Consider the following 53,395-nt stretch of genomic DNA (forward strand, 5'->3'; position numbering starts at 1 on the left):
CGACGTGTAAGCCGCTCGCATCAGCCCAGGATGCTCGACCACGGCGTTGATCTGGTCGGGGAAGAAGAAGTTGAAGGGCGACCGCAACAGCGTGCCCACCAGCAACAGCACCGGCCCGGCGATGAGCGCCGCACCCCTGACCCACCCGTTGGGAAACCTCATGTCCTGGAACGGTGCCAGCGCTCAGCTTCGTTCGGATCGGCCTTCGGTCCGACCTCCGTCTAGGACCAGGGTCCGATACCCCTAGGGCACCACCCTGCTTTGTCCCTGATTCTCCAAAGCGTTGGGACAAAACAGTTCCACCCCTCCTTACCGTTCTCCCATGAGAGCCGCCGTGCACACGAACTTCGGTCCACCCGACGTGGTCCAGGTGGTCGAGAAGCCGGTCCCACCCGTCCGCCCCGGCGACGTCCTGATCAAGGTCCACGCGACGACCGTGACCTCCGCCGAGTGCGCCATGCGCCGAGGAGAACCGTTGTGGGGCAGGGTGATCCTGGGTCTGCGCCGCCCACGCACACGCCTGCGCACCTTGGGCCTGGAGGTGTCCGGCACGGTAGACGAGGTGGGTGCCGACGTGACCGAGTTCAGCCCCGGCGACGAGGTCTTCGGCTTCACCGGATTCTCTGTCGGCGCGCACGCCGACTACGTCCGCCTACCGGCCACCGCCTCGCTGTCTCTGAAGCCTTCGTCCTTGACCTTCGTCGAGGCCGCAGCCGCTGTGGACGGAGCCACCACGGCGTTGTTCTTCCTGCGGGACAAGGCAAAAGTCCGCCCCGGCCAGCACGTCCTGATCAACGGCGCGTCCGGCAGCATCGGCACCTACGCCGTCCAACTGGCCAAGCACTTCGGCGCCACCGTCACCGCCGTCTGCGGCCCGTCGAACGTGGACCTCGTCCGCTCCCTGGGCGCCGATCACGTGATCGACTACACCTGCGGCGACTTCACCTCTGGCGTCGGCAGGTATGACGTCGTCTTCGACACCGTGACCAAGTCTTCTTTCCGCGCCGCCCGAAGGTCGTTGCGTCCCGGTGGCAAGTACCTGCCGACCACCGGCCTCGTGAACAACCTCTGGGCGTTGTGGACGTTGTTGCGCGGCGGCAAGCGCGTGCTGGTCGGCATGTCGGTCAACAAGCGCGCTGCCCTGCCGTTCATCAGCGCTTTGCTGGAGTCGGGCGAGCTCCGCGTGATCGTCGATCGCACCTACCCGCTGGCCGAGATCGTGGCCGCGCACCGGCACGTCGACGCAGGTCACAAGCGCGGCAACGTCGTCGTCACGGTGTGACCCGGTAGCTGTCCGAAGTCGTAGAGCTGGTCGCGGTAGGTGCCGCACATCCTTTGGGCATCAATGGGTTCGGGCTTATCAGGCGGTACCGGGGTGCTTCCTTGCTCATGAAACTCGCTGATGACGTCGTGCGCCAGCAGTTCGCTGTGCACGCTGTTGGTCAGCACCGCCACCGCTCGCTTCTGCTCGACGTCGACGCGGAGGAACGCCTTCTGCCCCTTCGACACCCCGGTGTGCCCGACCCCGACCCGGTACCGCATCCACCCGAGCCCCCAACCGATCGCGCCGTTGCCGAAGTCCGGCACCTTCACGCCCTGGTCGCCGGGGAACGCGGGCGGGTGGTCGCCGACCTGCGCGTCCAGGTCCAGCAGCCCGTCGTCCACGAGGTGCTGCACGAGCGTCGCCGTCCAGACCTTGGTGATCGACTCGACCTTGAACAGCGAGTCGTCCGTGACCTCGACCTGGGTCCGCCCGCTCAGCACACCGGCGGCCTCGCTGGACACGTTTCCGCAGTTCAGCATGGCTACCTGAGCCCCGAGAACCCCGTACTCCTCGATCAACTCGCCCAGCCGCGACCCCATCCCGAAAAAACTACGGCCGCTCATGTCGATTCGTCGTCTGCTCGTTCGACGTACGGGTAGACGGACGAGAAACCTGGATGAGACCAGGCAGCGGATGAGGAACACTCGAGGTACCGATGAGTTCCTTCAACGCCGCTGGTCTTCTCCGGTGTCGCGAAGAACCTGATGCCAGCAACCGAGTGAGGGCCTGACATGCCTGCAGCGATCGAAGAACGACCTACCGCGCAAGCGGGCAAAACACCCCTGGTGGTGCGCCTGCTGGTGCTGGCGACGTTCGTCGTGATCCTCAACGAGACCTTGATGATCAACGCGATCCCGCGCCTCATGGAGACCCTGCACGTGACCGAACAGGCCGCGCAATGGGTCTCGACGGCCTTCATGCTCACCATGGCCGCCGTGATTCCGGTCACCGGCTGGTTCCTCCAGCGCGTCACCACCCGCCAGGGTTACACGATCGCCATGGGCGTCTTCCTGGCCGGCACCGCCCTCTGCGCGGTGGCGCCGACGTTCTCGATCCTCCTGGCAGGCCGCATCATCCAGGCGGCAGGCACCGCCGTCATGATGCCGTTGCTGATGACGACCCTGATGACCGTCGTTCCGGAACAGGACCGCGGCAAGGTGATGGGCAACGTCACCCTCGCCATCTCGGTCGCCCCGGCCCTCGGCCCGGCCATCTCGGGCCTGATCCTCCAGCTCGGCTCGTGGCGCCTGCTCTTCGTCGCCGTCATCCCGATCGCCGGCGCCGTCACGTACTTCGGCCTCCGCCAGCTGGACAACATCGGCGAACCCAAGGTCAACACCCTCGACTGGGCCTCGGCCGCGATGGCCACCCTGGGCTTCGGCGGCCTGGTCTACGGCCTGAGCCTCTTCGGCGAGCGCGAGTCCACCCTGGGCCCGACCATCGGCGTCGTCGTCGCGGGCGCCGCCACCATCGCGTTCTTCGTGCTCCGCCAGCTCAAGCTGCAGCGCAACGGCACCCCGCTGTTGGACCTCCGGACCCTCACCCACCGCACCTTCGCGCTGTCGCTGGCCCTGATGTGCATCGCCTTCCTGTCGTTGATGGGCTCGATGATCCTGCTGACCCTCTACCTCCAGAACCTCCGAGGCCTCACCCCGTTGGAAACGGGCCTGCTGCTGATGCCGGGTGGCCTCGCCATGGGCCTGCTCGGCCCCACCGTCGGCCGCCTCTACGACCGCCTGGGCAGCCGTCGGCTGATCCTGCCGGGCTCCACCGGCATCGTCCTCTCCCTGGCAGGCTTCACCCAGGTCTCGATGTCCATGCCGTACTGGCAGATCCTGGCCCTGCACGCACTCCTGATGATCAGCCTCGCCGCCACCTTCACCCCGATCTTCACCCTGGGCATGGGCGCCCTCCCTCCGGACATGTACCCGCACGGCAGCTCGATCCTGGGCACGCTCCAGCAGGTAGCAGCCGCCGTCGGCACCGCCCTCGTCATCATGGTGATGTCAGCGCGGTCGTCGTCGCTGATGTCCGAGGGCGTGGCGGCTTCGGCGGCGCAGTTGAGCGGCATGAGGTTGGCCTTCGTCGTGACGACCGTGCTGGCGGTGGCGACGATCGCGGTGGCGGCCTTCCTGCCGAACCGCACGAACGCCTCCGGCGACGTGATGGCCCACTAGTCCGCACATAGGTGAGGCCCCGGACATGTCCAGTCCGGGGCCTCGCTTGGCCGCCCAATTGCACACACCAGCGACGTTTAAGAGTCGGATCAGTCCTTAGGTCGCCGCGCTCTTCCGTTGAGCTACGGCCGCAAGGCAGAGCGGCCAGCAGGATTCGAACCTGCACCTCGGCGAGTCTTGTCCGGTCTCGGGTGATCTGGCGTTCGGCGGAAATGCTGAATCTGGAGCGAGAGTCTGAGTTTGATCCCGGCTTGCCTCTGCCGACTTGGGCTATCCCGGCGCGATGGTGCCGGGAGAGGGATTCGAACCCCCACTTGTGACCGAGTGGTTCAGGCTGACGTTTCAGTTTCAGCTTTCACGCTCCTCAGGCGAGGAGCGCAACCCCCGCGCTCCAGCGGGGGAGTCTGATGGACGCTAGCGGAACAGGTAGTCGAAGACCACGCCACCGACACGCTCGTCGGTGATCTCCAGGCTGTTGGCCTCCTCGCGGGCGAACTTCACCGCGTGCTGGAGCTTCTCGACCCGGTCCACCAACTCGTTGACCCGCCGCGCGGGCAACGCACCGGAGAACTTCACCGTGGTCCAGTACCCCACCGGGATGTCCTCGTAGTACACCTCGACCTGAGCCGGGTGCTTCTCCGTCGCCTCGGCCTTGACGTGGTTGCGAGGCACCTTCTTCGTGCGAATGGTCCGCACGTGCTCGGTGCGCCAGTAGTCCGCGGACTCGTCGAAGCTCCAGTCCTCGGCCGCGTCCAGCAAGGGCAGTTTCTTCACGAAGGTGTGCAGATCCGTCAGCTGCTTCTCGAGGAAGAGCAGGTACGACACGGGCACGTCACGCAGCAACGTCTGCCCGTCCACCACGACATCGGCCTTCGCGACGCAGTTGGCCCAGTCCTTGGTCGCCGTGACGTCGAAGAGCCGTGTCATCACCGACGCCGTCTTCCGCAACACGTCCTCGGCCTTGACCTGCACGCGCGTCGACTCGGGCGGCAACACCTCGCCGTCCTCGTCCTTCGGCTGGTACGTCCGGGAGATGCCGGCCAGCAACGCGGGCTTCTGCAGCCCGTGGTGAGCGTCGGTGAGGTCGCGAAGCGTGCCACCCTTGACACTCTTCTCGACCGCGATGATCTGGTTCAGCTTCGTCATTGCCGCACCCCCTTTGGTTCCGCGCACAGTACGCAACACAAAGACGCGCCCGCACGCGAATTCGGCGCACCGGTGAAACTCTTGAAGCGTCGGCGGCGATAGCCGGCAAGCAAAGGGCGCCCACGCCGCCAACCGCCTGCGCCGACCAGCGCTGTGGATGTGGACCGCGATCTACGCGGCGGCTCGGCGGAATCCGCCGTTCTCCTCGGTCGACGAACTGCTCGTCTTCGCCGAACTGGACGTCAGCGCGTGGGACGTGGTCCGCGACCGCGCCGTCGTCTACGCCTGATCACCTGCCGCGAAACACGAAACCCCAGGTCGCTGACCTGGGGTTTCGTCGCGTAGTGGGCCGCCAGGGACTCGAACCCTGAACCCGAAGATTTCCGGAAGTCGATCGGCGTTGTTCGCTGATCTTCGCCGACAGTGCTCGCTACCTGCGCGGATGCGGTCTTGATCTGAGCACTGTGGACAGTCGCTTCTCGACGCTTGCTGTCGTTTTCTGAGGCTAAAGTATGCCGTTGATCTTGGTCCTCTGACCGCTCACACCTCTGCCATCCTCCCGACACTGAGCCTAGAACGCGGCCGGTGGCGTTGGGTCAAGGTACTCGTTCCAGCCTTGACGCGGCGTCGCCGGCCGTTGTCATGCTCGCAACGTCGGGTGGCTCAGCCTGGTGCTCGTTGAGCGTTCAGCGGCGTCGTCCTATCCCTGATTCGGTGGCAAGGCGGCGCAGCCGTCGCGGCAGTCGAGCGCCGTGCCCACCGTCTGCGGTGACCCTGCTGGCGCTCGTAGGGAGCTGCTGGACGGCTCAGCTCTATTGAGGTTCGCCCGCAGGTATGAGGCCGGAGTTGCGGCGCGCAGCGGCGCCCGGCCGACCGGCGCAGCGAAGCGGATGCCGGGAGTGCCGGGATGGATGTTGCTCGCCGGAAGGACCAGGACGCGCCGCCAGCGGCGGCGCCTTGATCCTGTAGAGCAGGTTTCGGCAAGATTGGTCGATGCGAGATGCGTTCTACGGGCACTACCCGCTGACAGAGGATGAAGAGACCGCACTCTGGGCGCAAGCACTGATTGTGCTTGATACCAATGCGTTGTTGAACATGTACCGATACTCCCCTAGAGCTAGGGAAGAGCTTCATGACGCACTCTCGATGGTGAAAGATCGCCTCTGGATGCCACATCAGGTGGGATGCGAGTTCCACTCCAATCGAGTGAAGCGAATACTGGAGCAGTTGAGCATCGAAAAAAGTGTCAGCTCGGCGCTGGATGACATCGAAAACGTGACTAAGAGTAACTTGGGCAAGTTTCGAAAGAACGCCTTTGTATCTACGGATGAATTGTCTTCACTCGTAGTATCGGCAATTGGCGAAGCGCGAAAGAAGCTAGCGTCAGCGCGCGAGGAGCGTGACCAATCGTACGGAATTTCCGTTCGTGAGGACCCGATTTTGACGAGACTTGCAAATCTATACGAAGGGAGAGTTGGGAGCGGCTATTCCGACAGCGAGATGGTGGAGGTGGTGGGGCAGGCTGATGCAAGATATGAGCGTAGCGAGCCTCCTGGCTATAAAGATAAGAGCAAAGAGGGGATGGAGAAATATGGAGACTATCTGATTTGGCGCCAGATTTTGGATTACGCAAGCGCAAATCAGCGAGATGTAATATTTGTGACTGACGACGGAAAGGAGGATTGGTGGCGGATAGTCCGGCATGATTCGGTCGGCAAAGCCATCCTCGGTCCGCGGGTTGAACTTCGGGACGAGTTCCGGATGACGACATCTCGACTCTTCTTTATGTATACACCTGAAGAGTTTTTGAGGCGCTTGCATTCTGTTGTCGAGACTCGGCTATCGTCCGAGGTGGTCGTTGAGGTGAGAGAGGCAAGTCAGGAGTCCAATCGACTAGCGTCTATTCAATTGGAGCGGGCGCGAGCTTTGGAAGAGTTGCGAGATATTGAAAGAAGTATGGACGCTCTTGACGAGCGATTGGCGGAGGCGGACCGTCGTATACTGCGATCCAAAGAGGCTTTCCGTGTGCTGGGTCATGCAGAGGCTGAGTTGGCGACGTGTGCAGATCGACGAGCATCGCTTTCGGCTGACAGGGTGGCGCTGGCTGAACGACTTAATGGCATTAGTGCGGAGCGGGACATAGCTTCCCACGAAAAGGTAGACGACAAAGAGGCTGTTCTGATCTTGAATAGAGAGGAAGAACGAACCCGTAGTCACCTTCGTGTTATTGAATTTAATCTTCAGCGGGTTACGGATGAGGAGCACGCCGCCAGGGCTCGTTACTCTGAGCTTGCTGGAATGTCGTTTGATCATAGCCGAATCGAGCTTCGGGAAGAGGAGGAGCGAGCAAAGCATTTGTCGCGTGAGCGAGAAATGCTGGGCATTCGGTATGAGGAGGCCAGGAATCGTTTTGTTCATCTCTGAAAGTCTGACACCGATTGCTTGTGGGACAGGTAGGATTATCACGATTGTCGGTTTCCGGTAGGAGCTGTGTAGCACGTCCAGCTTTCTTGACTTGGAGGGCCAGTTGGACCTTGTCTCGTGGGCTAGGGAGCTGAGTTGTCAAGTTCTCGCAGTCGAGCTTCCGCGTAGATGGGCGCACGTTCAAGGCGTCGCATACCGTGCGAGAATAGTGTCGGCAGTGCTACCTGGGTTAGACGGCGATCTGCTTATGGCGGCGGCGTATCTTCATGACATTGGCTATTCCTCGATGCTGGCGGAGACAGGATTTCATCCTCTTGATGGAGCCCGCTTTCTTAAGGAAAAAGGTGTGGAGGGGCGACTCTGTGCTCTGATCGCACATCACTCTTGCGCCTATAGGGAGGCTGAGCTTCGCGGGCTGTCTGCGGAGCTGGCTGAATGGACAGATGAACGGACGCTAGTGCGTGATGCCCTTTGGTGGGCGGACATGACGACCACGCCCGATGGTGAGAAAACAACCGTGCACGATCGGATCGAAGAGATTCAAAAACGCTACGGTCCAGAGGATCTCGTTACGTATTTCATCCGCCAAGCCAAGGGTGAACTGGTTTCGGCAGTTGAGCGCACGGAGAGTCGCCTCCGCGAGACCGGTGTCGACTACACTGCGAAGTAGGGCGTCGACCGTTCCTTGAACCCGTGCTCGATCCGAAGTCGGATGGACGGGTGGATATTGAGCGCGTCGAGGTCTCCGCGGCTTACCCAGTGAACTTCGCTGGACTCGTCGCTGGTCCGCAGTTCACCGCCGATCAGCCGTGCCCGGAAGCAGATGGAGAACTGCTGCCGTACCTCGCCGTCTGTGTACGCGATGACGTGCTTGGGGTCGGAGTAGACGCCGATGATGTCGATGGGCTCGACGTCAATCCCGGTCTCTTCCTTGATTTCGCGTACGACAGTGTGGCCGATGGTCTCGCCGACGTCCTGGGCTCCGCCGGGGATCGAGTACAGGTCGTTGTCGGTTCGCCGGATCATCAACAGCCGGCCGTGCTCGTCCTGCACGAACGCCGTGACCGCCACGACGATGTTGGTCGCCTTCGGTGCGTTCGGGTCGTTGTAGTGATCAGTGCGAGCCATGCCTACCTGCCTACCACTTCGGCGGCTTCGCGCCATCCCAGACGCCCTGGAAGCTCTCGGCGTACGTCTCGAACAAGTCGCCCCCGGACAAGCGTCGCAGGTGAAGGACCGGCGCGTGAGCTGCCATGAAGCCGTGCACGTGCGTGTTCACGAGCATCTCGTCATCGAAGCGGTAGATCGAGTTGTAGAGCGTCGTGCCGTGAACCCGGATCTCGACGCCGGACACCTCGGCCAGCGGCTTGTAGATCGCGAGGGCGTTCCGGATCTTCGCGCCAAGCGTGGCCTTGCCGATGCCCTCTTCCTCACTGCGGCGCGCGACCTCACGGCTTGCGGGGTCCCCGAGCAATAGCCGGATCTTGACGCCGCTCTCTGCCTTCTGACGAAGCGTCTTGATCAGGGCTGGGTTGTCCACCAGGAACATGCCGGCATAGACCAGGATCGAGATGCTGATCTTGGACTGTTCGATGAGGTGTCCCCAGATGTCGTGCGATACCGCGTGGCGGTGCGCGTAGACCTGCACGACCTCGGACTCGTTGATCTCTTTCTTCTTCTCCGGCGCGACCGCGTCCGGCCAGAGGTAGGTCTCGGTCTCGCGGACCATGGCGGCGATGGCGTGCCGGTGGCGCGGGTACGGCGTCCGGTCCTGCGTGATCCACCGTTCGACCGTCTTCGGGTCTACGCCGGTTGCCTTGGCCACCTCGTCGAGGCCCAAAGTGTTGCGCAGCAACGCATCCCGTAGGCGTTGGTTCGGCATGACCCACCCTCCGTACAACTAGGGACGACTTCAATGTAGCCGAGACGTCTGTAGTTGTCCTGTTGTGTGGTGTTGACGTCCTCTCGATTCGTCGAAAGTCGTACGTGTCGAGATGTCGGGGAGTGGCCCCGACCGGCACAAACGTCAGGAGAACGACGATGGCGATCACAGGTGGGAGCAGGTTCCCGGCGGGTCATGACTTCGTGTTCCCGAGGGGCGCGCTCGTGATGGGCGTCGAGCCCGTGCTCAAGTTCCAGTCGGCTGAGGAGCGCGCCAAGGGCCTCCCTGCCGAGCAGGAGAAAGACAAGGAGACCGGTCAGCTCGTGTGGTCCGTCCTGGTGATCGACCAGGCTGCGGAGCGCAAGGCGGACGCTGCGGTCACGGTCAAGATTTCGGCACCTCACCAGCCGGTGCCGCCGGAGGCGATTCCGGGTACGGACATCCGCCCGGCGATGTTCGAGGGTCTGACGGTGACGCCGTGGATCGATGACAAGGGCTGCCGTGGCGGCCACGTCGGTGAGCGTCACCGCTGCCGGGCGAAGCTGGGCTACAGCCTGCGGGCCACCGGCATGAAGGCCATCGTCGCGGCCAAGCCCGCACCCAAGGCGGCGTGATCCGTGCCCGACTTGATGCGCCTGCACCTGACGGCGAACCTGCCGATCCGGGTGGAACCGCTCGTCTTCGCTGGACGAGTCGAGTTCCGGCTGGGCAACGCGTTCCCTGCCGTCCTGGTGGTCGACGCGGAAGCGCTGCCCCGGCTTGCTGAGGCTGTGGCTGAAGGACAGACGGCCCTTGATGCGGCGCGGGGTGGTCAGTGATGGGGTTCAACGCCACCTGTACGCCTGGGCAAGACGCGGGCGCGGCCATGATCCGGGTGACGCCCGAGGTTCCGGCACTGGCCATCTACCTCGACCCCGTCAACATCGCGATCCAGCTCCCGCCCTTCCCCGGCGGCTCGGACGTGCTGATGCGGTTCTGCCGGGAGTTGTCGCGTGAGGCATCCAAGCTGGCGGATCACCTCGGCAGTCAGGAAGGCCGTCACGCCCTGGCGGAGGGAGATCCTGATGTCCGCAGTTGAGGCGATGCACTGGGGCCTTGCTGAGCAGGCTCGGACGCTGAGTGAAGCGCATGACGTGCTGAGCAAGCTCCTGCCCAGTCCCAAGTCCGCGCCCGCCGTGCTGAAGGACTACTACCTCCGGTCCGCCGCCATCTACGCCCGCGTCGCTGAGACCGATCGCAGCCACCACCACGAGGCCATGTACTGGGCGAACCGTGAGCGCGAGAAGGGGGAGGCGATCAAGGTCACGAAGACGGCGAAGAAGTAGCAGAGGTCCTTATTGGACAGAGCGCGTGACTCTGCTGGGTCATGTGGCGATGCCGCACGTCTTGTTGCGGTGCAAAGAGAACGTGAGACGCAGGAGCGGAACCCGGCTACCAACCTCGCCGCTCCTGCGTTGTCCACCCAACTCAGGAGTGAACAACGATGAGCGTAGAGCCTGAGCGCATCCGTGCGCTAGACGGGGATCGGATGATCTCCACCAGGCAGACCGTTTCCAGCTACGTCGTGATGCTCGACGGCGGCTCGCTGGAGACGATGGAACTCACCGCCATGCAGGCCAAGGGCTTCGAATGCCTCACCTGTCGGGCGCAGCACACTGCCGCTTCAGGAGCCTTCCAGCCTGTTGGGCGCATCCCGAGCGTGGGCAGCGTCTTCCAGTGCCTGACTTGCGCTGGCGGTGCGCGATGAAGGGCAACCGCTGGGTAGACCCCGCACCGTTTGAGGGTGCGCGTCCGCAGGTCCCTTGGTGGGTATGGCTTCCCGGCTGGGTAAAGCTTGTGCTCGTACCGTTCGGCCTGCTCTGGCTCGCTGTCGTCCTGGTCGTTCGGCTGGTCGTTCTGACGGTCCGGTACCCGGTCGCGGTCACGGCTGGCCTCGGTGGCTACGTCGCCTATCACCAGTTCGGGCTGTCGCCGTTGGTGATCGCGCTGCTGTCGCTCGTGTGCGCCCTGACCGTCTGGTACGGCCTTGATCGGGACTCGTTCCTGCGGCACGGCTGGTACCGCGTGCTGACTGAGTGGCGGCGGCTCACCGTGTACGTGCCACAGTGGCGCACCGTCATGCGGCTAGCGGAGCTGTCCAAGGACAACCGAGGGCGGGAGTACCGACCGAAGCTACGCCGCGTCCGGTCTGAGGGCTGGCGGGACAAGGTCCGGGTACGGATGATCCCGGCGCAGTCGCCGGAGCAGTGGGAGCTGCGGCGCGAGAACCTGGCGCACTCGTTCAACGCGCGGTCCTGCCGAGTGCGGGTGCTGAAGCCGCGCGTGCTTGAGCTCGACTTCATCCACGCTGACCCGCTGGCTCGTCCCGTCGCGGTGCCGCAGCTCGCCAACCCCGGAGAGGTCGACCTCAAGCGCGTGGTCGTCGGTCGCACGGAGACCGGGAAGCCCTGGCGGCTGAGGCTGCTCGGGTCTCAGGTGCTCGTGGTCGGCGTACCGGGCGCGGGCAAGGGCTCGGTGCTGTGGTCGATCGTGTGGCAGCTCGCCCCGGCTATCAAGGCGGGCATGGTGCGGCTCGTTGGGATCGACCCCAAGGGCGGGATGGAGCTGGGGCAGTGTCCGGACGCGTTCGAGAAGGTCGTCTACGACAACGGGCCGGAAGCTGTTGCCTTGCTTGAAGAAATCGCGGCGGAGGTCAAGGAACGCGCCGCTCGTTACCGGGGTATCCGGCGGCTCTGGGCGCGCAGCACTGGTGAGCCGTTCACGGTCCTGATCGTGGATGAGCTGGCAGATCTGATCGCCTACCAGGCGGATCGGAACCTGCGGGAGCGCGCGACGCGGGCTATTCAGACGATCACCTCGCAGGGGCGTGCACCTGGCTATGCCGTCGTCGGCCTGGTCCAGGACCCGCGCAAGGAGATCGTCGGCTTCCGGCACCTGTTCACCACTCGCGTGGCGCTGCGCCTCGACGAGCCGGTGCAGGTGGACATGGTCCTGGGCGACGGCGTCCGGCAACGCGGCGCTGCTGCGCACGAGATCAGCGAGAACACGCCCGGCGTTGCCTGGGGCAAGGAGGACGGGCAGCGCGAACCCGAGCGGGCGCGGGCCTTCAACGTCACCGACGCGGATCTAGTCGAGCTGGGTGCTTACCTCGCCCCGGCCACCGTCCACGAGTTCCCCGAGCTGACCGACGGGAGGGCTGCGGCATGACTGAGTACCTGACCCGATCCGAGCGGATGAAGCAGCCGGCCGCGCTCGACGTCGTCCGGGCAGTGGCTGAGGAACACGGCGTCTGCGTCCGGCCTCTGGCCAAGGAGCGGATCGACCTCGGCACCGGGCGCGTGGACATCGTGCCCGTGCCGTGCGGTTCGACGGTCGCGAGTGTCTGCCCCACCTGCGCGGAGAAGAACCGGCGTCTGCGGATGGCTCAGTGCCGTGAGGGGTGGCACCTGACCGAGGAACCGGACTTCACTCCGGACGCTCCGAGCGACGAACAGCGGGAGCTGACCGAGTACCGCGCTGACCTGGTCAAGGCCTTCCGCCTGGCCCTCGATGAGGGCGACGAAGTGGGCGCGGAAGAGGTGCGGGAAGAGGTCGCGGAGGTCGACGCCGAACTTCGGCAACTAGGAATCCGCGGTTCACTCCCCTCCCTGGAAGTCCCGGTCAAAGCAGCGCGGAAACGGTCCACCAGGCGTCGGCAGGACGCGCCCAACCTGCCTCGACGGCCGGTCAGCAAGCGCACGGTCGGGAAGGTGTTCGGGGGCAAGTACCAGCCTTCGACGTTCCTCACGCTGACGCTCGACACCTACGGCAAGGTGCGCAGCGACGGCACTCCGGTTGATCCGACGAAGTACGACTACCGGCGGGCCGCTCGGGACGCGGTGCACTTCGCGGCGTTGCTCGATCGGTTCGTGCAGAACCTCCGGCGCTGTGTCGGCTGGGAAGTCCAGTACTTCTCGGCGGTCGAGCCACAGCGTCGGCTTGCTCCGCACTGGCACGCGGCCGTTCGAGGATCGATCTCGCGGGCGGAACTGAAGGCGGTCGCTGAGGCCACGTACCACCAGGTTTGGTGGCCCGAGCACGACGAGATCAAGTACAGCGGTGACAACCTGCCGTTCTGGGATGTGCGGGCCAAGGGCTTCGTTGATCCGCAGACGCGAAGGGCCTTGCCTACCTGGGAAGAGGCCCTTGATGAGGTTGAGCGTCCGGCTCATGTGGCGCGCTTCGGCGTGCAGGTGCACTCCAAGGGCATCCTCGGCGGCACCGAAGAGGCCGGCCGTCACATCGGCTACCTGACGAAGTACCTCACCAAGAGCATCAACGAGTGCTTCGACGCGCAGACGCCTCGGCAGGAAGACCACGCTGAACGGCTGTGTGCGGAGCTGGCTGTGACGCCCTGTTCGCCGCAGTGTGCGGTGTGGCTGCTGTATGGCGTCCAGCCTCGTGGGGCTCGGCTGTCCACTGTGCCTGGCAAGTGCAAAGGCAAGGCGCACAAGCGAACCACGCTCGGCGTCGCCGGTCGGCGGGTCCTCGTGTCGCGGAAGTGGTCTGGGAAGTCGCTCGCGGACCACAAGCACGACCGGAAGACGTTCGTTCGGCAACTGCTCGCGGACGTCGGCATCAAGCCCGAGGACCAGGCGCAGCGCGTCGTCTGGAACAACGTCCAGCCCGGTGATCCGAACGTGCCGCCACGGGCGCACCTGCTGTTGAGCGCTGTCGCGGAACGTCGCAGGTGGAAGGCCGAATACACGGCCGCGCTGCTCGCATCCGCCGGGCCGCCAGAAAGTTCGGCAACTCCGCAGGCTGCTTGATCTAGGGGGAGAAACATCATGGAAGCACGCGAGTTTGAGCCACTGTGGACAGTCAGTGACGTTTCGGCCTACCTGAACGTCCCGGTCCACACGCTCTACGGCTGGCGCACGAAGAACTACGGCCCGCCCGCACGGCGCTTGGGGAAGCACCTGCGGTACCTGCCGTCCGAGGTTCGGAGCTGGTTCGAGCACCTGCTTGAGGAGGCTGCCTGATGGGACGGCCACCTCTCGACATCGGCACGTACGGGGCGATTCGTTGCTACCAGGAGGCAAAGGGCTGGCGTGCTCAGACGAACTATCGCGACTACGACGGCCAGACACGGCCGGTGCAGCGGCGCGGGAAGACCAAGACGGAGGCGGAGAGGAACCTCAAGAGGGCGTTGGCTGAGAGGAGGGCACCTGCCGGTGATGGGCTGACGCCTGACAGCCGGTTCAAGGAGGCAGCGGCTCTGTGGTTCGGCAAGTTCCAGGCGCTCGCCGATGCCGGCAAGCGGTCACCTGGCAGCGTCGACACCTACCGGAGCATTCTTGATCGTCACGTGCTGCCTGGCCTTGGTGAGCTGCGGATTCGTGAGATGACCGTGGCGCGGATCGACGCGTTCCTCCAGGCGCTGTGGCGATCGGTCAGCGTCGACACCGCCAAGACGGCACGGTCGGTGCTCTCCGGGGCGCTGAGGATCGCGGTCAGGGACAAGGCGCTCGACACCAACCCGGTTCGCGAGACGGATCGGCTGGAGGCTGGGCGCAAGAAGAGTCCGAGGGCGCTCACGCTGGAAGAACGGCTCTTGTGGCTCGAAATGCTGGAGTCGGACGAACAGGCCGTGAAGTGGGACCTTCCTGATCTGTCGCGCTTCATGATGGCTACCGGTGTCCGGATTGGTGAGGCGCTGGCCGTCTACTGGGAGGACGTCGACTTCGAGGCAGGCACGGTCGCGGTGAACTACACCGTGATCAGGGCAAAGGGCATCGGGCTGATCCGGAAGTCCACGAAGACGGAGGCTGGAGAACGGACGCTTCCGCTGCCTCGGTGGGCGCTGGACATGTTGAAGCGGCGTCGTGCGGTGACGCTCTTCCCGGACGGGCCGGTCTTCCCGAGCAGCCTCGGCGGCCTGCGTGACCCCTCCAACGTTCGGAGGGACCTCCGCAAGGCTCGCGGCGGGGAAGAGTTCGCATGGGTCACCTCGCACGTCTTCCGGAAGACGGCGGCGACCATCCTCGATGAGGCCGGCCTTTCGGCGCGCCTGGTCGCGGACCAGCTCGGCCACGCCCGGCCTTCGATGACGCAGGACGTCTACTTCGCCCGCAAGGTGGTCGACAAGCGCACGGCTGATGCTCTTGAGAGCGCGTTCGGCACGCCGAAACGAGACGCTGACGAGGGTGACGAGGACCAGGTCCAGGACGGTCCGCCCGATGCCGCAGCTTGAGAGTCAGAGGGGTAAAGCGTGCCAAAGGTGTGCCAGCGATCTTGAAATGCGAAACCCCCAGGCCTGTGACCTGGGGGTTTGGTGGGCCGCCAGGGACTCGAACCCTGAACCCGAAGATTAAAAGTCTCCTGCTCTGCCAATTGAGCTAGCAGCCCTCGCCGGGACAGCCTACCGATCTCCCCACCCGCATGTCCTCCGGGTTCCCAACCTCACCGTTGACGGACCCCGAAACCACCCGCAAGGAGGATCAGGCAAGAGCCCGACGGGATCGTCGTACCCCCACGCAGCCGCAACGGCTGGAATTGGAGGTGTCAGAAGACGAACTTGGAAGGGGCCAGCAAGATGCCGCTCGACCACTACGTGACCCTGGGCCGCTCCGGCCTCCGCGTCAGCCCGTTCGCCCTCGGTGCGATGACTTTCGGCGAGGACCCCGGGGCCGCCGGGTCCAGCGTCGAGGAGTCCGAGAAGATCCTCCGGACCTATCTGGACCGGGGTGGGAACTTCATCGACACCGCCAACTTCTACACCAACGGCCACTCGGAGAAGATCCTCGGCGACTTCTTCCGGAGCAGTGGCAACCGGGAGCGGGTGGTGTTGGCGTCCAAGTTCTTCTTCAACATGCACCCCGGCGATCCCAACGGTGGTGGGGCGGGGCGGACGTCGGTTCGCCGACAGTTGGAGGAGACGCTCAGGCGGCTCAACACCGACTACCTCGACCTCTACTGGCTGCACAACTGGGATCGGAGCACGCCTGTCGAGGAGACCATGCGAGCCCTGGACGATCTGGTGGGATCGGGCAAGGTCGGGTACGTCGGGTTCTCCAACGTGCCTGCCTGGGTCACGGCGCAGGCTCAGACGATGGCCCTGCTCAGGGGGTGGACGCCGCTGGTGGCGTTGCAGGTGGAGTACTCGTTGCTCGCGCGGACCGTCGAGGGTGAGATCGGTCCCATGAGCAGGGACTTCGGGCTGGCGCTGGTGCCTTGGAGTCCGCTCAAGAACGGGTTCCTCAGTGGCAAGTACCGGAGGAACGTGCAGGTAAAAGACTCGGAGCGGACCAAGTTCGTGGGCGGGCCCACGGACGAGGAGTTCGAGGTCATCGACGTGGTCACGAAGATCGCTGACGAGACCGGCACTACCCCGGCCGCGGTGTCGTTGGCCTGGCTGCGGCAGCGGGAGGGGACCGTGGTGCCGATCATCGGCGCGCGGAAGGTGGAGCACCTGGAGAGCAACCTCGAAGAGGTCGTGCTCACGGAAGAGCAGCTGAAAGAGCTCGACGTGGTTTCGCAGCCCGAGTTGAACTACCCGTCGCAGCTGCACGGGGAGTTGCGGGCCATGTTGCAGTTCGCCGGCACGACGGTGGACGGCGAGCCCTCGGGCGTCTACCCGCCGCTGCTGCAGAGCGACGTCAGGTACTGAGGTAGAGCCTGCTCCACCTCCGGAACGGAAGCGTGCGTGACTGCGGCAGGGCACCCGGAACCGGAAACCTGGTCCTCACCACGGCAAGGGGAGGCACAGGATGAAGAAGACGCTGGTAGGCGTGTTGGCGGCGGCCATGTTGTTCAGCGGAACGGCTTTGGCCGCGCCACCCAGCGGGCTCCAGGGCAGGCTCGACGGGCTGACGAAGGAGCACAAGTTCCCCGCGGCGCTTGGCACCACCACGCAGAACGGCGCGAGCACGGCCTACACGTCGGGGACGGCCGTGCGGGGCAAGAACGTGCCGGTGCCCAGGAACGGGCAGGTGCGGGCCGGGTCCAACACCAAGGCGTTCGTGGCCACCGTGGTCATGCAGTTGGTGGCTGAGGGCGAGGTCGAGCTGGACAAGCCGATCAACCACTACCTGCCGAACGCGGTGCAGGACGGCCGGATCACCGTGCGGCAGTTGCTGAACCACACCAGCGGGCTGGCCAACTACACGAACTACATGGGGCTCGACAAGTTCGAAGAGCAGCGGCACCGGTACTACGAGCCGCGCGAGCTGCTCGACATCGGCAACGCGCACCCCAAGACCGGTGAGCCCGGCGAGAAGTTCAAGTACAGCAACACGAACTACGTGCTGCTCGGTCTGCTGATCCAGAAGGTCACCGGACGGCCCGTCGCCGAGAACGTCGACAAGCGCATCGTGCAGAAGATCAAGCTCAAGGACACCTACTGGCCGGGCGTCGGTGAGGAAGGCATCCGCGGCAAGCACCCGCAGGGGTACTCGAAGACCGGCAACGGCATCGAGGACGTCACCGAGCTCGACCCGTCGTGGGGGTGGGCGGCGGGCCAGATCATCTCCACCACCAAGGACCTCAACACCTTCTACAGCGCGCTGCTGAACGGGAAGCTGGTTCCGCAGGCGCAGCTGAAAGAGATGCAGAAGACCGTCGAGACCAAGGGCGAGATGTGGGCCGGCGCGGAGTACGGGCTGGGCATCGCCAGCACGCCGCTCACCTGCGGTGGCCGGTACTGGGGGCACGGCGGCGACATCCACGGGTACGAGACGCGCGGTGGTGTCGCGCCGAACGGGCGGGCGTTCTCCGTTGCGGTGACTGCGTTGCCGGGCACCTTCCAGGACACGCCTGAGGAAGCGTCGAAGGCTCACGACGCCGTTCTGGCCACTGTGGACACTGCTCTGTGCGGTGCCAGGTGATCGCGGTCGCGGCGGTCACCGCGCTCGCACTGCTCGTGCCCCAGCAACTCGACCAGATCGTCGCCCAAGGCACGCCGGGTGTCGAGGCGCACGTCAACGGGCGCAACGAGGCGCGGGGCAAGGCGCCGGTCAACGGGCAGGTGCGGATCGGCAGCATCACCAAGTCGTTCGTGGCGGTGGCGACGCTCCAGCTCACCGCGGAGAAGAAGGTCGAGCTGGACGGGCCGGTCAACCGGTACGTGCCGCAGATCAAGGACAGCCGGATCACCGTCCGGCAGGTCCTGCAGCACACCAGCGGCCTGCCGGACTACGTGATGCAGATCGGCGTCCCGAAGATCGCGGACGTCCGGGACAGGTACTTCGCCCCGCACGACCTGCTCGACGTCGCGCTGAGCCAGTCGCCTGCCTTCCAGCCCGGTGAGAGGTACGAGTACAGCAACACCAACTACGTCGTCGCCGGACTGCTGATCCAGAAGGTCACCGGACGCCCGGTCGGCGAGGCCCTCGGCAAGGTCATCACCAAGGCGGGCCTCAAGGACACCTACTGGCCGAACCAGGGCGAGCAACGCCTCCGCGGCAAGCACGCCAGGGCGTACGCGCTGAGCGACCTGCTGGACCCGAAGTCCACTGTGGTCGATGCGACCGAGCTCGACACCTCGCAGGCTTGGGCGTCCGGCGCGATGGTCTCCACACCGCAGGACGTCGCCAGGTTCTTCCAGCGACTGCTCGACGGCAAGATCCTCGCCAAGCCGCAGCTCGACGAGATGCGCAAGACGATCACCGTCGACGAGAAGAGCGCCTACGGCCTCGGCATCGAAAGCACGAAGCTCAGCTGCGGTGGGGTCTGGTGGGGCCACGGCGGGTCGATCCACGGCTGGGGCTCGTTCGGCGGCGCGACGGACGGCGGCAACCACGCGGCGGTCACGCTCACCGCGCTGCCCGGCACGTTCGGCGACGACCCGGCCAGGAAGTTCCAGCAGATGTTCGACGTGATCGACACCGCGCTCTGCAAGAAGTAGGAGCAGGCGTCAGCGGGCGTACCGGAGCACCCAGAGCATCTCCTGCTCGGTGACCGGTCCGTCCGCCACGCACGCCAGCAGCCAGTCCGTCAACGCCTCCGCGTCGATGCCCGCCCCGATCAGCACCAGCTGAGTCGGGGCGTTGTCGTCGACCGGCGTGAACGACACGTAGGCGCCGACGGTCTGCAGCATGAACGTGCCGAGCGGGAACCGGACGAAACCCTTGGTGCGGAACAACCCCTCCGGCCGCGCCGCCAGGAAGTCCATGAACAGCTTGGGGTGCAACGGTTCGTCGCACTCGAAGGACACGCTGTCGTACGAGGCGTGCGCGTGCGTCGAGTGGTCGTCCAGGTCGTCGAACGACAGCTGCCGCGGCCCGAGGTCGGGCGGCCGCACCTCGAACAGCAGCGCCGGGTCGATCTGCCCGAAAGACACGGGCAGCACCGGCACCGAACAGGGCAAAGCAGGCAAAGCGGAAACCCGGTCGACCTTGTTCAGCACCACCAGGTCGGCCATCGCCAGATCGCGCTCCAGGTGCGGCACGGCCGAGAGCTCCACCGCGTCGGCCACGTAGATCAGCCCGCCGTACGACACCCCGGAAGCGGCCGCGACCATCCGCACCATCGCCGCGGGCTCGGCCAGGCCGGACGCCTCGATCACGATCACGTCCAGCTCGGCGGACGCCAGCTTCGCGAGCATCTCCTCCAGCTCGGAGCCGTCGACCGCGCAGCACAGGCAGCCGTTCGAGAGCGACACCATCGAGTCGACCTGGGCCGACACCGAGAACGCATCGATGTTGATCTTGCCGAAGTCGTTCACCACCACGCCGATCCGCGTGCCGCCGGACGTGCGCAGCAGGTGGTTGAGCAGGGTGGTCTTGCCGGCACCGAGGAAGCCGGCGAGCACGACTACGGGGATCACGACACCCGAGGCTAGCCGGTGCACGGCGCGTGGTCCGGATGGGTCAGCGGTGTCCGATTCGGACAGCGATCGGATTGATTTACAGCGAAGTGCAACGAAAACGGCCTCCCGCGCATCAAAATGACGAGAAGGGGGGCGATGATGACCGAGTTCCTGGCTGCCGCACTGGCGTTTCCGACTGTCGTGTTCAGCTTCCTGTTGCTCATAGTGCTGGCTTACTGGCTCACCGTGGCGTTGGTGGGGCTCGACTTCGACGCCCCCGTGATGCCGATCTCCATCTCCGTGTTCATCGTGTTCACGTGGTTCGCCGCGCTGGTCGGCACGGTGTACACGCCGGAGGGCAAGCTCAGGTACGCGGTGTTCGGGGGCGCGCTGCTGGTCGGCGCGCTGGTCACGCGGATCCTTCTCATCCCGGTCCGGAACTGGACGCGACCGGAGAAACCGGCGTCCCGCAACGACTTCGTCGGCCGCACCGCGATCGTGCGGACGGCCAGGGTCACCGAGCAGTACGGGCAGGCCGAGGTGACCGCCGACGACGGCGGTACGGCGGTCGTTCAGGTCAGGGCTGCGCAGAGCACCGACCTCAAGGCGGGACAGACCGCGTTGATCTTCGACTACGACGCCGAGGGCGAGTTCTTCTGGGTCGTGGACATCACCACAGGGGGCTGAACATGGGAGCGATCTCGACAGGGCTGATCGTGATGATCGCCGTGTGCGCGGTTGTGCTGATCTTGGCGTTGATCACGCTGAGCAGACTTTTCAAGAAGTGCGAGCAGGGCAAGGCGCTGATCGTCTCGAAGATGCGCAAGGTCGACGTGACCTTCACCGGCACCGTCGTGCTGCCGGTGCTGCACCGCTGCGAGACGATGGACATCTCGGTGAAGACCATCGAGATCCGCCGGGCCGGCAACGAAGGCCTGATCTGCAAGGACAACATCCGCGCCGACATCCGCATCACGTTCTTCGTGCGGGTCAACAAGACCGTCGAGGACGTCATCAAGGTCGCGCAGGCGATCGGCACCGAGCGCGCGAGCCACGAGCAGACGTTGCAGGAGCTGTTCAACGCCAAGTTCTCCGAGGCGCTCAAGACCGTCGGCAAGCAGCTCGACTTCGTCGACCTCTACACGCACCGCGACGAGTTCCGCGACCGGATCGTCCAGGTCATCGGCACCGACCTCAACGGCTACAGCCTCGAGGACGCGGCCATCGACTACCTGGAGCAGACGCCGCTCAAGCAGCTCGACCCCGCGAACATCCTGGACGCGCAGGGCATCCGCAAGATCACCGAGCTGACCGCGATCGAGCACGTCAAGACCAACGAGTTCACCCGCAACGAGGAGAAGGAGATCACGCGCCAGAACGTCAGCGCGCGTGAGGCCATCCTCGAGCTCGAACGCCGTCAGGCCGACGCGGAGATCAAGCAGAAGCGCGAGATCGAGACCGCCCGCGCGCAGCAGGAGGCCGAGACGCAGAAGGTGCAGGCCGAGGAACGCCTCAAGGCCAACACCGCGTTCATCCGCACCGAGGAACAGCTCGGCATCCAGACCGAGAACAAGGCCCGCGAGATCGCCGTCGCCGAGAAGAACCGCGAGCGCGTGATCGCCGTCGAGACCGAGCGCATCGAGAAGGACCGCCTGCTGGAGGTCATCGCCCGCGAACGCGAGACCTCGCTGCGCATGATCGAGAAGGACAAGGAGCTCGAGCACGAGCGCCGCGCGATCGCCGACCTGGTGCGCGAGCGCGTCGCCGTCGAGAAGACGGTGGCCGAGCAGGAGGAGAACATCAAGCGCCTGCGTGCGGTCGAGGAGGCCGAACGCGAGCGCCAGCAGATCGTGATCCGCGCCGAGGCCGAGGCGCAGGAGTCGCTGGTCAAGGACATCAAGGCCGCCGAGGCTGCGGAACAGGCCGCGCAGCACAAGGCCCGCGAGGCCGTCGTGCTCGCCGAGTCGCGCCAGCAGGCCGCCGACCTCGACGCCCGCGCCAAGATCCGGCTCGCCGAGGGCACGCAGGCCGAGGCCGCCGCGAAGGGCCTGGCCGAGGCCCAGGTCAAGGAACGGGACGCCGCCGCGTCCGAGGCGCTCGGTCGCGCCGAGGCCGTGGTCGACCGCGAGAAGGCGCTCGCCGACGCGGAGGGCATCAAGGAACGCCTCAAGGGCGAGGCGGAAGGCTTGTCGCACAAGGCAGAGGCGATGGCCGCGCTCGACACCGCGACCCGCGAGCACGAGGAGTACCGACTGCGGCTCGAGGCGGAGAAGGAGATCCGGCTCAAGGGCATCGACGTGCAGCGCCAGGTCGCCGAGGCCCAGGCCATGGTCCTCGCGGCCGGACTGGAGAAGGCCGACATCGACATCATCGGTGGCGACACGGTCTTCTTCGACAAGATCGCGAACGCCATCACCGCGGGCAAGCAGGTCGACGGGTTCGTCGGCAACTCCGACGTCGTGCAGGCGTTGGGCGCCAAGTGGATGGACGGGACCAGCAACTTCCCGGAGGACCTCACCAAGATCCTCAGCTCGTTCACGACCGGTGACGCGCAGAACCTCGCCGCGGCGATCGCGCTGACCCAGATGGCCAAGAACAACGGCCAGAACGCATGACGGCATCCACCCCTTCTGGGCTGGACGCCGGCACTTACGAGGTGCTGCGGGCTCGGCTGGCCGACCAGGCCGCCGAGCTCGCCCGCAGCACCGAGGCGCTGAACGACCAGCGCGTCGAGACGTTCGGCAGCACGGCCCTCGAACTCGCCGCCACCGAACGCATCCGCACCGAGAACAACTGCGTGCCGCGCGACATCGTGGCACTCGGCGACGTGATGTTGTTCGGCTACAACGTGTTCATGGGCCTCAAGCCCGAGACCAAGGTCGGCGACGTCTTCGCGGCGCACGGCAGGGACTTCGCCGCGGTCGAGGCGGAGTTCCTGAAGGACCCGAGGTTCCTCAACGACTTCGCCGAGCTGTACCGGTACTACCGCGAGACGCGACTGCTCCAGCTGCGCATCGTCGAGCAACGGCTGCTCGCGGTGTTCCAGACGGGCGTCCGGATCGAGGACCTGCACGTCCTGCGCTGGGACGTCAAGGTCGACGGCACGGTCACCTACGTCGACAACCGGGGCGACCGCGACCACGTCTTCCCGCCCTCGCACGACTTCAGGTGGGTCGAGACGACCCGCGAGCAGCACGTGCTCGGCCGCCACCCGCACATCGCGATCGACAACGAGGTGTTCGTCGAGACGGTCGGCGGCACGCTCACCGTCAAGATCGAGAACAACACCGAGTCCGGCCAGGGCGTCTACGAGGAACCGGTCGACGAGCCGCTGCAGAGCCTCGCGGACGCCGAGATCCACTACGCCCGCGTCGGCCCGCTGATCCTGCTGAAGATCCTGCCGTACAAGGAGACCACGCCACGGCACCTGGTCTTCAACACCCGCACCAAGGAGGTCACGCGGCTCGACGGCATCGGCCAGGCCTGCCAACGACTTCCCGAGGACCAGGGGATCATCTTCCCCGGCGGCTACTACCTCGTCACGGGCGCGGACAAGACGTTCGACGTCGACACCGACGAGCTGGAGTTCGAACGGGTCGTCAAGTCCGCGAACGGCGAGGACGTGCTGTTCGTCTACCACGCCCGCCGCGAGGGTCGCAGTCTTCTGCTGCCCTACAACGTGATCCGCAAGGAAGTCGCCACCCCGATCACCTGCCACGGCTACTCGCTCTTCGCCGACGGCACGCTCGTGGTCTTCCGGGAGACCAGCTCCGACGCCGTGCGCGTGCACCCGATGCAGGTGTGGCGCACGCCGTTCATGGCCGACGAGACCCTGCCCGACCAGGCGGGGCCGCTCGCCCGCATCGGCAACGCCGAACTGGTCCGCGGCATCTCGGACTGCCTGTCCATCACCAGGATGAGCGCCGAGATGACCCCGACCGCGCCGGTGTTCGAGGGCCTGATCGCCCTGTGCACCAGGGTGATCGACGGCGTGTTCTGGCTCGACGAACTAGGGCTCAGGCAGGACGTCCTGGCCGTCCGCGCCACCGCCGAACAGGTGCTGGACGAGTTCGAGGCCGTCCGCACCCTCACCGAGCACGCCGCGCAGCAGCTCCACGAGGCCGCCGAGAAGCTGGCGTCGCTGATCAGGCTCGCGAGGTCGGCCGCACCGCGCAGCGCCGACGAGTGGGTGCGCCTGCTCGCCGACCTGAGGTCCGCCCAGGGCCGCCTGATCACGTTGAAGGACCTCAAGTACGTCGACCTAGGGGAGATCGACCGGCGGGAAGCCGAACTGGTCGAGGAACTCGGCGCGTCGGCCCGCCGCGCCGTCGCGTTCCTCAGCGGTGAGGGCGCGTTCTCCCAGTACCACGAGGAGATCGAGCAGATCGCGGCCGCAGAGCTCAAGACCGCGGCCGAGGCGAAGCCGTTGCGTGAACGTCTGGCGCAGCAGCAGAGCGGTTTGGAGGTGCTGACCGAGGTCGTCAGCACCCTCGACGCCGCCGACACCACGACCCGCACCCAGATCCTCGCGAGCATCGGCGAGGTGCTCGCCGCGGTCAACCGGGCACGGGCCACTGTGGACGGTCGCCGCTCCCAGCTCGCCAACGCCGAGGGCCGCGCCGAGTTCGCCGCGGAGTTCGCACTGCTCAGCCAGGCGATCACGGGCGCGCTGTCGGTCGCGGACACCCCGCAGCGCTGCGACGACCAGCTCGGCCGGCTGCTGTTGCAGCTGGAGAACCTGGAGTCGCGGTTCGGCGAGTTCGACGACTTCCTCGCGCAGGTCGGCGCCAAGCGCACGGACGTCTACGAGGCGTTCTCCGCCCGCAAGCAGACCCTGCTCGACGAACGGGCGCGCAAGGCCGACCGGCTCGTCCAGTCGGCCGAACGGGTCCTCGGCACGATCCGTCGCCGCGTCGGCAAGCTGACCTCGACGGACGAGATCAACACGTACTTCGCGGGCGACCCGATGGTCGCCAAGGTCCGCACGGTCGCCGAACAGCTGCGGGAACTCGGTGACGTCCGGGCCGACGAGCTCGACGCGAGTCTGCGCGATGCCCGGCAAGAGGGAGGCCGGGCGCTGCGGGACCGGGCCGATCTGTACGACGGCGCGTCGATCGTGCTCGGTCGTCATCGCTTCCCGGTGACGACCGAGCCGATGAACCTCACCCTCGTCCCGCGCGACGGCAGGCTGTACTACGCCGTCACCGGCACCGACTACCGCAGCGAGGTCACCGACAGCGGATTCGCCGCCACCAAAGGCTTCTGGAACCAGCTCCTGGTCTCCGAGACCGACGCCGTCTACCGCGCGGAACACCTCGCCGGCAGCCTGCTCGCCGAGGGCCGCACGGACGTCGTGAACGCCGCCGCGGAGCGTTACGACGAGGGCTACGAGAAGGGCGTCCACGACCACGACGCCGAGAAGATCCTCGCTGTCCTGCAACGACTTCACGCGGGCGCCGGACTGCTCAGGTACCCGCCGCAGGCCCGTGCGGAAGCCCAGCTCTTCTGGGCCGGGCAAGAAGAAGCCCAACGTGCCGTGTGGCAACGGAAAGCCGAGTCGCTCGCCCGCGCACGCACGATCTTCGGTGGCACGCACGGCATCCCGGAGCTGACGAAGCAGTTCGGGCTCAACGAACTCGCCGCCGAGTACCTCTTCGAAGAACTCGCCTGCGAGCCAAGAGGATTCGTCACCAGCAAGGCAGCGCGAGCCGTGATCGACAGGTTCCGCGCGGTCGTGCACGAGGAACTCCACGACCGCGACCTCATCGAGGCGTGGCTCAGCGCGTTCCTCAAGGACGAGGACTGCCCGGAGTTCCCCGAGGTCGTCGCGATCCTGCTCACCGACCTGCCCCGGTACGACTCCAGCGCGTCGCTGACCGAGACCGTCACGGGCCTGCTCGGCACGCACCCGCGCGTGCACAACCAGTCGATGGACCTGCGCCTGGACGAAACCCTGACCAGGCTGAGGGCCTTCACCACCGACCAGGTCCCGGCTTTCCGCGCCTACCAACGCAAGCGCGACGAGCTGCTCGCCGAGGAACGCCGCCGGCTCAGGCTCGACGACTACAAACCCGCGGTGCTGAACACGTTCGTGCGCAACAGGTTGCTGAACGAGGTCTACTTGCCGTTGATCGGCGACAACCTCAGCAAGCAGCTCAACGACGGCACGGGCCTGCTGATGCTGATCTCCCCGCCCGGCTACGGCAAGACGACGCTGATGGAGTACGTCGCGAACCGCCTGGGCATGGTGTTCGTCAAGGTCAACGGCCCGGCGCTGGGCACCGGCGTCACCTCGCTCGACCCGGCGGAGGCACCGAACGCCACCGCGCGCCAGGAGGTCGAGCGGATCAACTTCGCGTTCGCGCTGGGCAGCAACGTCCTGCTGCACCTGGACGACATCCAGCACACCTCACCGGAGTTGCTGCAGAAGTTCATCTCGCTCTGCGATGCCCAGCGCCGCATCGAGGGGGTCTGGGACGGCGAGCCGCGCACGTTCGACCTGCGGGGCAAGCGCTTCGCGGTGTCGATGGCGGGCAACCCGTACACCGAGACGGGTCGTGCGTTCCGCGTCCCGGACATGCTCGCGAACCGCGCGGACGTGTGGAACCTCGGTGACGTGCTGTCCGGGCGCGACGAGCTGTTCGCGTTGAGCTACCTGGAGAACGCGTCGGGCTCGAACCCGACGCTGGGCGGTGTCGACGTGGAACCGTTGGTGCGCCTGGCGAACGGCGAGAGCGTCCGGCACGACCACGAGACGGTCGAACTCGACCGGCTGCTCTCGGTCGTGCGGAAGCTGCGCCGGATCCAGGAGGTCGTGCTCAAGGTCAACCAGGCGTACATCGCGTCCGCCGCCGACCCGTCCGAGCGGCCGTTCCTGTTGCAGGGCAGCTATCGCAACATGAACAGGATGGCCGCGCGGATCGTGCCGGCGATGAACGACGCCGAGGTGGAGGCGTTGATCGACGACCACTACCTGGGCGAGGCGCAGCTGCTCGGGTCGCTCGCGGAAGCGAACCTCGCGAGGCTGCGCGCGCTCAAGGCTTGACGTCGCAGTTCAGTTCGAACCGGTCGAAGTGATCGAACCGGCCGTCCTCGGGACCCCGCAGGTCGGCCGGTTCGATCTCCAGCTCGTCCAGGAAGTCGCAGAACTCCTCGTCGTCCAACGGCCACTTCAGGCAGTGCTTGAAGTCGTCGCCGAACAGCTTCGAGTCACAACGCAACAGGTCGTAGAGGTTCGGCCGGGGCTTGCTGCCCGGTTTCGGCGGTGGCGGTGGCGGCCGATGACCGGGAGGCGGCGGCGGAGGCCGGTCCTCACCCGCGGCCGGAGGAGGCGGCGGGGGCGGTGGCGGAGGTGGCGGCCGCTGGACCCCGACGGCGGAGACGGTGGTCGTGGCGGTCGCGATGACGATCTCGGGCGGTGGCGGCGGCGGGGCGACGAGACGGATGTCCACGGGCTTGTCCGGGGGTGCCGAGAACAAGGCCGCGATCAGGGCAGCGCCCATCACCGCAACCGCCGCGGCGAAGTAGCCGCGGCGTCTGACACCTGCCATCGCTTCCGCTCCCCAGGTTCCGCCTGCCCGGTAGCCGCCGTCCCCGTGGAATCGTTGTCCCCGCTAACGGTGTTACAGGCTCACCCGGTCCTGTCCGGTCCGGCGGAGGTGAGCGAAATCCGCAGGATCACGCGCTGTTCACGTTTCATCGCGGCCCGGTAGTCGTTCCAGTCCTGGTGCTCGCCGGAGATCGTTCGGTAGTAGGAGACCAGCAGGTCCATGGCGTCGGGCAACGGCACGATCGTCGCGGTTCCGTTGAGCTGGATCCACCGGCCGAAGAAGCTGTCCGGCAGCACGCACAACGAGACGTGCGGATCACGTTGGACCTGCTTCGTCTTGTACGCGGTGGCGCGCGTGGAAACGAGCACGTCCCCGTTGTCGTCCAGCGCGACGAGCACCGGCGACATGGCCGGCGTGCCGTCGGACTTGATCGCGCAGAAGACCGCGCGGTGCTGAGTGCGGAGCACGTCCCGTGCCTGGTCCAGGTCCATGGTCTTCATCCTGGCGAGGCGGGACGATGTCCGCATGCCAGATCCGAACTCCGTCAGCTGGCAGATGCACGCGGACCCGACGATGTGGATCGCCGGGATCGCGAGCCTCTACCTGCAAGCGTTGCACCCCAAGGCTGTTGCCGGCGTGGTGCAGAACTCCAACTTCCAGGCCGACCCGCTCGGCCGGCTCAAACGCACGGCGGACTTCGTCGGCCTCGGTGTCTACGGCACCGACGAGGACATCGCGGCCGCGGCGGCCAGGGTCAGGGCCACGCACCGGAGTCTGCGCGGTGTCGTTGACGGCCGAACGTTCCGAGTGGACGAACCCGAACTACTGCTTTGGGTTCATTGCTCCGAGGTCTTCTGTTTCGAGTCCGTTCTCTCCCGCGCGGGCTACGGACTGACCGATCGGCAGAAGGATCGCTACTACTCGGAGCAGCGTTTCGCCGCCACCCTCGTCGGTCTGCACGAGGACGAGGTCCCGGGTTCGCGCCGGGAAATGCTCGACTACCTCGAACGGATGCGTCCAAACCTGCGCCGAACGGACGAATCGGACGTGATTTACGACTTCTTGCACGGACCACCTGTGCAAGGTTGGGTCCGGCACGGACTGCCCGTGTACCGGGTTGTAGTAGGCCACCTGGCGTACTCGGTGCTACCCGACTGGGCGCTCGAACTACACGGCCGCGAACCGTACGAACGTGCCGACCTGTGGCTGAAAATGCTGCGCCGAGCTGCCCTTTTGGTCCCCGGCAAGATCAGGAGGCTGGCTCCGCCCGGCCATCTCAGGCACGCGATCGAACGTCACGGGAAGCATGTGACACCGAACAAAGCACGCCTTCCCTAGATGTCATACATCACAGTCGATCATCGCCGCAGGTCCGTAGCATTGCGCACGAATCCACCACACCCCCGGAAGGCCTGTCGTGATCCGTCGTGCCGCGCTCCTGACTGCCGTAGCGGTGTTCGCCACCGCCTGTGGGAGCGGTGACACCAGCACAGTCATCGGACGTGCCGACTCCGGGAAGCTGACCATCGGCATCCGTTACGACCAGCCGGGCCTGAGCCAGCGGCGCCTCGACGGCCGGTACGTCGGCTTCGACGTCGACGTCGCCAAGTACGTGGCGAGCGAGTTGGGCGTGAAGGAAAGCGGGATCACGTTCAAGGAGGCCCGCGGCGCCGCCCGCGAGTCGATGCTGGAGAACGGCGAGGCAGACCTGATCATCGCCTCGTACTCGATCACCGACGCCCGCAAGGAGAAGGTGGCGTTCGCCGGCCCGTACTTCGAGACGGGCCAGGGCATGCTGGTGCGCTACACCGAGGAGTCCATCCAGGGCCCGGAGACCATGAACGGCCGCAAGCTGTGCTCGGTCAAGGGTTCCACGTCGGCGCAGAAGGTGAAGACGGACTTCGCGCAGCAGGTGCAGATCGTCGAGTACGGCCAGTACTCCGACTGCGTAATCGCTCTCATGGCGGGCAACGTCGACGCCGTCACGACCGACGAGGTCATCCTCGCCGGGTTCGCGGCGGAGAACCCCGAACTGCTCAAGCTCGTCGGCAAGACGTTCTCCAAGGAGCGGTACGGGATCGGCGTTCCCAAGGGCGACACCGAGTCCCGGGACGAGGTGAACTCCGCGATCGAGAAGATGATTTCGAGCGGGGAGTGGAAGCGGGCCCTCGAACGCAACGTCGGTCCGTCCGGGTACGAGATCCCGCAGCCACCCACCATCACCGAGAAGTCCTAGTTCGTCGCCGCCGACTTCGACGTCCAGGTCGCCCAGTCGATCGTCCACTCCCAGAAGTCGCCGGGAGCGACGCCGGCCGGGTCGGTCGCGCCGAGCTGGATCGTCGAACCGGTGACCTCGACCGGGTCGCCCACCATCGTCAGGTCGTAGAAGACCTTCGCGTTGTCACCGGACAGGTTCGCGCAGCCGTGCGACACGTTCTCCCGGCCCTGCTTGTCGATCGTGCCGTTGTTCTCGTGCACGAACTCGCCGTTCTGGGAGATCAGCACCGCCCAGGTGACCGGGATGTTCTCGTAGTTGAACGCCCGGTTGGTCATCAGCCGCGACGCTTCCTTCTGCTGCACCACGTGGATGCCGGAGCGGCTCACCCGGCCCGGGACGCTCTCCTTGCCGTAGGACGCGGGGAAGTCGTGCAGCAGCGTGCCGTCCCGGTAGATCTCGAACCGCTTGGTCTGCGTGTTCGCCTTGGCCACCAGCGCGCGGTCCGCGATCTTGAACTCCGCGTGCATGTCCGCCTTGCCGTACGCGCCACCGCCGAACGGGACGCCGTAGACGTCGACGTCCAGTCGCACCTCGGTGTTGGGCTTCCAGTACTCACGCGGCCGCCAGTGCGCCTCGGTGTCGGACAGCCAGGCCCACGCGCCCTCGGTCGCCACGGACGTCTTGACGGTCATGGCCTTCTGCACGGAGGCCTTGTCCTGCACCGGCGCGCTGAAGGTCACCTTCACCGGCATCGCGACACCGTACGTCTGGTGGTCGCCGACGTTCAGCTTCGCGCTGGTCAGCTTGGCGGGCTTGACCGTGCGGAACGAGCCACTGACCGGCACCTCGCCGCCGTCCTCGCCCTTGGCCGAACCCGACCACGTGTAGAGCTTGTCGTAGCCCAGGTCCTCGGTCGCGACCCAGCGCCCGGCGGTGAGTTCCCCCTTCACCGCAGTGCCCTCGGCGTTCGTGAGCGCGACCGCGGTGAGCGCGCCACCCGTCACGCCGACCTCGAACGGACCGGCCGGGCTGATCCCCTCACCCGACGCCGGCGTCACCGTCAGCGCGGCCTTCGCCTTCTCCTGCGTCTGCTCGATCTGTGCGGTCGACGCCCCCTCGGGCGCGGCGCTGCACGCCGTCAATCCCAGCAGTGCAACCAAAACCAGTGGCCTGAACACGTGCTCCCCCAAGATCCCCTCGTCCAATGCTGAAGAGGACGCACGGAGGTGGAACACGTTGCTTCGCCGATTGCGATCACCCACCTGGACCAGCGGGTTTGCGCCTATTGAGGCACGCAACTGGCCAGTAATGACCTGTAGTGCTATGACCAATCACACGTTAGGCTGACCCGCGCAGGCCGTGGTTTCTGTGTTCGTGCTTCACACGCTCGCGGAACGACACGCGGGCGTGCGGTGCGCTCTCAGCGAGTTTGCCGAACGCCCCCGGGACGGCCGGGGTTGCAAAGTGCAGCCCCAAGCTTTCCTGCGATGGAGGCAGGTTCATGGCACAGGGCACTGTCAAGTGGTTCAACTCCGAAAAGGGCTTCGGCTTCATCGCCCAGGACAACGGCGGCGCTGACGTCTTCGTCCACTACTCGGAGATCCAGGGTCAGGGCTTCCGCACCCTGGAGGAGAACCAGCGAGTGGAGTTCGAGGTCGGCCAGGGCACCAAGGGTCCGCAGGCCCAGAACGTCCGCGCGGTCTGAGTTTCTGAGCAAGACGCCGCACTAAGCCGTACGTGAGAAGGACCCTCTACCGGGCTCGGTAGAGGGTCCTTCTTCGGTCTAGGCCTGGTCCTAGTGGCCGCGCTGGCGCGCTTCCCACTCCAGGCGCTGCATGACCCACTCCGTGGCAAGAGCCTGCGGGGAGGTCTGACGTTCGGCGGCGAGCTCCTTGAGCTGCTCGTTGGCCATGAGTTGCAGCCTCAGCTGGTACACCTGCGCACTGCCGAAGCCCGACGCGGTCGTTTCGTTGTCCGCGTCCGGGGCCAGGGCGGCCAGGTATGAGGTCAGCTCCTCGTCGTGCGACGTCTCCGGCTGCTGCGGTTCTTCCGCAGCGTCGCGGTGACGGCCGGACTTGGAGCGTCCGAGAGATCCGATAGGCACCGGAACACGATAACGGCTCGGTCACGGAACCCAAACCCCTGTGACCCGGGTCACCCCAAGGTGTAAATGGGTCTACTCAGAGTGGATCTCCGGAAGGGCGTCCGCGGACATGGAGAGGCCCCCGCGCCAGGGGGAGGAACGCGGGGGCCGGAGGGGATCTCCACAGGCGCTGACCGGGGGTGTGTCAGCTTTTGGATTGTTGCACGCGCACGGTCGCGTTGGGGAGAGTTCGCAACGAAGTTCTTATGTTGCCGATGGACGGAAACCCCGTAGTCGCAAGCTGTTGGTAACAACGAACACGCTGCTGAAGGCCATCGCGGCCCCCGCGATCATGGGGTTCAGCAGACCCAGTGCCGCGAGTGGAAGTCCAGCCACGTTGTAGGCGAACGCCCAGAACAGATTCCCCTTGATGGTGCCCAAAGTCTTGCGGGACAACCGAATCGCGTCCGCTGCCACGCGCAGGTCGCCGCGCACCAGGGTCAGGTCGCTCGCCTCGATCGCCACGTCGGTGCCGGTGCCCATGGCCAGCCCCAAGTCCGCGGCCGCGAGGGCGGGCGCGTCGTTCACGCCGTCGCCCACCATGGCCACAACTCGGCCCTGTGCCTGGAGATTCCGGACCGCTTCGACTTTGCCGGACGGCAGGACCTCGGCGATCACCTCGTCGATTCCGACCTCCGCGGCGACCTCGCGAGCTGTGGAATCGTTGTCACCGGTCAACAGCACGGGGTGCAGACCGAGTTCCTTGAGTTCCGCGATCGCTTGTGCGGACGTGGGTTTCACGACGTCCGAGACGGCGATGAGCCCGACAACCTTGTCATCAAAGGAAACCGCGACAACAGTCCGAGTTGTGTGGGCGGTCAGGGCCTCGGTCAGTTCCGGGGAAAGCGGAACGTCACGCACCCGGCCGACGGTGACCCGCCGTCCTTCGACGACTCCGCTGACGCCGACGCCGTCCGTGGAGACGAAGTCCGTCACCGGCAGCACGTCGTCGGGAACCGCGCGCACGATCGCCGCACCGATGGGATGTTCCGACGCGTTCTCGACGGCCGCGGCGGACCGCAGCACCTCGTCGCGCGGCACGCCGTCGGCGGGCATCACGTCGACCAGCGTCAGCCGGCCCGTGGTCACGGTGCCGGTCTTGTCCAGCACGACGGTGTCCACCCGCCGCGTCGACTCCAGGACCTCGGGGCCCTTCACCAGGATCCCGAGCTGCGCGCCGCGGCCGGTGCCGACGAGCAACGCCGTGGGCGTCGCGAGGCCCAGCGCGCACGGGCAGGCGATCACCAGCACCGCCACCGCCGTCGTCACCGCGAACTCCAGCGGCCGTCCGGCGAGCAGCCAGGCGCCGAACGACGCCAGCGCGATCAGCACGACCACCGGGACGAACACGGCGGACACGCGGTCCGCCAGCCGTTGCACCTCGGCCTTGCCCGCCTGGGCCTGCTCGACCAGCTTGGCCATCCGCGCGAGCTGGGTGTCCGCGCCGACCGACGACGCCTCGACGACCAACCGGCCGCCCGCGTTGACGGTGCCGCCGACGACGGAGGAGCCGACGCCGACCTCCACCGGCACCGATTCGCCGGTCACCATCGAGCGGTCCACAGCCGAACTGCCCTCGACCACTAGGCCGTCGGTGGCGATCCGCTCACCCGGACGGACCACGAAGCGTGCGCCGACCCGGAGCTGACCGACCGGCACACGGGTCTCGACGCCGTCGCGCAGCACCGCCACGTCCTTGGCGCCCAACGCGAGCAACGACCGCAGGGCCGCCCCCGCGCTGCGCTTCGAGCGGGCCTCCAGCCAGCGCCCGAGCAGCAGGAACACGGTCACGCCGACCGCGACCTCGAGGTAGATGTCGCCGGAGGTCGTGGGCCGCGGCAGGAGGCTGAACTCGTGCCGCATGCCGATGACCCCGGCCTCGCCGAACACCAGCGCGTAGAGCGACCACAGGTACGAGACCGTGACGCCCATCGACACGAGGGTGTCCATGGTGCTGGCGCCGTGCCGCGCGTTGACGGCGGCCGCGCGGTGGAACGGCCAGCCGCACACCCACACGACCACGCTCGCCAACGCCAGCGAAACCCACTGCCACGTGGGGAACTGCCAGGCCGGGACCATCGAGAACGCGATCACCGGCACGCCGAGCGCGGCGGCCAGCACGACCCTCAGCCGCAGTTCACCGGCCTCGTCCACGTCGGGAGCCTCCGGCTGGGGCTCCTCCGCGTCGTAGCCCGCCGCCCGCACCGTCGACACGAGGTCGTCGACCTGCAGGTTCTCCGGGAACTGAACGCTGGCCTTCTCGGTCGCGTAGTTCACGGTGGCGGAGACGCCGTCGAGCTTGTTCAGCTTGCGTTCGATGCGGTTCGCACAGGAAGCGCACGTCATGCCGCTGATCGAGAGCTCGACGTGGCGAGGCTCGGTGGTGGTCATGCGACCTTGTACCCGGCCTCGGTCACGGCGGCGACGACCTCGGCGCGCTCGAGTTCGCGGTCGCTGGTCACGGTGACGGCGCCGGTCTCGAGGACGACGTCGACGCCCGTGACGCCGGCGACCTCGGTCAGCTCCTCGGTGACGGAACTGACGCAGTGGCCGCAGGTCATGCCGGTCACGGTGTAGGTGGCGCTGACGCTCATCGGAGCCCTTTCTCTCTCTACGGGGCTCCGAGTCTATACCCCCCTGGGGTACAGGATCTACTGAGGACTCTCGGGTTTGGGCTGGTCCAGCTTCTGGAGATCGGTCTCGATCTTGTTGACCAGGTCGTCGAGGCCTTCGAGCATCTTGTCGAGCTCGGCCATCCGGGAACCGAAGGCGGACTCGATGTCGGCGTCGATGGTGTTCAGGTCGATGCCGCTGAGCGCCTTGAAGATCGCTTCCTGGTCAACCTCGGGCGGTGTCTGAGACGCGTTTTGGCCCTCTGCTTCGGGGGAAGGCTCCGGCGTGGGGTCGGTCATGGGTCCATCATCCCCTGGGCACTTCCCCACGAGACACGTGCCGCACCTGTACGGAAAGTAACGCTGGGTGTCGGTGGAATCACTCTGCGGGGGGCTGCGGCCGTTGTCCCAGGTCGCTTAGCCTCCCGACACACCTCAAGTCGGGGAGGGTGCTATGAGCGGGTCACTGGAAGTGCGGAAGTTCCTGTTCACACAGGACGACGGCATGTCACAACGGGGCGGGCCGAACGTGCCGGCCCAACGCAGCGGAGAGCCATCGCGCATCTCCGACGACCAGGTCCACCGGGCGAGGCTCGCGGTCGCGCGCAGTGCTCTCGGTGCGGAGGACTGCCGGATGCTGCTCGACATGCTGGGCCTGTCGCCCGGTGAGGACGGTGGGACGGCGCCGGTGCAGCGGTGAACGCGAAGGCGGCCCTGATTCGAGGCGCGCACCCCCCGGAGCGCGTCTGTCGGAACAGGGCCGCATCCGGAAACATACCCACGGGTCTCTTTCGCGGCAACGGCTAGCCTTCAGTCCATGCCCCAGCAGGACAGGGCGCACGCGACGCGCGAGGCGATACTCCACGCCGCTGCGGAGGAGTTCGACCGGCTCGGCTACGAGCGCACGTCGTTGACCGCCGTGCTCGCCCGTGCCGGGCTGACCAAAGGCGCGTTCTACTTCCACTTTCCCTCCAAGGAAGCGGTCGCCGACGCGTTGGTCGAACGGCAGAGCGAGCTGTGGGCGCGGGTGCGGGAGCAGTGGCGGGAACGCGGCGTCGATCCGCTGAGCACCCTGCACGGGATGTTCGTGGAGTCGGCCGACCGGATGGCGGCGGACGTCGTGCTGCGTGCCGGCGTGCGGCTCAACGCCGATCGCGAGGTCGGCTATCCGGGAGTGCCGAGCACGCACGTCATGTGGGAGAAGCTCGTCGCCGCGTACGTGATCGAGGCGGCCGAACGCGGAGACCTGCGTCCCGGCGTCGATCCCGAGGCCGTTGCCCGCACGTTGTGCAGCGCCGCGCTCGGGTCGCGGTTGATCTCATCGGCGACGACGGCGTGTGCCGATTTCCCCGAACGGATGCGCGAGGTTCTGGGGTACGTGCTGCCGTGCGTGACGGCTGTCGGCTGGAAGTTGTCTGGATCACAAACTGCGTCTGAACCGGCGTGACGGGCCTCCAAGGCCCTGAGCAGGCGTTTGTTGATCTGAGGGTTTCGCCCCGAACGGAGTTTGGGCAGGTCAGCGCATAAGTGGGACCCCGTTTTGGAGGTGCGCGGACCTATGGCATATGCTTACGATGCTTCCAGAGACCAGCTAGTCCCCATCATCTAGCGGCCTAGGATCCCGCCCTTTCAAGGCGGTCGCGCGGGTTCGAATCCCGTTGGGGGCACGCAGTAAGATGTAGTACTGTACGACAAGCAAGAGCAAGGCCCAGTGGCGCAGTTGGTTAGCGCGTCGCCCTGTCACGGCGAAGGTCGCGGGTTCGAGTCCCGTCTGGGTCGCTTTTTCTTCTCATGGCCAGGTAGCTCAGTTGGTACGAGCGACCGCCTGAAAAGCGGTAGGTCGGCGGTTCGACCCCGCCCCTGGCCATCCTTCTTCGAAAGAAGCCCCGCAGTTCGCTGCGGGGCTTCTTTCGTTATGCGCTGAAGGAGATTCGCGCGATCGCTTGGTCGTCGTGCGTTTTGTAGCGCGGCCAACGCTCGTGCTCCGAATCACCGCGCTCCGCCTCACGGATTCGTTCGAGCACTTCGCCCAGCGGTAATTGCTTCAGCTCTTCCCACGCGAAGAGTCCGTACGTGGAAACTCCACACGAGACGCCGTCTGTGAGAGCGATCACACTCGTGATCTCGTTGCGGCGCCACGAGGTCGTGCGGGCCTGGTGTCCCGCAACGGGATCGGCCTCCGCGACCCAGTACCCACCCGGCCGGTTCTTCCAGCGGAGGATGTCCGGGTCGGGCCTCAGGTCTTCCAGTCGGGTGTCTTCCAGCACGTGCGTCGACTGTCCGAACGCGACCACCGGGGTGTCGCAGAGGACGAGCGCGTCGATCGTCTCGTCGTTCCAGCGGACGATCGACGCGGTCGACGCCGGGGAGTCGCCGGGGACGAGGCCGTGCTCCTCGGTGAGGTTCTTGATCGCCTGCGCGAGGAGGTCGGTCAGCGGGTCGTCGTTCATCAGCCTCGCCAGTTCGTCGGCGAGTTTTCCGGCGTACCAACCACCGTTGCGGTCGGGCGGCCTGGTGCGGGAGGTGACGCCGTCGAGCACGATCACGGCGTTCGGGGTGATCCGGATCCGGTCTTCGTTGGTGCGCCCCGGTGCTGCCTGTTCAGCAGTCTCGATCTTCACGTGGCCACCGTACGTGTCAACTTCGGTTGACGAACGGGCGTTGTCAACGTACGTTGACAACATGACGGAAGCGACGGATCTCGCCACGGCGGCCGGTGATCGCGACCCGAAGGTCGGGTTGCGCGCCGTCAGCGCGTTGCGGCGATTGCTGGAACATCTGGAGGCCGCCCAGGTCCGCAGTGCGCGGACGCAGGGCTGGTCGTGGCAGGACATCGCGGCGGAACTCGGGGTGTCCCGTCAAGCGGTGCACAAGAAGCACGGGGGTCGATGATGATCGCGGAGCGGTTCACGAAGGAGGCCCGCGAGGCCGTCAAGGCCGCGGTGAAGGAGGCCGAACGGGTGCACGCGCCCGAGGTCGGTGTGGAACACCTGATGCTGGCGTTGCTCGACGCGCCCGTGCTGGCCGGGTTCGACCTGCCGCGCGACGAGTTGGAGACGGCGTTCCGGGACTACCGGCGCAAGGGCGGGCTGACCAAGGCGGACGCGGAAGCGTTGCGGGGCCTGGGAATCGACGTCGACGCGGTGATCGAGACCGCGGAGCAGTCGCTCGGGAAGGGGATTCTGCGACCGGGTCCGCGCCGGCGGTGGTTCGGGATGCCGCTGGAGGCGGACTTCAAGAAGGCGCTGGAGAACTCGCTGCGCGAGGCCCGCGACCTCCGCCACAACTACCTCGGCCTGGAGCACATTCTGCTGGCTCTGTTGCAGGGCAAGGGAATCGTGGCGGAGGTGCTGACCGAGCGAGGGGTCACGTACGGGGAGATTCGCAAGCGGGCCGCGAGCGCTCGCGCCACGTGAGCGCGGGCAGGAAGAGCTGCGCGAGCGGTCCGACGCCGAGCGCGTAGAGGACCGTGCCGATGCCGACCGTGCCGCCGATCAGCCAGCCGGTGGCGAGCACGATCAGTTCGAGCACGGTCCTGGTGAGCCGCAGGGAAATCCCCGTGCGGCGGCAGAAACCGGTGACCAGGCCGTCGCGCGGGCCCGGTCCGAGGCGGGAGCCGACGTACGCGGCGAACGCCACGGCGTTGAGCACGATGCCCAGCGTCAGGAACACGATTCTCAGCAGAAGTCCTTGTGGGGCAGGCAGGATCGCGAGCGTCACGTCGACGCTGACGGCGATCACCACGACGTTCGCGACCGTGCCCACGCCCGGCTTCTGCTTGAGCGGGATCCAGGCCAGCAGCACCAGGACGCCGATGATCGCGGTGATCAGGCCGAAGCTCAGTCCGGTGCGCTTCGCGAGGCCCTCGTGCAGCACGTCCCACGGGTTCAGGCCGAGCGTCGCGCGGATCTGCAACGCCATGCTCGCGCCGTAGAGCCACAGGCCTGCGGCGAGCTGCGGGAGACGGCGGGCGGGTGAGATCCGGACGGAGACCTGGTGGAGTGCGGTCATGGAGGCCATGTGGCCATGTTGCGCTTCGATTGGCCTGGTAATCCATAGCCAATTCGTCATAATTGGCCTCATGCTCCCACCAGGTGGACGGATGTCGGGTGCGCGGCTCGCGCGGTTGCTGGGCGAGTGGCGGCGTGGAGGCGCCCGGCAGGGGTCGGTCGATCTCGCCGCGGCGCTGAAACTGCTGGTCGCGGACGGGCGGCTGCCGGTCGGGACGCGGCTGCCGTCCGAACGCGAGCTCACCGACGCGTTGCCCGTGAGCCGCACCACCATCACCGCGGCTCTGGACCAGCTGCGTGTCGAGGGCGTGGTGGAGTCGCGGCGCGGGGCCGGGTCGTGGATCAACGGACCGGTCGGGACGGGCGGCGGGATCACCGGGGGCGACGACACGTTGATCGACCTGTCCCGCGCGGCGCCGCCGGCGTTGCCGTCCGTGCGGCTCGCGATGGACGTGGCGATGAGCCAGATGCCGGAGCACCTCGCGTCGCACGGGTACGACGAGCGGGGTCTGCTCGTGCTGCGGCAGCGGATCGCGGACCGGTACGCGGCGCGCGGGCTGCCGACCTCGCCCGACCAGATCGTGGTGACGTCCGGGGCGCAGCACGCGTGGGCGTTGGTGCTGAGGCTGTTCGTCGGACCGGGCGACCGGGTGCTGGTGGAGCAGCCGAGCTACCCCAACGCGCTGGAGGCCGTGCGGGCGTCGTTCGGGATCCCGGTGCCCGTGCCGATGCTGGCCGACGGGTGGGATCTGGACGGTTTCGAGGCCGCTTTGCGTCAGGCAGGCCCCCGTTTGGCCTATTTGATTCCCGACTTCCAGAACCCGACCGGACTTCGAATGTCGTCCGAGTCGCGGGAAATGCTTTCCGCCGTGTTGAGGAAAGCGCGTACTCCATTGGTCGTCGATGAGACCTTGGTGGAGCTGGCGCTGGATTCGGGTCCGTCGCCGTTGCCGATGGCGGCGTTCGGCGGGGACTCGGTGGTGACGCTCGGGTCTGCGAGCAAGTCGCACTGGGGTGGCCTGCGGATCGGGTGGATCAGGGCTTCCGTCGACCTGGTGCACCGGCTGTTGTCGACGCGGGCGGCGATCGACCTGGGCACGCCGGTGTTCGAGCAGCTCGTGCTGGCCGCGTTGCTGGAGTCGCCGGAAATCGTTCTGGCGCAACGACGTGCCGAGGCGCTGGTGCAGCGGGACGTGGCGGTCGAGGCGTTGCGCGCACATTGTCCACAGTGGAGTTTTGAGGTGCCGTCCGGCGGGCTCGGACTGTGGTGCACCCTCGACGGGTCGGTGAGCACCCGCGTCGCCGTCGTGGCGCAGAACCACGGCCTGCGCTTGGTTCCTGGTCCGCGGTTCGCGGTGCACGGAGGGTGCGAGCAGATGCTCCGAGTGCCGTACACGCAGTCGCCCGAAGTGCTGCGTCTGGCGATCGGCCGTTTGGGTGCTGTGGCTGCAACCGTTGCAGGAACAGGGTTTCCGGCGGACGCCGACCTGTCGGTGCCGGTCGCGTGAAACACGTCGGCCCGGTCTCCCGCAGCGGTGGAGACCGGGCCGACGAACTAGCAAACGAGAGGCCTGCGGCGGGGGACGTCCCAGGGATTGGCGTCCCCCGTCCGCAGGTTTCCCGTGTGGTCCGAGACTGCGGGGGCAGCGCGGCACTCGGACCAGACCCGACCTGCCAGGGCGCGGTTGGCAGGTCAGGAAGACTGGGTTCCTTGCGTACAACGGGAAATGTGTTGCGGAGTTACTCGCGCGACGGAACGAGACGGTCACAAATCGCGCAGAAGGCAGACTGGTCCTGTCGGACTCAGTCGGGTGACGTTGCCGGAAGGCCCGGAATGCTGCCGGGCGCAGTGCCGTCGCGACGCTCCTCGACCGACCACGTGGTGGGCGGGAAGAGCGAGTTGTGCGACGTCAGAACGGCGAGCACGCCGCGCGTGCCGCCGGAGTTGTCGGTGTGGCCGGACGACACGGAGGCCGTCGCCACCACGGGAGCCTGCTGCGGAACGGGCAGCGGGGCGTTGTGGCCGGGGGCGGACCACGTGAGGTCGCTCACCTGCGCCGGTTCGGTCTGCTGGGGTGCCGCGACGGGAAGATCGGGCAAAAGCGGCACGAGCTTCTTGGCCACCGGGGTCGGCGGCGCGGGCGGCGGCGGAGGCAGCGGTACCTCGGCGGCCAGCCTCGCGGCGATCTTGGCGGCCCGCACCTGGGCCTTGGCCTGAACGACCTCGGGCGGCGCCTCGTTGCGGATGGTGCCGTAGCGCGTGTTGCCCTGCGAGCCGCTCTCGAAGTCGAGGGTCGGGCCCTCGTCCTCTTCCTCGGGCTCGGTGACGACCGGCGGTTCGACGACCGGGGGCAGCGGGACGAGGTTCTCTGGCTGGTGCTTCTCGATGATCGACGCGGTGAAGGCCTGGGCCCACCCGGCGGGGTCGTCGAGCAGCTGGGGCGCTTCGGTGGCCGCCTCGGTCGTGGCGAGGGGTGTCGCGTCCGTCGTTGCTTCCGTCGTGATCTCGACGGCCGGGGGCGCTTCTGCGGGGATCTCGGGGCTGGCGGAGGCGGTCGTCCCGCTCAGCAGCCAGGCGGCGGCGGTGAACCCGCCGAGCGCAGCGGCCCGCAGCAGCAGTGCACGTGCTCCACCACTCGCCACAGGATCACCACCCGTCCACCGTTTCAGGTCACCCTCAACGCACAGCGCGCCGTCGGAGGTCGACGTAGAGCTATGTCTAGCACCGGAGCGTGACTTCGTGAACCAACTCGCCGCGAAACACCCGGAAGGGCGTTCGCGTGCGGCTGTCCGTGTTTGCCCGTTCAGGCATGAACACCGTCAGTGTCGTCATCGGATCGAGTGACTTTGCGCCTCGGTCCCCTGTGGACCGTGTCGCGGCGGGGGATGGTGTCCGTTGTGGACGCTCTCAAGCAGGTCAACAGCCTCTCTGAGCTGGTCGATCACGCCACCCGCGCGGTGGGCCCGGTGGTGGTGCACGATCCTGCGGGACCAAACGAGTGCTTGGTCCGTTCGGGGGAACTGGTTGTGCTGCCAGCGGACGCACCCACTGTGCGCAAACGCTTGCGATCGGCCTACTCCCACGAGGAGATCTCCGCGGGCGCGATTCGGATCTTCCTCAAGGCCGCAGACCGAGCGTCCGTCGTCTCCATCGCTCAGGAGGTCGGCGCCACCCCGAACCACGTCCACCTGGCGTGCCCGATCATGATCGGCACCTCCCGCCCGGTGGTCGGCGAACGTCTCCCCGACCTCCTCGGCGAAGGCACGGTCGCGTTGCTCGACACCCCTCTGGACGCCCCGCACGGCGCTTTGGTCGCCGGCGTCCTCCGCCACCACGGCGCCACCGTCCGCCCGTTCCCGGTCCTGACCGCCCCGGGCTTCGGCGACGACCTGACCCTGGCCGCCGCGCTGAGAGCCACCCGCGACCTGCCGGTGGTCCTGGTCGCCTCGGGCACCTACACCTTCGACAACCGCTGTCCCCCGGTCCTCGCCTCCTACGGCCACAACGTGGTCGCCGCCGCGGGCAACGGCGGCTCGCCCCGCCCGTGGTGGCCGGCCGCCCTCCCGGCCGTGACCGCGGTGGGCTCGACCGACTCCTTCTCCGGCCGCGGCCCGTGGGTGAACGTGCTGGCGCCAGCCGTGGACGTCCCGTCCTCCGTGGGCCCATCCCAGCTGCTGTGCACCGGCACCTCCTTCGCCGCGGCCCTGCACGCCGCCACCCTCGTACCCGTGCCGTAACAGCTGAACCCGAGGTGAGCGACGGCCCGAGCGGCCTCGACGGGGTGCGCGATCCTCTCGTGCACCTGCTCCATGGCCACTTCGACCTGCGCATCCGGCACTTCGAGCACGCTGGCGACGACCGCTCTGGTCCCGGCGTCGAGAAACGCCCGCGCCAACCCCGACTCGCACGCCGACAACACCACCGTGTCCGGCGGGTTCTCGATCCGCGCGATGTCGTACCCGTACAGCGGCCCGTCCTCGAGTTCGAGGAACGAGAACAACGGGTTCTCCGCGTTCACGTGCCCGTGGGCAGCGATGTGCGCCACCCCGGCTCCTTCGAGGGCTTTCAGGGTTTCGTCCACAGTGGATTTCGCAACGGTCCCGCCGTACTTCTTCTGCAACGCGATCGCCTCTCGCCCCACCCGCGGCCCAGTGATCCACACCCGCCGCCCACTCCTCGCCGCCGGACGCCAATGCCGCAACGACGGCACGACATGAACTCGCCGTCCGAGCGCCGCCCAGGGCATCCGGTGCAGCACACCGTCCGGAATCACGACAACTTCCTCGGCCTCGGGCAGCAGGTCTGTCACGACCGTGCGTCCAGCCCTCAACGCCAATCTCGCCGTGCTCACGAGCCCCTCCGGATCGGGAATCGTCCGCATCCGAGCTCGGCCACCGACCACCGTGACCGCCTTCATCCGCCCGTCGTGCACGACAAAGCTGACCAACGGCAACTCCATCGCCACCGCGTCTCGCGGCCTCTCCCGCGCAGCCAAGGCGAGCGACAGCCGGCGAACATCTCTCTCCGCCGCCTCTACCGACAACCCGAACGCTCGCGCCCGCCGCAACGCAGCGAGTGCCCGCGCGAGCTCAGGTTCGTTGGGAGGCAACAAAACCGGCGCCCGATGTCGTTCCGACCACTCCAGCACCTCACGAGCCGTCCTGGCGAGCGTCAGCGCATGCCCGCTCAACTCCCGCCGAGGCCAGTCCCCGTGGTGCTCGTCCAAAACCCGGATCCCGGCCCGGCAAGCGGCGAGCGCACCTCTCCGATCCGACCGCCGTGCGTGAGCGAGCCACCCCAGCGCCCGAGTCTGCGCAGGCCCCCGAAACCGATGTGCCGCAACGGCATCAACCTTCCCGGCGGCCAACATGAACTCGACGTCCACGCCGCCCAGTCGCACCGCAGGCCCCGAATCGCCATCCCTCAACGCACACCGCGCACTCAACACCGCCAACTCCGGCACGTGCCGATTGCACCGCCGCACCAACTCCGCCGCCGGCGCCAACACCCGCCTCGCCTCAGCAGTGAGGCCGGCCGCCAGCAAGGCCTCAGCCCGATCAACCAACGCCTCGGGCTTGCTGGCCGAGTCCAACCCGGCCTTGGCCGCCTCCTCGTACCTGCGCAGCGCGAGCGGCAGATCCCCCGCCAACATCGCGACAAACCCCTTGTTGTGCAGACACATCGCCGCCCGCCCGACCTCCCCGAGCGCCACCAACAGGCCGTGTGCGGCACTGAAATCCGCCTCGGCGGCGGCCAGCTTGGCCGCCTTACACCGCGCAATCCCGCGCCCGACCAGCGCGTTGGCCAACCACCTCTGATCCCCGTACCGCCGCAACTCCTTGATGACCGCAGTGAGTTCGGCGATCGCCAGCCGAGGTTCGGCCGACCCGCAGAGGTGCAGCCCCCGCAGACACCGCGCCCGAGCCAACTCCGCACCCCGCAGGCGAGGCGTGGCCAGGTCCAGGTGCTGAAGGCTCTGCTTGGCCCGCCCTCGATCGAGGTCGATCCACGCCAGCGTCAGGTGAAACCGAGCCTCGCCTGTCAGCCGCAGGCCGCGTTTTGCGAGGCGGGCGGCGACGTCGAGGTGGCCGAGTTCGACGTGGGCGACGCTGAGGTCGTGCAACGCGTCGGCACGCTGGGCTTTGGTGCCGCGGACCTGAGTCGTGGCGATGGTGGCCTGCGGGTCAGCAGTAGCGCTCATGCGACGAACCACCCTGTCGTGAGGCCGAGCGCCGGCACCGTCACGCACAACGGGCCGGGCTGTACATCCGCGCGGAACCACCCTTCGGGGTCCGGCTCGAGTGCCTGGGTCGACTCCGGGGAGCGGACCTCGACGGGATGGACCTCGTCCAGGACTCCGGTCAGGCGGAGGCCTGCCGGGGACGGGTCGAGTTGGAGGTGGAGGCGGCCGGTGCCCACGTGGAAGGTGAGGTGGCGGGAAGAGCCGCGGACCGGTTCGTGGACTGGGGCCATCGGGTTGAGGCCGGTCGGGTGTGGGACCAGGGCCGGTGGGGGTGTGTCGAGGTGGAAGAGGTCGGCGATCTCGTCGAGCAGTGAGTCCCTCATCGCGAACCTCCAGGGCTGAACTGGCTGTGGGTGGTCGGAGGGTTGTGGACAGCGGGCGCAGGTTCCGTCCCGCTCCGGCTGTGGAGGGCGAGCAGGGTGGCGGTGTGGACGGTCGGTGCGGGGTCCACGCGGTCCAGCACCCGTGCCAGGCGGGCCAGCAGGTCGTCGGCGCTCATCGCAGGTCCGCCACCTTCCGTCGCAGGTCAGCGAGGCAACGGCTGCGCGTCGACCCAACGCTCCCCACCTTCATCCCCAGGGCGTCGGCAACCTGTGCATAACTCAGTTCGGGGTTGTGGGCAGCTATCCGCAGCAGCCGCTGGCACCGTTCGTTCAAGGTCGTCAACGCAGCCCACAACCGGCGCTGCCGATCCGAGGCGATCGCGACCTCGTCAGGCAGGGGGAGCGACGACACCGGCTCCCACAGATCGGTGGACACCTCGCGCCCGCGCACCCGCAGCACCGCGATCGACTGCCGGGTGGCGGTACGGATCAGCCACAGACCGAGCGACTCCGGTGTGTGGATGCGGGAGAGGTGTTCGGCCAGGCAGAGCCAGGTGCACTGGTAGACGTCGCAGGCGTCGGCGTGGCTCAGGCGGAACGATCTGGGCACCGACCAGACCAGGCGTGAGTAGCGTTCGACCAGCGCGTCCCACGAGCAGCCACCCGCACGCCAGCCGACGAGGAGTTCCGTGTTCGATTCCATGCCATTTGGAGTCGAACACGGTCCCGGAGGCTCCCGGACTCACCCGAAAGTGGGTTGTCCACAGGTGTGGAGAAACTCATCCACACCTGTGGACAACTACAGCTTGTGGAGGCGCTCCACGGCTTCGTCGATCACCGAGTCCTGCTTGCAGAAGGCGAACCGGATCAGGTGCTTCCAGTCATCAGGCCGGTCGGTGAACACCTGGACGGGGACGACCGCGACGCCGATTCGCGCGGGCAGGTCGCGGCACAACGACAGGCCGTCGGTGTAGCCGAGAGGACGGACGTCGGCGCAGATGAAGTAGGTGCCCTCGGAGGAGCGGACCTCGAAACCGGCGGCGCGCAGACCCTCGGCCAGGCGGGCTCGCTTCGAGGCCAGCGAGTCGCGCAGACCAGAGACCCAGTCCAGTTCGGCGGTCAGGGCGTGGGCGACGGCCGGCTGGAACGGGGCGCCGCCGACGAAGGTCATGAACTGCTTCGCGGCGCGCACGGCCGAGACCAGCTCGGCAGGCCCGCAGACCCAGCCGATCTTCCAGCCCGTGCAGTTGAACGTCTTGCCGGCGCCGGAGATCGACAGAGTCCGCGACGCCATCCCCGGCAGGGAGGCGAGGGGGATGTGGACCAGGTCGTCGAACACCAGGTGCTCGTAGACCTCGTCGGTGATCGCCAGCAGGTCGTGCTCGACGCACAGGGAAGCGATGGCTTGGAGCTCCTCCAAGCGGAACAAGGTGCCCGTCGGGTTGTGCGGTGAGTTCACCAGCACCGCACGCGTCCGTGGCGTCACGGCCGCACGCAATGCATCGACGTCCAACGCCAAACGGCCAGACGCGTCCTCACGCAGACCAACGGTCACACGGGTCGCACCAGCCATAGCCACCGAAGCGGCATAAGAGTCGTAGTAAGGCTCGATCAGAATCACTTCATCGCCGGCCTCGACCAGAGCCAGCAGAGAAGCCGCGATCGCCTCGGTCGCACCGACGGTGACCAGCACCTCGGTGTCGGGGTCGTAGGACAATCCGTAGCGAGACCTGTGAGCAGCGACGGCGCGGCGCAGCACCGGCATGCCGGGGCCGGGCGGGTACTGGTTCACCCCCGACGCGATCGCCGACTGGGCCGCCGCGAGCATCGACGCGGGACCGTCGGTGTCGGGGAAGCCCTGACCGAGGTTGACGGCGTCGTGCTGCACGGCCAGCGCCGTCATCTCCGCGAAGATGGTCGACGTGAACGGCTGCAACCGGGGAACTAGCGCTGGTACCCGCACAACGCAGGATCTTCACGGACAATGGTGTCGTGGAGCAACTGACCGCCGCTGACCAGCAGAAGCGCACCGACCTGCGCAAGATGAAGCTCGTCGCGACGAGCTTCCTGATAGGCGCGACGGTCATCTTCTTCGGCACGCACGCGTTCGAGGGGGCCTGGGTCGGGTACGTCCGGGCGGCGGCCGAGGCGGGCATGGTCGGCGCGCTCGCCGACTGGTTCGCGGTCACGGCGCTGTTCAGAAGGCCTCTCGGCCTGCCGATCCCGCACACTGCGATCATCCCCGAGCGCAAGAACATGTTCGGCCAGACGCTCGGCGACTTCGTCGGCGTCAACTTCCTCAGCCCGGAAGTGGTGCAGGACAAGCTCCGCAGGGCAGGCATCGCGGAACGCGCCGGTGCGTGGATCAAGGAACCCGAGAACGCAGAACGCATCACCAACGAGCTGTCGAACGTCCTCAAGGGCGCGATCACCGTGCTCAAGGACGAGGAGGTACAGGCCGTCCTCGAGCAGGCGATCGTCAAACGGGTCACGGCTCAGCCGTGGGGCCCGCCGCTCGGCAAGCTGCTCGGCCAGGTCCTCAGCGACGGCGCGCACCACAAGCTCGTCGACCTCATGTGCGACCGCGCCTACGAGTGGGTGCGCGACAACTACGACAAGGTCAGCCTCATCGTCACGGACCGCGCGCCCACCTGGTCGCCCAAGTTCGTCGACTCCATGCTGGGCGACAAGGTCTACACCGAGCTCGTCAACTTCGCGTGGGCCGTCAAGACCGACGTCAACCACCCGATGCGCCTCGCCGTCGACCAGTTCATGATCGAGTTCTCGGCCGACATGCAGACCGACCCGGCCACCATGCAACGCGCCGAGCAGGTCAAGCAGCAGGTGATCAACCACCCCGACGTGCAGAAGGTCATCAGCAGCGCCTGGGGCACGGCCAAGAAGATGCTCCTCGACGCCGCCGAGGACCCGTCCAGCGAACTCCGCAAGCGCGTCACCCAGGGCATCATCACGCTCGGCACGAACCTCACGAACGACCCGGAGCTGCGCGCCAAGGTCGACGGCTGGCTGGAGCAGGCCGCCGGGTACGTCGTGCAGAACTACCGCGCGGAGATCACCACGCTGATCACGGACACGGTCGAGCGCTGGGACGCCGAGGAGACCTCGCGCAAGATCGAACTGCAGGTCGGCAGGGACCTGCAGTTCATCCGGATCAACGGCACCGTGGTCGGTGCGCTCGCCGGCCTGGTGATCTACACCGTGGCCAACGTGCTGTTCTGAAGATCGCGGGTGCGTTTTCGGAACGTGCGGGCCTTCTCGCGGTTCCCGCACACCTGCATCGAGCACCAGGTGCGCGAGCGGTTGCGGGAACGGTCGAAGAACGCGCTCAGGCAATCCTCGGCCGGACAGATCTTGAAGCGCTCCCAGGAGCCCAGCACCGCGAGGCGGGCCGAGGCGGCGAGCACCGCGCCGAGCGCGTCCGAGCTGGACAGCACCGGAACGCCGTCGGTCAGCTCGATGTGCACGACGCCCGCGGCCGTCTGAGGTCCTGAGGACCCCTCGATGGACGACCGCAGCGCCGCACGAGCGGCGCGCGCCTGCGCGAGTTCACTGCTCCGCCCGAGGCCGCGCTCGGTCACCCATGCGCGCCAGGAGGCTTCACTGTCCAGTACGTGTCGAGTGTTCAGGAAGTCGAGCAACAGCTCGACGTCGTGATCCCAGCCGACAGTCAGACCAGTCACCCCACCACTGTAGGCGCCACGGCGGTTGCCCGTCAGGGCATCGAGGAATACACCGGGTGTATACATCGTGTGTATAGTGCTTCCCATGTCGATCGGACACGCACTGTTGGGGCTGCTAGAGGGCGGTCCAAGGCACGGATACGACCTGAAGCGCGCATATGACGAGCGTTTCGGTCAGGCCCGGCCGCTCGCGTACGGCCAGGTGTACTCGACCCTGTCGCGACTGCTGAAGAACGGTCTGGTGACCGAGGCGGGCGTCGAGGCGGGCGACGGTCCGGAGCGCAAGCGGTACGCCATCACCGACGCCGGGGTCACCGACGTCGAACGCTGGCTCGGCACGCCGGAGAAGCCGGAGCCGTACCTGCAGAACACGCTCTTCACGAAGGTCGTGCTGGCGCTGCTGTCCGGCCGCAGCGCGGCGGAGGTGCTCGACACCCAGCGCGCCGCACACCTCACGACCATGCGCGACCTCACCAAGCGCAAGGCCGACGGTGACCTCGCCGACCAGCTGATCTGCGACTTCGCCCTGTTCCACCTCGAAGCGGACCTGCGGTGGCTCGAACTCACCGCCGCCCGCGTCGACAAGCTCGCCGAGGAGGTCGCGAGATGAGCCTGTTGGTCGCGCAGGACCTGCACAAGTCGTTCGGCAAGACGCACGCGCTCGAAGGGGCCGCGCTCACGATCCGCGCGGGCGAGATCGTCGCGGTGATGGGGCCGTCCGGCTCCGGCAAGTCCACGCTGCTGCACTGCATCGCGGGCATCCTGCCGCCGGACTCCGGCGTGGTCCGCTACGGCGACCGCGAACTCACCGCGATGTCCGACCGCGACCGCAGCGAACTGCGGCGCACCGACTTCGGGTTCGTCTTCCAGTTCGGCCAGCTCGTGCCGGAGCTGACCTGCCTGGAGAACGTCGCGCTGCCGTTGCGGCTCAGCGGCCAGAAGCGCAGGGACGCCGAACGCCTCGCGCTGCAGTGGATGGCCAAGCTGGAGGTCGACACCGTCGCCGACCAGCGGCCCGGCGAGACCTCCGGCGGTCAGGGGCAGCGCGTCGCGATCGCCCGAGCCCTGGTCACCGGCCCGAAGGTGATCTTCGCCGACGAACCGACCGGCGCGCTCGACTCGCTGAACGGCGAGCGGGTGATGCACCTGCTCACGACGGCCGCCAGGGACACCGGTGCCGCGGTCGTGCTGGTCACGCACGAGGCCCGCGTCGCCGCCTACTCCGACCGCGAGGTCGTCGTGCGCGACGGCAAGGCCAGGGACGCGGAGTTCGCCGGATGAGGCAGATGATCGACGATCTGGCGCTCGGCGTCCGGCTGGCCGTCGGGGGCAGCCGGAAGTCGTGGGGCCGGCTCGTGCTCCAAGGCGTCGGCATCGGCCTGTGCGTGGCGGTGCTGCTGCTCGCCGCCGCCATCCCGAACGCGCTGCAGGTGCGCGACGGCCGGGCGGACGCGCTCAACGACGTGAACCAGGGCAGCGGACCGGCGCCGTTGCTGATGGAGGAGATGTACGTCCACTTCCGGTCGGAGGACATCCCCGGCACGTTCGTCAACGCGCGCACGGAGAACGCGCCTGTGCCGCCGGGGCTCGAGCGGTTGCCGAAGGACGGCGAGATCGTCCTGTCGCCGGCTCTCGCGGAGCTGCTCGCCTCGCCGGACGCCGCGCTGCTCAAGCCGCGGTTCCCGCAGAAGGTGATCGGCACGATCGGCCAGGCGGGCTTGATCGGGCCGCACGACCTGCTGTTCTACGCGGGCGACAGCACGATCGCCGACCGCGGGAACAACGGGGTCTACGCGTTCGGCGAGACCTTCGAACGCCGTGGCCTCGACCCGGTGCTGTGGATGCTCAGCCTCGTCGGCATCGTCGTGCTGCTGTTCCCCGTGCTGGTGTTCGTCGGCGTGGCGACCCGGCTCGCGGCGGCCCAGCGCGACCGCAGGCTCGCGGCGTTGCGACTGGTCGGTGCGGCGGCGGGCCGGGTGCGGCTGATCGCGTCCGGGGAGACGCTGGTCGGCGCGCTCGCCGGGCTCGTGTTCGGCACCGCGTTCTTCTTCGCGGCCCGGCCACTCGCCGACGACATCCCGGTCGCCGAACTCGCGATCTACCCGAGCGATCTCCTGCCCACGCCGGGACTCGCCGCGCTGGTGCTGGTGGCCGTGCCGGTGCTGGCGGTGCTCACGTCGCTGTTCGCCATGCGCCGCACGATCATCGAACCGCTGGGCGTGGTCCGGTACCAGAAGCCGGTGCGGCGCAGGCTGTGGTGGCGCCTCGTGCCGGCGACGGCCGGCATCGCCCTGCTGGTCAGCCAGTCCGGCGCCGTCGCCGCCGGGAACTCGTCGTACCAGTTCTACGTGGTCGGCGGGGTGGTGCTGCTGATGCTGGGCATCCCGGTGCTGCTGCCGTGGCTCGTGGAACGGGTCGCGAACTGGATGCGCGGCGCGACGCCCGCGTTGCAGCTCGCGGTGCGCAGGCTGCAGCTCGACGCGGGCACGGCGGCGCGGGTCGTCGGCGGGGTGGCCGTGGTGCTCGCGGGCACGGTGACGTTGCAGGTCATCGTCGCGAGCGTGGAGAAGGACGTGCTCGCCGAGGAGCAACGGGATTCGGTCCGCAACTTCGTCTCGCTGACGCCCAAGGAGGGCTTCGGCACCACCTCGTTGAGGGACGCGGTGGCGGCCAGCGAGGGCGTGCGGTCCGTGCAGGTGCTCGACCGCGTGCTCGGGGACCTGCCGGACCACCGCGCGACGGACATCGCCATCGGCACGTGCACGGCGTTGAGGTCGCAGGCGGACGTCACGGACTGCACGGACGGCAAGGCCTACGTGGTGCGGTTCGCGCGGGCCTCGGCCCAGCCGCAGTCCGGCGACGTGATCACGGTCGAGGGCAAGGGCGCGTGGACCGTGCCGCAGTTGGAGGAAGTGCGCGGCACCTGGCCCGGCATCTACCTCACCCCGGCCGCGGCCAGGGGCCTCGACCTGTCCTCGTCCAAGCCCCAGTTCCAGGCCGAGCTGGACCTCGCGGTGCCGGACGCCGCCGAGCACCTGCGCAACGCCATCGCCCCCTTCGGCTGGCGGGTGCACGCGTACTACTTCGGCCAGGACGACACGTCCGAGGTAGAGATGATCTTCGGCCTGGTCCGGCAGGCGCTGATCGGGGGTTCGCTGCTCACGCTGCTGCTCGCCGGGGCGTCGTTGCTGGTCATGGCGTTGGAGCAGGTGCGGGAGCGGCGTCGTTCGCTCGCGGTCATGGCGGCCAGCGGCGTGCCGCGCGGCACGCTCGCGCGGTCGTTGCTGTGGCAGAACGGCGTGCCGCTGGTGCTGTCCACGGTGATCGCGGTGAGCACCGGCGTGCTGCTCGGCGTGATGGTGACGCGGGTGTTCGACGCCGAGGTCGCCTACGACTGGCAGGGCCTCGCCACGCTCACCGTCGCCTCGATGGCGCTGGTGTTCGCGGTCACTGCTCTGACGTTGCCTTCGCTGAGAAGGGCGACCGGAGCACTTGGCCTGCGGACCGAGTAGTCCTGCTCGTCGACTCGTGCTCTGCCAGGCGGTCCTGCACCAGCCCGTGCCGGAACTGGTAGCAGGCCCCCGCCCGGCAGAGCACGCCGAGCTTGCGCGAGTCCTCCAGGAAGACCATCAGCTCCCACGGGAGCTTTCCGCGCAGTGCCAACCAGATCCGCGCCACGGTGAACCACCACCAGCGCAGGTGCAGGACGGCCAGTGCGAACCCGAGCATCAGGCCGGAGGCGAGGCCCAGACCGACCATGCCCGTCTGGCCGGGCCCGAACACCAGTGCCGCCGCCGAGCCGAACACCACGGCCAGCACCAGCGAGCCCGTCCACACCGCGATCCGGTCGCGCGCCATCGTCCACTGTGGACTTGAGGCCTGCGAGAGCTCGGCGGCGCTCGACAACGCGAACCGCAGCGCGGTCGCGACGGCCAGACCGAGGCCGACCACGAGCCCGGCGGAAAGTCCGTACAGGGCCCCGAAAACCAGGCCACCGGCCAGGCCGAGCACACCCGGCACCAGCAGCAGGCTGCGCCAGATCCCCAGGCGTGGCTTGGCTTTGCGCTCGTGCGAGGCCGTCAACGCGGCCGCGCCGACGGCGATGCCCGCGACCAGGCCGGTGATCGGGGCGAGCGACGGCGTGATCGAGTACGCCATCAGCCAGCCGACGCCGAACCCGCCGATCGCGCCCAGCACCAGCGCGCCGAGCACCGCGAGCCACGTGTTGCCGACCGACCGGCGCAGCTCCCACCAGGCCAGTTCGCGGATGCCGCGGTCGCGCATCTCGTGGGCCAGGAACTCGAGCCACTTGCGGGCCCGGTCGCGGGGCCAGACCTGCGTGGCCTTGGCGTGGTGCGCGAACGCCCTGTTGCCGTAAGCGCGCGACACCAGTTCGTCGCAGAGGTGGTCGGAAATCGCGCGTGCGTCCGGGAAACGGCCGCGGTCGAGCAGTTCGGTCGGCTCGGCCTCGCTGTCGGCGTAGACCATGCTGGCGAGCCACATCGTGAGCGGCGTCGACAGCGCGTCCGCGAGCCTGCCGTCGGGTTCCTCACGCAGCTGGATGAACACCGGCTCCCAGCGGGCCGCGCCCCAGCTGTCGGCGCTCGCCCGCAGGTAGGCGGCGACCTCGTCCAGGTCGAGCGGGGCCAGTTCGACCACGTCGGCGCCGGGCAGCGGACCGGCGAGCCGCACGGCGGAGGCGAACTCGTCGGTGCGGCAGGTCAGCACCATCGGGCGCTTGGCGGGGAACGCCTTGGCGATCCGGGCGAGAGCGTCCGCGCGTTGGTGCGCCGGGATGTCGTCGAGACCGTCCAGCACGGGCAGGACCTTGTGCTGCTCCACCAACAGGTCACCGGCGTAGCTGCCGTACAGCTCGGTGTTGCGCAGCGCCGGGTGGTCCTCGTAAAGCCTGCGGGTGAGCCAGGTGCGGATGTCCTCGACCGCCGGGTTCCACGTCGACAGCGGCAACAGCACCGGGACCATGCCGCCGTCGTAGCGGTCGAGCAGGCCGCACGTCAGCAGCATCGCGACCGTCGACTTGCCGGTGCCGGCCTCGCCGATGATCACCAGGCGGCGGTTGATCTGCCGTTCGAACGCGCCCACGACGGCGTCACTGCGTCCGGGCGGCGCGTCCGGCTCGTCGCTCACGTCGAGTTCGGGTGCGAGCCAGTGCAGGTCGAGCACGTCCGGGTCGGTGAGGCCGCGCGAGCGGACCTCCTCGTTCCACTGCGCCTGCAGGCCGACGGCGAGGGCCCGGCAGGCCGCGTCCAGGTGCTCGTCGGTGCTGAGGGCGGCGTTGTGCCTGCGCTTGACCCACGGGTCGAGCACGGCCAGCAAGCCCAGGAACGCCAGCGC

General features: G+C 67.3%; 55 protein-coding genes and 4 tRNA genes (2 of these 59 running past the window's edge). 35 read left to right on the forward strand and 24 right to left on the reverse strand.

Annotated elements, in window-relative coordinates:
* Positions 1 to 162, reverse strand: partial view of a hypothetical protein gene (locus tag JNUCC0626_RS35365; protein WP_394615071.1) — the 5' portion only. The gene continues 534 nt to the left of window position 1, outside the view; only the first 162 of its 696 coding nucleotides appear in the window; it begins with the start codon at positions 160 to 162; its stop codon lies beyond the left edge, outside the window.
* A gap of 160 nt (positions 163 to 322) precedes the next feature.
* Between JNUCC0626_RS35365 and JNUCC0626_RS35370 the strand changes: the two genes are divergently transcribed.
* A complete protein-coding gene (locus JNUCC0626_RS35370; protein WP_394615072.1) occupies positions 323 to 1,282 on the forward strand; it encodes an NAD(P)-dependent alcohol dehydrogenase in 960 nt (319 codons plus the stop codon).
* Here JNUCC0626_RS35370 and JNUCC0626_RS35375 read toward each other — a convergent pair.
* A complete protein-coding gene (locus tag JNUCC0626_RS35375; RefSeq protein ID WP_394615073.1) occupies positions 1,249 to 1,863 on the reverse strand; it encodes a serine hydrolase in 615 nt (204 codons plus the stop codon). The two genes, JNUCC0626_RS35370 and JNUCC0626_RS35375, sit on opposite strands and share 34 nt — an antisense overlap.
* Before the next feature lie 192 nt (positions 1,864 to 2,055).
* Between JNUCC0626_RS35375 and JNUCC0626_RS35380 the strand changes: the two genes are divergently transcribed.
* Entirely contained in the window at positions 2,056 to 3,501 is a 1,446-nt protein-coding gene (locus tag JNUCC0626_RS35380; RefSeq protein ID WP_394615074.1) for an MDR family MFS transporter, read from the forward strand.
* A gap of 414 nt (positions 3,502 to 3,915) precedes the next feature.
* Here JNUCC0626_RS35380 and JNUCC0626_RS35385 read toward each other — a convergent pair whose 3' ends face one another.
* Positions 3,916 to 4,647, reverse strand: a complete 732-nt coding sequence (locus JNUCC0626_RS35385) for a hypothetical protein (RefSeq protein WP_394615075.1) — start codon at positions 4,645 to 4,647, stop codon at positions 3,916 to 3,918.
* Positions 4,648 to 4,804: 157 nt separating this feature from the next.
* Here JNUCC0626_RS35385 and JNUCC0626_RS35390 point away from each other — a divergent pair, with 157 nt between their 5' ends.
* The 3 genes from JNUCC0626_RS35390 (at position 4,805) to JNUCC0626_RS35400 (ending at position 7,741) form a co-directional block, all read left to right on the forward strand.
* Positions 4,805 to 4,936, forward strand: coding sequence for a hypothetical protein (locus JNUCC0626_RS35390; RefSeq protein ID WP_394615076.1), 132 nt, complete (start codon positions 4,805 to 4,807; stop codon positions 4,934 to 4,936).
* A gap of 704 nt (positions 4,937 to 5,640) precedes the next feature.
* Positions 5,641 to 7,071, forward strand: coding sequence for a PIN domain-containing protein (locus tag JNUCC0626_RS35395; protein ID WP_394615077.1), 1,431 nt, complete (start codon positions 5,641 to 5,643; stop codon positions 7,069 to 7,071).
* Between the two features lie 103 nt (positions 7,072 to 7,174).
* A complete protein-coding gene (locus tag JNUCC0626_RS35400; protein WP_394622175.1) occupies positions 7,175 to 7,741 on the forward strand; it encodes an HD domain-containing protein in 567 nt (188 codons plus the stop codon).
* Here the strand turns inward: JNUCC0626_RS35400 and JNUCC0626_RS35405 are convergent.
* Both JNUCC0626_RS35405 and JNUCC0626_RS35410 read right to left on the reverse strand, forming a co-directional pair.
* Positions 7,726 to 8,199, reverse strand: a complete 474-nt coding sequence (locus tag JNUCC0626_RS35405; protein WP_394615078.1) for an NUDIX hydrolase — start codon at positions 8,197 to 8,199, stop codon at positions 7,726 to 7,728. The genes JNUCC0626_RS35400 and JNUCC0626_RS35405 overlap by 16 nt on opposite strands.
* 10 nt (positions 8,200 to 8,209) lie before the next feature.
* Entirely contained in the window at positions 8,210 to 8,953 is a 744-nt protein-coding gene (locus JNUCC0626_RS35410; protein WP_394615079.1) for a DUF5919 domain-containing protein, read from the reverse strand.
* A gap of 158 nt (positions 8,954 to 9,111) precedes the next feature.
* Here JNUCC0626_RS35410 and JNUCC0626_RS35415 point away from each other — a divergent pair, with 158 nt between their 5' ends.
* The 9 genes from JNUCC0626_RS35415 (at position 9,112) to JNUCC0626_RS35455 (ending at position 15,185) form a co-directional block, all read left to right on the forward strand.
* Positions 9,112 to 9,567: a hypothetical protein gene (locus tag JNUCC0626_RS35415; RefSeq protein WP_394615080.1), complete on the forward strand. Its 456-nt coding sequence runs from the start codon at positions 9,112 to 9,114 to the stop codon at positions 9,565 to 9,567.
* Positions 9,568 to 9,570: 3 nt separating this feature from the next.
* Positions 9,571 to 9,771, forward strand: a complete 201-nt coding sequence (locus JNUCC0626_RS35420) for a hypothetical protein (protein ID WP_090066052.1) — start codon at positions 9,571 to 9,573, stop codon at positions 9,769 to 9,771.
* A complete protein-coding gene (locus JNUCC0626_RS35425; RefSeq protein WP_394615081.1) occupies positions 9,771 to 10,031 on the forward strand; it encodes a hypothetical protein in 261 nt (86 codons plus the stop codon). Before JNUCC0626_RS35420 ends, JNUCC0626_RS35425 begins: the two co-directional genes overlap by 1 nt.
* Entirely contained in the window at positions 10,018 to 10,278 is a 261-nt protein-coding gene (locus JNUCC0626_RS35430; RefSeq protein ID WP_394615082.1) for an AMED_5909 family protein, read from the forward strand. Before JNUCC0626_RS35425 ends, JNUCC0626_RS35430 begins: the two co-directional genes overlap by 14 nt.
* Positions 10,279 to 10,481: 203 nt before the next feature.
* A complete protein-coding gene (locus JNUCC0626_RS35435; protein WP_394615083.1) occupies positions 10,482 to 10,700 on the forward strand; it encodes a hypothetical protein in 219 nt (72 codons plus the stop codon).
* A gap of 89 nt (positions 10,701 to 10,789) precedes the next feature.
* Positions 10,790 to 12,160: an FtsK/SpoIIIE domain-containing protein gene (locus tag JNUCC0626_RS35440; RefSeq protein ID WP_394615084.1), complete on the forward strand. Its 1,371-nt coding sequence runs from the start codon at positions 10,790 to 10,792 to the stop codon at positions 12,158 to 12,160.
* Positions 12,157 to 13,761: a replication initiator gene (locus tag JNUCC0626_RS35445; RefSeq protein WP_394615085.1), complete on the forward strand. Its 1,605-nt coding sequence runs from the start codon at positions 12,157 to 12,159 to the stop codon at positions 13,759 to 13,761. Before JNUCC0626_RS35440 ends, JNUCC0626_RS35445 begins: the two co-directional genes overlap by 4 nt.
* A gap of 18 nt (positions 13,762 to 13,779) precedes the next feature.
* Positions 13,780 to 13,974 carry a helix-turn-helix domain-containing protein gene (locus tag JNUCC0626_RS35450; RefSeq protein ID WP_394615086.1) on the forward strand — a complete coding sequence of 65 codons (195 nt, stop codon included), beginning with the start codon at positions 13,780 to 13,782 and terminating at the stop codon, positions 13,972 to 13,974.
* The gene (locus JNUCC0626_RS35455) at positions 13,974 to 15,185 is read left to right on the forward strand and encodes a tyrosine-type recombinase/integrase (RefSeq protein WP_394615087.1); all 1,212 of its coding nucleotides are present in this window, start codon (positions 13,974 to 13,976) and stop codon (positions 15,183 to 15,185) included. The genes JNUCC0626_RS35450 and JNUCC0626_RS35455 overlap by 1 nt, the downstream gene beginning before the upstream one ends.
* Positions 15,186 to 15,264: 79 nt before the next feature.
* Here the strand turns inward: JNUCC0626_RS35455 and JNUCC0626_RS35460 are convergent.
* Positions 15,265 to 15,340: transfer RNA gene (locus JNUCC0626_RS35460), tRNA-Lys, on the reverse strand.
* 187 nt (positions 15,341 to 15,527) lie between these two features.
* On the opposite strand from JNUCC0626_RS35460, the gene JNUCC0626_RS35465 reads away from it, so the two are divergent.
* From JNUCC0626_RS35465 to JNUCC0626_RS35475, 3 genes are all read left to right on the forward strand, one after another.
* Complete coding sequence (locus JNUCC0626_RS35465) at positions 15,528 to 16,601, forward strand: aldo/keto reductase (protein WP_394615088.1); 1,074 nt, start codon at positions 15,528 to 15,530, stop codon at positions 16,599 to 16,601.
* Positions 16,602 to 16,701: 100 nt separating this feature from the next.
* Positions 16,702 to 17,817, forward strand: a complete 1,116-nt coding sequence (locus JNUCC0626_RS35470; protein WP_394615089.1) for a serine hydrolase domain-containing protein — start codon at positions 16,702 to 16,704, stop codon at positions 17,815 to 17,817.
* Positions 17,814 to 18,836, forward strand: coding sequence for a serine hydrolase domain-containing protein (locus tag JNUCC0626_RS35475; protein WP_394615090.1), 1,023 nt, complete (start codon positions 17,814 to 17,816; stop codon positions 18,834 to 18,836). The genes JNUCC0626_RS35470 and JNUCC0626_RS35475 overlap by 4 nt, the downstream gene beginning before the upstream one ends.
* Before the next feature lie 9 nt (positions 18,837 to 18,845).
* On the opposite strand, the gene JNUCC0626_RS35480 is transcribed toward JNUCC0626_RS35475, so the two are convergent.
* Positions 18,846 to 19,757 carry a CobW family GTP-binding protein gene (locus tag JNUCC0626_RS35480; protein ID WP_394615091.1) on the reverse strand — a complete coding sequence of 304 codons (912 nt, stop codon included), beginning with the start codon at positions 19,755 to 19,757 and terminating at the stop codon, positions 18,846 to 18,848.
* A 138-nt stretch (positions 19,758 to 19,895) separates the two neighbouring features.
* Here JNUCC0626_RS35480 and JNUCC0626_RS35485 point away from each other — a divergent pair, with 138 nt between their 5' ends.
* Genes JNUCC0626_RS35485 through JNUCC0626_RS35495 form a run of 3 tightly spaced genes read left to right on the forward strand, consistent with a single transcriptional unit; the run spans position 19,896 to position 26,784 of the window.
* Positions 19,896 to 20,426 carry a hypothetical protein gene (locus tag JNUCC0626_RS35485; RefSeq protein ID WP_394615092.1) on the forward strand — a complete coding sequence of 177 codons (531 nt, stop codon included), beginning with the start codon at positions 19,896 to 19,898 and terminating at the stop codon, positions 20,424 to 20,426.
* 2 nt (positions 20,427 to 20,428) lie between these two features.
* On the forward strand, positions 20,429 to 22,354 hold the full coding sequence (locus tag JNUCC0626_RS35490) for a flotillin family protein (RefSeq protein WP_394615093.1): 1,926 nt from the start codon (positions 20,429 to 20,431) through the stop codon (positions 22,352 to 22,354).
* Positions 22,351 to 26,784 carry a DNA repair ATPase gene (locus tag JNUCC0626_RS35495; RefSeq protein ID WP_394615094.1) on the forward strand — a complete coding sequence of 1,478 codons (4,434 nt, stop codon included), beginning with the start codon at positions 22,351 to 22,353 and terminating at the stop codon, positions 26,782 to 26,784. Before JNUCC0626_RS35490 ends, JNUCC0626_RS35495 begins: the two co-directional genes overlap by 4 nt.
* Here the strand turns inward: JNUCC0626_RS35495 and JNUCC0626_RS35500 are convergent.
* Entirely contained in the window at positions 26,774 to 27,289 is a 516-nt protein-coding gene (locus tag JNUCC0626_RS35500; RefSeq protein ID WP_394615095.1) for a hypothetical protein, read from the reverse strand. The two genes, JNUCC0626_RS35495 and JNUCC0626_RS35500, sit on opposite strands and share 11 nt — an antisense overlap.
* Before the next feature lie 80 nt (positions 27,290 to 27,369).
* Positions 27,370 to 27,816, reverse strand: coding sequence for a PPOX class F420-dependent oxidoreductase (locus JNUCC0626_RS35505; RefSeq protein WP_394615096.1), 447 nt, complete (start codon positions 27,814 to 27,816; stop codon positions 27,370 to 27,372).
* Here JNUCC0626_RS35505 and JNUCC0626_RS35510 point away from each other — a divergent pair.
* Both JNUCC0626_RS35510 and JNUCC0626_RS35515 read left to right on the forward strand, forming a co-directional pair.
* Complete coding sequence (locus JNUCC0626_RS35510) at positions 27,815 to 28,627, forward strand: oxygenase MpaB family protein (RefSeq protein WP_394615097.1); 813 nt, start codon at positions 27,815 to 27,817, stop codon at positions 28,625 to 28,627. The two genes, JNUCC0626_RS35505 and JNUCC0626_RS35510, sit on opposite strands and share 2 nt — an antisense overlap.
* A gap of 82 nt (positions 28,628 to 28,709) precedes the next feature.
* On the forward strand, positions 28,710 to 29,525 hold the full coding sequence (locus JNUCC0626_RS35515) for a glutamate ABC transporter substrate-binding protein (RefSeq protein WP_394622176.1): 816 nt from the start codon (positions 28,710 to 28,712) through the stop codon (positions 29,523 to 29,525).
* Here the strand turns inward: JNUCC0626_RS35515 and JNUCC0626_RS35520 are convergent.
* Complete coding sequence (locus JNUCC0626_RS35520; protein WP_394615098.1) at positions 29,522 to 30,649, reverse strand: L,D-transpeptidase; 1,128 nt, start codon at positions 30,647 to 30,649, stop codon at positions 29,522 to 29,524. The genes JNUCC0626_RS35515 and JNUCC0626_RS35520 overlap by 4 nt on opposite strands.
* Positions 30,650 to 31,008: 359 nt before the next feature.
* Here JNUCC0626_RS35520 and JNUCC0626_RS35525 point away from each other — a divergent pair, with 359 nt between their 5' ends.
* On the forward strand, positions 31,009 to 31,212 hold the full coding sequence (locus JNUCC0626_RS35525; protein ID WP_030477903.1) for a cold-shock protein: 204 nt from the start codon (positions 31,009 to 31,011) through the stop codon (positions 31,210 to 31,212).
* 90 nt (positions 31,213 to 31,302) lie between these two features.
* On the opposite strand, the gene JNUCC0626_RS35530 is transcribed toward JNUCC0626_RS35525, so the two are convergent.
* The 4 genes from JNUCC0626_RS35530 to JNUCC0626_RS35545 all read right to left on the reverse strand — a co-directional run bounded on the left by JNUCC0626_RS35530 (position 31,303) and on the right by JNUCC0626_RS35545 (position 34,562).
* Positions 31,303 to 31,611, reverse strand: coding sequence for a hypothetical protein (locus JNUCC0626_RS35530; protein WP_394615099.1), 309 nt, complete (start codon positions 31,609 to 31,611; stop codon positions 31,303 to 31,305).
* 243 nt (positions 31,612 to 31,854) lie between these two features.
* Positions 31,855 to 34,041 (reverse strand): heavy metal translocating P-type ATPase, encoded by a 2,187-nt coding sequence (locus JNUCC0626_RS35535; protein WP_394615100.1) that lies wholly within the window; start codon positions 34,039 to 34,041, stop codon positions 31,855 to 31,857.
* Positions 34,038 to 34,244 (reverse strand): heavy-metal-associated domain-containing protein, encoded by a 207-nt coding sequence (locus JNUCC0626_RS35540; protein ID WP_394615101.1) that lies wholly within the window; start codon positions 34,242 to 34,244, stop codon positions 34,038 to 34,040. Before JNUCC0626_RS35540 ends, JNUCC0626_RS35535 begins: the two co-directional genes overlap by 4 nt.
* 57 nt (positions 34,245 to 34,301) lie before the next feature.
* A complete protein-coding gene (locus JNUCC0626_RS35545) occupies positions 34,302 to 34,562 on the reverse strand; it encodes a hypothetical protein (RefSeq protein ID WP_285645646.1) in 261 nt (86 codons plus the stop codon).
* 154 nt (positions 34,563 to 34,716) lie between these two features.
* Here JNUCC0626_RS35545 and JNUCC0626_RS35550 point away from each other — a divergent pair, with 154 nt between their 5' ends.
* The 5 genes from JNUCC0626_RS35550 (at position 34,717) to JNUCC0626_RS35570 (ending at position 36,129) form a co-directional block, all read left to right on the forward strand.
* Complete coding sequence (locus JNUCC0626_RS35550; RefSeq protein WP_394615102.1) at positions 34,717 to 34,962, forward strand: hypothetical protein; 246 nt, start codon at positions 34,717 to 34,719, stop codon at positions 34,960 to 34,962.
* 117 nt (positions 34,963 to 35,079) lie between these two features.
* Positions 35,080 to 35,709: a ScbR family autoregulator-binding transcription factor gene (locus tag JNUCC0626_RS35555; RefSeq protein ID WP_394615103.1), complete on the forward strand. Its 630-nt coding sequence runs from the start codon at positions 35,080 to 35,082 to the stop codon at positions 35,707 to 35,709.
* 147 nt (positions 35,710 to 35,856) lie between these two features.
* Positions 35,857 to 35,929, forward strand: a tRNA-Glu gene (locus JNUCC0626_RS35560).
* 38 nt (positions 35,930 to 35,967) lie between these two features.
* Positions 35,968 to 36,041, forward strand: a tRNA-Asp gene (locus tag JNUCC0626_RS35565).
* Positions 36,042 to 36,055: 14 nt separating this feature from the next.
* Positions 36,056 to 36,129, forward strand: a tRNA-Phe gene (locus JNUCC0626_RS35570).
* A 46-nt stretch (positions 36,130 to 36,175) separates the two neighbouring features.
* Here the strand turns inward: JNUCC0626_RS35570 and JNUCC0626_RS35575 are convergent.
* Entirely contained in the window at positions 36,176 to 36,883 is a 708-nt protein-coding gene (locus tag JNUCC0626_RS35575) for a hypothetical protein (RefSeq protein ID WP_394615104.1), read from the reverse strand.
* Positions 36,884 to 36,944: 61 nt separating this feature from the next.
* Between JNUCC0626_RS35575 and JNUCC0626_RS35580 the strand changes: the two genes are divergently transcribed.
* Together JNUCC0626_RS35580 and JNUCC0626_RS35585 are read left to right on the forward strand one after the other, a co-directional pair.
* On the forward strand, positions 36,945 to 37,154 hold the full coding sequence (locus JNUCC0626_RS35580; RefSeq protein WP_285645636.1) for an HTH domain-containing protein: 210 nt from the start codon (positions 36,945 to 36,947) through the stop codon (positions 37,152 to 37,154).
* Positions 37,151 to 37,678, forward strand: a complete 528-nt coding sequence (locus tag JNUCC0626_RS35585; RefSeq protein ID WP_394615105.1) for a Clp protease N-terminal domain-containing protein — start codon at positions 37,151 to 37,153, stop codon at positions 37,676 to 37,678. The genes JNUCC0626_RS35580 and JNUCC0626_RS35585 overlap by 4 nt, the downstream gene beginning before the upstream one ends.
* Here the strand turns inward: JNUCC0626_RS35585 and JNUCC0626_RS35590 are convergent.
* On the reverse strand, positions 37,629 to 38,282 hold the full coding sequence (locus tag JNUCC0626_RS35590) for a YczE/YyaS/YitT family protein (RefSeq protein WP_394615106.1): 654 nt from the start codon (positions 38,280 to 38,282) through the stop codon (positions 37,629 to 37,631). The genes JNUCC0626_RS35585 and JNUCC0626_RS35590 overlap by 50 nt on opposite strands.
* 61 nt (positions 38,283 to 38,343) lie before the next feature.
* On the opposite strand from JNUCC0626_RS35590, the gene JNUCC0626_RS35595 reads away from it, so the two are divergent.
* The gene (locus JNUCC0626_RS35595) at positions 38,344 to 39,780 is read left to right on the forward strand and encodes a PLP-dependent aminotransferase family protein (RefSeq protein WP_394615107.1); all 1,437 of its coding nucleotides are present in this window, start codon (positions 38,344 to 38,346) and stop codon (positions 39,778 to 39,780) included.
* A gap of 295 nt (positions 39,781 to 40,075) precedes the next feature.
* Here JNUCC0626_RS35595 and JNUCC0626_RS35600 read toward each other — a convergent pair whose 3' ends face one another.
* The 6 genes from JNUCC0626_RS35600 to JNUCC0626_RS35625 all read right to left on the reverse strand — a co-directional run bounded on the left by JNUCC0626_RS35600 (position 40,076) and on the right by JNUCC0626_RS35625 (position 46,302).
* Entirely contained in the window at positions 40,076 to 40,915 is an 840-nt protein-coding gene (locus JNUCC0626_RS35600; RefSeq protein WP_394615108.1) for a hypothetical protein, read from the reverse strand.
* Between the two features lie 851 nt (positions 40,916 to 41,766).
* Positions 41,767 to 43,974 carry a CHAT domain-containing protein gene (locus tag JNUCC0626_RS35605; RefSeq protein WP_394615109.1) on the reverse strand — a complete coding sequence of 736 codons (2,208 nt, stop codon included), beginning with the start codon at positions 43,972 to 43,974 and terminating at the stop codon, positions 41,767 to 41,769.
* A complete protein-coding gene (locus tag JNUCC0626_RS35610) occupies positions 43,971 to 44,339 on the reverse strand; it encodes a hypothetical protein (RefSeq protein WP_394615110.1) in 369 nt (122 codons plus the stop codon). The genes JNUCC0626_RS35605 and JNUCC0626_RS35610 overlap by 4 nt, the downstream gene beginning before the upstream one ends.
* Positions 44,336 to 44,515: a hypothetical protein gene (locus JNUCC0626_RS35615; protein WP_394615111.1), complete on the reverse strand. Its 180-nt coding sequence runs from the start codon at positions 44,513 to 44,515 to the stop codon at positions 44,336 to 44,338. The genes JNUCC0626_RS35610 and JNUCC0626_RS35615 overlap by 4 nt, the downstream gene beginning before the upstream one ends.
* Complete coding sequence (locus JNUCC0626_RS35620) at positions 44,512 to 45,042, reverse strand: RNA polymerase sigma factor (RefSeq protein WP_394615112.1); 531 nt, start codon at positions 45,040 to 45,042, stop codon at positions 44,512 to 44,514. The genes JNUCC0626_RS35615 and JNUCC0626_RS35620 overlap by 4 nt, the downstream gene beginning before the upstream one ends.
* Before the next feature lie 96 nt (positions 45,043 to 45,138).
* The gene (locus JNUCC0626_RS35625; RefSeq protein WP_394615113.1) at positions 45,139 to 46,302 is read right to left on the reverse strand and encodes a pyridoxal phosphate-dependent aminotransferase; all 1,164 of its coding nucleotides are present in this window, start codon (positions 46,300 to 46,302) and stop codon (positions 45,139 to 45,141) included.
* A 29-nt stretch (positions 46,303 to 46,331) separates the two neighbouring features.
* Between JNUCC0626_RS35625 and JNUCC0626_RS35630 the strand changes: the two genes are divergently transcribed.
* Positions 46,332 to 47,579: a DUF445 domain-containing protein gene (locus JNUCC0626_RS35630; protein WP_394615114.1), complete on the forward strand. Its 1,248-nt coding sequence runs from the start codon at positions 46,332 to 46,334 to the stop codon at positions 47,577 to 47,579.
* On the opposite strand, the gene JNUCC0626_RS35635 is transcribed toward JNUCC0626_RS35630, so the two are convergent.
* Positions 47,552 to 48,106, reverse strand: coding sequence for a CGNR zinc finger domain-containing protein (locus JNUCC0626_RS35635; protein ID WP_394615115.1), 555 nt, complete (start codon positions 48,104 to 48,106; stop codon positions 47,552 to 47,554). The genes JNUCC0626_RS35630 and JNUCC0626_RS35635 overlap by 28 nt on opposite strands.
* A gap of 19 nt (positions 48,107 to 48,125) precedes the next feature.
* Here JNUCC0626_RS35635 and JNUCC0626_RS35640 point away from each other — a divergent pair, with 19 nt between their 5' ends.
* From JNUCC0626_RS35640 to JNUCC0626_RS35650, 3 genes are read left to right on the forward strand one after another with little or no spacing between them, the layout of a single operon-like run.
* Positions 48,126 to 48,650 carry a PadR family transcriptional regulator gene (locus JNUCC0626_RS35640; RefSeq protein ID WP_394615116.1) on the forward strand — a complete coding sequence of 175 codons (525 nt, stop codon included), beginning with the start codon at positions 48,126 to 48,128 and terminating at the stop codon, positions 48,648 to 48,650.
* A complete protein-coding gene (locus tag JNUCC0626_RS35645; protein ID WP_394615117.1) occupies positions 48,647 to 49,321 on the forward strand; it encodes an ABC transporter ATP-binding protein in 675 nt (224 codons plus the stop codon). Before JNUCC0626_RS35640 ends, JNUCC0626_RS35645 begins: the two co-directional genes overlap by 4 nt.
* Positions 49,318 to 51,552 (forward strand): FtsX-like permease family protein, encoded by a 2,235-nt coding sequence (locus JNUCC0626_RS35650; protein WP_394615118.1) that lies wholly within the window; start codon positions 49,318 to 49,320, stop codon positions 51,550 to 51,552. The genes JNUCC0626_RS35645 and JNUCC0626_RS35650 overlap by 4 nt, the downstream gene beginning before the upstream one ends.
* Here the strand turns inward: JNUCC0626_RS35650 and JNUCC0626_RS35655 are convergent.
* Positions 51,488 to 53,395 carry the 3' portion of an NACHT domain-containing protein gene (locus JNUCC0626_RS35655; protein ID WP_394615119.1) on the reverse strand. The gene runs 120 nt beyond the window's last position, so 1,908 of the gene's 2,028 nt are visible here — the last part of the coding sequence; its start codon lies beyond the right edge, outside the window — the gene reads right to left on this strand; the stop codon is at positions 51,488 to 51,490. The two genes, JNUCC0626_RS35650 and JNUCC0626_RS35655, sit on opposite strands and share 65 nt — an antisense overlap.

This window comes from Lentzea sp. JNUCC 0626, from assembly GCF_043632865.1.
Lineage (GTDB): Bacteria > Actinomycetota > Actinomycetes > Mycobacteriales > Pseudonocardiaceae > Lentzea.

Excerpts from the sequence above, each read along its gene's own strand:
- JNUCC0626_RS35370 (WP_394615072.1), top strand. The coding sequence starts at position 323 with ATGAGAGCCGCCGTGCACACGAACTTCGGTCCACCCGACGTGGTCCAG.
- JNUCC0626_RS35375 (WP_394615073.1), bottom strand. The coding sequence starts at position 1,863 with ATGGGGTCGCGGCTGGGCGAGTTGATCGAGGAGTACGGGGTTCTCGGG.
- JNUCC0626_RS35380 (WP_394615074.1), top strand. The coding sequence starts at position 2,056 with ATGCCTGCAGCGATCGAAGAACGACCTACCGCGCAAGCGGGCAAAACA.
- JNUCC0626_RS35385 (WP_394615075.1), bottom strand. The coding sequence starts at position 4,647 with ATGACGAAGCTGAACCAGATCATCGCGGTCGAGAAGAGTGTCAAGGGT.
- JNUCC0626_RS35390 (WP_394615076.1), top strand. The coding sequence starts at position 4,805 with ATGTGGACCGCGATCTACGCGGCGGCTCGGCGGAATCCGCCGTTCTCC.
- JNUCC0626_RS35395 (WP_394615077.1), top strand. The coding sequence starts at position 5,641 with ATGCGAGATGCGTTCTACGGGCACTACCCGCTGACAGAGGATGAAGAG.
- JNUCC0626_RS35405 (WP_394615078.1), bottom strand. The coding sequence starts at position 8,199 with ATGGCTCGCACTGATCACTACAACGACCCGAACGCACCGAAGGCGACC.
- JNUCC0626_RS35410 (WP_394615079.1), bottom strand. The coding sequence starts at position 8,953 with ATGCCGAACCAACGCCTACGGGATGCGTTGCTGCGCAACACTTTGGGC.
- JNUCC0626_RS35415 (WP_394615080.1), top strand. The coding sequence starts at position 9,112 with ATGGCGATCACAGGTGGGAGCAGGTTCCCGGCGGGTCATGACTTCGTG.
- JNUCC0626_RS35425 (WP_394615081.1), top strand. The coding sequence starts at position 9,771 with ATGGGGTTCAACGCCACCTGTACGCCTGGGCAAGACGCGGGCGCGGCC.
- JNUCC0626_RS35430 (WP_394615082.1), top strand. The coding sequence starts at position 10,018 with ATGTCCGCAGTTGAGGCGATGCACTGGGGCCTTGCTGAGCAGGCTCGG.
- JNUCC0626_RS35435 (WP_394615083.1), top strand. The coding sequence starts at position 10,482 with ATGATCTCCACCAGGCAGACCGTTTCCAGCTACGTCGTGATGCTCGAC.
- JNUCC0626_RS35445 (WP_394615085.1), top strand. The coding sequence starts at position 12,157 with ATGACTGAGTACCTGACCCGATCCGAGCGGATGAAGCAGCCGGCCGCG.
- JNUCC0626_RS35450 (WP_394615086.1), top strand. The coding sequence starts at position 13,780 with ATGGAAGCACGCGAGTTTGAGCCACTGTGGACAGTCAGTGACGTTTCG.
- JNUCC0626_RS35455 (WP_394615087.1), top strand. The coding sequence starts at position 13,974 with ATGGGACGGCCACCTCTCGACATCGGCACGTACGGGGCGATTCGTTGC.
- JNUCC0626_RS35465 (WP_394615088.1), top strand. The coding sequence starts at position 15,528 with ATGCCGCTCGACCACTACGTGACCCTGGGCCGCTCCGGCCTCCGCGTC.
- JNUCC0626_RS35470 (WP_394615089.1), top strand. The coding sequence starts at position 16,702 with ATGAAGAAGACGCTGGTAGGCGTGTTGGCGGCGGCCATGTTGTTCAGC.
- JNUCC0626_RS35485 (WP_394615092.1), top strand. The coding sequence starts at position 19,896 with ATGATGACCGAGTTCCTGGCTGCCGCACTGGCGTTTCCGACTGTCGTG.
- JNUCC0626_RS35490 (WP_394615093.1), top strand. The coding sequence starts at position 20,429 with ATGGGAGCGATCTCGACAGGGCTGATCGTGATGATCGCCGTGTGCGCG.
- JNUCC0626_RS35495 (WP_394615094.1), top strand. The coding sequence starts at position 22,351 with ATGACGGCATCCACCCCTTCTGGGCTGGACGCCGGCACTTACGAGGTG.
- JNUCC0626_RS35500 (WP_394615095.1), bottom strand. The coding sequence starts at position 27,289 with ATGGCAGGTGTCAGACGCCGCGGCTACTTCGCCGCGGCGGTTGCGGTG.
- JNUCC0626_RS35510 (WP_394615097.1), top strand. The coding sequence starts at position 27,815 with ATGCCAGATCCGAACTCCGTCAGCTGGCAGATGCACGCGGACCCGACG.
- JNUCC0626_RS35505 (WP_394615096.1), bottom strand. The coding sequence starts at position 27,816 with ATGCGGACATCGTCCCGCCTCGCCAGGATGAAGACCATGGACCTGGAC.
- JNUCC0626_RS35525 (WP_030477903.1), top strand. The coding sequence starts at position 31,009 with ATGGCACAGGGCACTGTCAAGTGGTTCAACTCCGAAAAGGGCTTCGGC.
- JNUCC0626_RS35535 (WP_394615100.1), bottom strand. The coding sequence starts at position 34,041 with ATGACCACCACCGAGCCTCGCCACGTCGAGCTCTCGATCAGCGGCATG.
- JNUCC0626_RS35540 (WP_394615101.1), bottom strand. The coding sequence starts at position 34,244 with ATGAGCGTCAGCGCCACCTACACCGTGACCGGCATGACCTGCGGCCAC.
- JNUCC0626_RS35545 (WP_285645646.1), bottom strand. The coding sequence starts at position 34,562 with ATGACCGACCCCACGCCGGAGCCTTCCCCCGAAGCAGAGGGCCAAAAC.
- JNUCC0626_RS35550 (WP_394615102.1), top strand. The coding sequence starts at position 34,717 with ATGAGCGGGTCACTGGAAGTGCGGAAGTTCCTGTTCACACAGGACGAC.
- JNUCC0626_RS35555 (WP_394615103.1), top strand. The coding sequence starts at position 35,080 with ATGCCCCAGCAGGACAGGGCGCACGCGACGCGCGAGGCGATACTCCAC.
- JNUCC0626_RS35580 (WP_285645636.1), top strand. The coding sequence starts at position 36,945 with ATGACGGAAGCGACGGATCTCGCCACGGCGGCCGGTGATCGCGACCCG.
- JNUCC0626_RS35585 (WP_394615105.1), top strand. The coding sequence starts at position 37,151 with ATGATGATCGCGGAGCGGTTCACGAAGGAGGCCCGCGAGGCCGTCAAG.
- JNUCC0626_RS35590 (WP_394615106.1), bottom strand. The coding sequence starts at position 38,282 with ATGGCCTCCATGACCGCACTCCACCAGGTCTCCGTCCGGATCTCACCC.
- JNUCC0626_RS35595 (WP_394615107.1), top strand. The coding sequence starts at position 38,344 with ATGCTCCCACCAGGTGGACGGATGTCGGGTGCGCGGCTCGCGCGGTTG.
- JNUCC0626_RS35605 (WP_394615109.1), bottom strand. The coding sequence starts at position 43,974 with ATGAGCGCTACTGCTGACCCGCAGGCCACCATCGCCACGACTCAGGTC.
- JNUCC0626_RS35610 (WP_394615110.1), bottom strand. The coding sequence starts at position 44,339 with ATGAGGGACTCACTGCTCGACGAGATCGCCGACCTCTTCCACCTCGAC.
- JNUCC0626_RS35615 (WP_394615111.1), bottom strand. The coding sequence starts at position 44,515 with ATGAGCGCCGACGACCTGCTGGCCCGCCTGGCACGGGTGCTGGACCGC.
- JNUCC0626_RS35620 (WP_394615112.1), bottom strand. The coding sequence starts at position 45,042 with ATGGAATCGAACACGGAACTCCTCGTCGGCTGGCGTGCGGGTGGCTGC.
- JNUCC0626_RS35635 (WP_394615115.1), bottom strand. The coding sequence starts at position 48,106 with ATGTATACACCCGGTGTATTCCTCGATGCCCTGACGGGCAACCGCCGT.
- JNUCC0626_RS35640 (WP_394615116.1), top strand. The coding sequence starts at position 48,126 with ATGTCGATCGGACACGCACTGTTGGGGCTGCTAGAGGGCGGTCCAAGG.
- JNUCC0626_RS35645 (WP_394615117.1), top strand. The coding sequence starts at position 48,647 with ATGAGCCTGTTGGTCGCGCAGGACCTGCACAAGTCGTTCGGCAAGACG.
- JNUCC0626_RS35650 (WP_394615118.1), top strand. The coding sequence starts at position 49,318 with ATGAGGCAGATGATCGACGATCTGGCGCTCGGCGTCCGGCTGGCCGTC.